The following is a 57671-nucleotide window of genomic DNA, read 5'->3' on the forward strand; positions in this document are numbered from 1 at the left end:
TGGAACCACCTGATCCCATCCCGAACTCAGAAGTGAAACGATGCATCGCCGATGGTAGTGTGGGGTTTCCCCATGTGAGAGTAGGTCATCGTCAAGATTAAATTCCGAAACCCCAATTGCGAAAGCAGTTGGGGTTTTGTTTTGCCCGCAGAAAAGTTTTTTGCTTGCCAGGCAAGGCACCCAGCGCGAGGTACGGGCGTTCCAACCGTCGCCACGGGCCGCCATTGGGGAAAAACCTTCTGAAGTGACTACTCGGTTTTTGGTATGGTGCAGCTCGTTTTTTAACGGACTGACGTCATGCCCACGGATCGGCACTCAATTTTTGTCAAAGAGTTGCTGTAGAAATGCCCGAACCTATCCCGATCAAGGATCACGAAAAAGAGACGCGCCTGGTCAACAAACGGTTGATTGCCTGTGCTCTATTCGTCTTCGCTATCAGCTGTGCGCTGGTGGTTCGCCTGTACATCCTGCAAGTGGTGGAATACGACTACCACTCCACCATCTCTGAAAACAATCGTGTCCACGTCTTGCCGATCCCGCCGACTCGCGGCCTGATCTATGATCGCAACGGTGTGCTGCTCGCCGATAACCGTCCCAGTTATAACCTGGTCATCACCCGCGAACGCGCCACTGACGTCAATCAGGAGCTGGACGAGGTCATCAATCTTCTGCACTTGCCCGCCGAAGACCGCACCGTTTTCGATAAGGCCATGAAGCAGTCCCGTCATCCATTCACCCCGGTGACGCTGTTCTACGAACTGACGGAAGAACAGATCGCCGTGTTGGCAGTCAACGAATTCCGTCTGCCAGGCCTGGATGTCGAACCGCAGTTCGTTCGTCATTACCCGCTGGGTCCGCACTTCGCGCATTCGATCGGCTACGTTGGTCGGATCAACGAGAAAGAGTCCAAGACGCTGGACTCGGTTGAATACCGTGGCACGCAATCTATCGGCAAAACCGGTATCGAACGCTTCTACGAAGCGCAGCTGCACGGCCACGTTGGGTATGAAGAGGTAGAGACCAACGCCCAGGGCCGAGTGTTGCGGGTGCTCAAACACACCGATCCGGTGCCTGGCAAAAACATCGTGCTAAGCCTCGACGTCAATCTGCAGGAGGCTGCTGAAGCGGCGCTGGGGGATCGACGTGGTTCGGTGGTGGCACTGGATCCGTCCACTGGCGAAGTACTGGCCATGGTCAGCAACCCAAGTTTCGACCCGAACCTGTTCGTCACCGGTATCAGCTCCAAGGAATACTCGGCGCTGCGCGACTCCATCGACCGGCCGCTGTTCAACCGTGTGCTGCGCGGATTGTACGCACCGGGTTCGACCATCAAGCCAGAGGTGGCGATTGCCGGTCTCGATGCTGGCGTGGTCACTCCGCAGACGCGAGTCTTCGACCCGGGTTATTACCAGCTCCCGGATTTCGATCACAAGTACCGCAACTGGAACCACAGCGGCGACGGCTGGGTGGACATGGACGCGGCGATCATGCGGTCCAACGACACCTACTTCTATGATCTGGCGCACAAGCTCGGCATCGATCGCCTGCACGACTACATGGCCATGTTTGGCCTCGGCGAAAAAGTCTCGCTGGACATGTTCGAAGAGTCGCCCGGTTTGATGCCATCGCAGGCCTGGAAACGCGCCACACGCCGTCAGGCGTGGTTCCCCGGCGAAACCGTGATTCTCGGCATCGGTCAGGGCTACATGCAGGTCACGCCGCTGCAGTTGGCCCAGGCCACTGCGCTGATCGCCAACAAGGGGGTATGGAACCGTCCGCACCTGGCCAAGACCGTCGATGGCGTGGCACCGGTCGACGAACATCCAATGCCCAACATCCTGCTGAAGAATCCGCGCGACTGGGATCAGGTCAACCACGGCATGCAGATGGTGATGCACGATGCCCGCGGCATTGCCCGCGCCGCTGCGGCCGGTGCGCAATACCGCATTGCCGGCAAGAGTGGTACTGCGCAAGTGGTGGCGATCAAACAGGGCGAGCGCTACAACCGTGAGAAAACCCTCGAACGCCACCGTGACAACGCCTTATTCGTCGGCTTCGCCCCGGCGGAACACCCGAAGATTGCGATCTCGGTGATGATCGAAAACGGTGAGGCCGGTGGTCGGGTGGCCGGCCCTGTGGTTCGACAGATCATGGACGCCTGGCTACTGGACCAGGACGGCCACCTCAAGCCGCAATACGCCGCGCCAGCCAAGCCACCGGGTGATCCGCACGTGTAACCGGGATCAGTCTCACAGCACCGGCTCACGCAGGTTGAGCCTGTGCTGGAAGCTGTCGAGACAGATGTTTGGGTTGCTGACTATTTGCAGCTGTAACCCTCGGGCATCGTGACGCTGTAGTTGCGTTGCATCCGGTCCTGGAAGTTCAGGTTCTGCAGGCCTTGCTCCACCAGAAACGCTTCGACCTTGGCTGCCTGACAGTCCTCGTTATAAGACGAGGCCCGAAGCAGGTACACCGTGCGTTTACTCGCCTCATCCCGGGCGGTGGCAATGAAGGTACTGAGGGTGGTGTAGCCGATTCGCTCAGAAGTACCCACCGGGCCGTAGGTCGTATTGGGCGTACTGGTGCAGGTCAGTCGGTCATCTTTCTTCTTGCTGTTCTTGCACACCGTCGAAGTGCTGGTCGGCACTTGCCCATAGTCGGTAGCGGTATAGCGGTAAGACACTTGGCGGCTGCCGATATCGAAAGTGATGGTCATTTTGATCGGCGCGTGATTCCGGGGCAGGCTGGTGTCGGTATAGACTTCCTGGAACCCCCTGTCTTTCAGTGCGTTGACCATGTCACGAAGATAGTAGCGGGCATTGAGTGCGTTCTCATCGGTACCGCTTGCCGAGGTCACCAGCACAGGTGCATGTCGGTCGAACTGATAGTCCGGATCAGGTATTGCATTAAGTGCTACGTCTATTTGCGTGGCGCAACCGCCAAGCAACGCTGTGAGCATTAACAGGACGCAGAACAAATAACGGGACATGACAAAGACGCCTTGCAACTAAGGATTGAATAGAAGTTAAACGGTTGAGGTGCGCGATAAATAAATCGCTGTCAGCAAGGCTCAGTCTTTCTGGTATTCCAGCAGATCGCCCGGCTGGCAATCGAGCGCAGCGCAGAGTTTATCGAGGGTGGCCATCTTCACGCCCTTGACCTTGCCATTCTTCAGCAATGACAGGTTGGCCTCGGTGATGCCCAGCAGGGCGGCTAACTCTTTCGAGCGAATTTTTTGCGTGGCCATGACAACGTCAAGGCGGACGATAATGGTCATTATGTTGTTCTATATGTATTGACTTTGCTCATCGCTGAGTACTTTTGCGTCACGCATGATAATTGAAAATATGCAGAGCAATACGCCTTTGATTATCTCGTAGGCAGAAGCGGAAGACAGGCCGATCGAGAACTGAAAAATGCGATCTCCTGGGGGCAGATCTATTGACAACGCCAGGCCCTGCAACGTCTCTACCAGCGGGTAGGTTGCCGGAGAAACGATGCACAGTATGCCCACTCGCCACAGGACCCTGATGTTGCGGCCGGTCCAGGTTTCGCCACGCGACAAGCGCAGGAAAAACAACCCGGTTAGCCATAACGCGTAAGCCGACAGGACAACGGGCAGGAAATCCAGAAAAACGATCAGCGCAGTGACCATTGACGACAGCCAGGTGTCGGGATCAAGCAGCGCTCCCTCGACAAACGGGTCAAGCAATTGCGGAGACCCTTCAGCAAAGGCATAGAGCAGACCCGCCAGCATTTCATCCTTTTTGAAGAACCAGATCGTCGCGTTGCCGCCGACCTCCGTCACCCCCAGAACCCAGACTAGAATCGCTGCCAGCAGCCCGATCCAGTGCATGCGCTGCAGCGCCAATCCGTTGATGTGAGTACTCATGAAAATTCCTGGTTGTTTCAATTGGGTAGCGAATTCTCGATGATAAATTATCGATTAACAATAATTAATTTTGATTTATTGCTCCGGCATCCGATTCTCGGCCGACCCGCGCCCATACGAAAAAGCAGACGGGAAGTATCAAGTTGCCTGAGGGGGGAGATGGCGATCACTACGGCGCAGGTTTTTGTCCGGTAGATTGCGTCAACTGTTCGGACGTCTTCGCGAGCTGGCTCGCTCCTGCATTGGAATGCATTTCAAACTGTGGAAGCGGGCTTGCTCGCGAAGAGGCCCTCGAAACCACTACAAAGTCAGGCCCCCGGCACCGGACAACTCATATCGCCCTCCTGACACTGCAAGTACTGCTTTAGTGCCTCGACCCGCACCTTGGTCAACCCGGTCAGGCAATTGCTGTAAATCAGTGGATAAACACTCCCGCCTTCCACCCCGGACGCCGAAAACTTGCACTCGGCATCACGGAACCCGATCCACGCCCGTTGCGCATTCACCAGTAGCTTCTTGCTATCCGGGTTGTCCTTCAAACGACCGGTGATCTGCTGATATACCGCGTTCAACTCCTTGTCCGCCGCCTTGAATTCCTGCCCGGCACATTGGTTCATCGTGGCTTGATCGCTGGCGTTGGCGCAGTCGACGGCAGCGTGGGCGAGGGGCGTGAACAGGAAGGGTGTCAGGGCCAGGAGCAGGCGTGGGGACATGGGTAGTCTCACTGTGTCGGATGAAGGTACAGAGCAGTTTAGCGGCTGTGGGGCTTCTATTCAGAGATACGTAACCGGGATGCTTCGAGCAGGCGATCTGCGGTAGCCGCTATTTCCTCGCCTTCATGGAGCATTTCCAGCCAGTGGGCAGGAATCGCCCGAACGCCGTAATAGGCCCCGGCCAGTTGACCGACGATAGCGGCAGTGGTGTCGGCATCATCGCCCAGGTTGGCGGCTTGCAGAATCGCCGCGGCGAAACTGTCGGTGTGATGAAAACACCACAGCGCTGCTTCCAACGATTCGACACTGTAGCCGCTTCCGCGAATTTCGCTGACTGACTTGGCCAGGTAGTCGCCTCGAGCAAGCGCGGTGACTTTAGGTTGAGTGAAGGTTGAGAGTGGCAGTCTGCGCAACTCTGCTTTGGAGGCGCCAAGCAGCGCCTTGCCGATCAGTTCGGCAAACAATTGACAGCATTCGATGGCTTCAGGGGCTGCGTGAGTTGTCCGCGAGCTGTCGCTGGCGAACTGACGGATCTGCTGGATATCAGGAAAGTAAAACAGCACCACCGGCGCTAACCGCATCAGTGAACCGTTGCCCGCGGTATACGGGTCGGTTGCCCCGGCAAATGGCTGACCGGAGAGCTGGTACTGCGACAGTGCCTGATTGACGGTCAGGCCAATATCGAAACAATCCCCCGTCGAGCTGAGATATCCCCATTGCCACCAGTTGAGATAGCGTCCCATCTGGTCAGCGGCATCGAATGTATTTTTGTTCAGCAGGCTTTCAGCCAGACACAGCGCCATCGAGGTGTCATCCGTCCATTGCCCTGGCTTCAAGTGGAAGGGGCCGCCACCGACCATGTCCGTCAGCGGTTGGAATGAGCCCCGCGGCTTGAATTCCACGCTGGTGCCCACGGCGTCACCGCAAGCAAGGCCGAGCAGGGCGCCGCGATAACGTTCGGGTAAGGATGGCCGCATGTTTCGTCCTTGTCTGTTTCCATTTCGCTGGAAAAGGTAACAGGTTCACCGGATCGGGTGTGCTCGACACTCGCTCTTCAACGAACAGAAATGCCGCCGAATGTTTCCTTGGTGCTGCATGGGTGCAGCCCTTTGATACAACTTCAGGTTGGACATGTGGTCATACAAGCCTACTGTTCAGAACAGGAGGTGACGTATGAAACCAGTACCCAATAGTTTCGAACGCAAAATCACGCTCAAGGCGCCGCGTTCTTATGTCTGGCGCGCACTGGTCGATGCCGAGGCGTTTGGTCAGTGGTTTGGTGTGGCGCTGGAGGGCAGGCGGTTCATTGCCGGTGAATGGACGCAGGGGCAGGTCACCTATCCCGGTTATGAACACGTGTTGTGGAACGTGCTGGTCGAGCGGGTCGAGCCGCAGCAATTGTTTTCGTTTCGCTGGCACCCATACGCGGTCAACCCGAAAATCGACTATTCCCAGGAGCCGACGACACTGGTGAAGTTCGAGCTGCAGGATTACGAGGGCGGCACGTTGCTCAAGGTGTCCGAATCCGGTTTTGCGCATATACCCGATGTGCGGCAGAAAGAGGCGTATTACATGGACAGCCGTGGCTGGGAGGAACAACTGAGTCGACTGGAACAGTTTCTCGCCGAAAGCGCCAAGACCCGCGATCGTGACGGTGGCTGACAGTGCCAGGTTGCGACCCGCAATGATCTGCAGCACGCCGCCCGAATACTGAAAGTCGCGGCTTGCATGCTTGATGCCTGACCGGCGTAAGGGTTTTCGGAAGGGGTTTTATAGCGAATGTCTTACACGCGATGGTAGCTTTTTCGACTATTGCCGATTGGATCCACGGCGTAATCTACACCCATCAACTGAGACACAGGGAGTGTTTCAGGATCATGGATGATCGACCATTAGCAAGGATCGCTGCCGACAGGGAGTCGATAATGGTCTTGGGAAAAACCCGCTTCGGCGGGTTTTTTTTCGTCTGTAGAAAAGTACAAATCCCCTGTAGGAGCTGCCGCAGGCTGCTATCTTTTGATCTTGCTTTTAAAAGCCAAAGTCAAAAGATCGCAGCCTGCGGCAGCTCCTACAGGGAAACGCGGTTTCAGGAGGCAATCAACTGCCGCAACACGTAATGCAGAATCCCGCCGGATTTGAAGTACTCCACCTCATTCAACGTATCGATGCGGCACAGCACCTCGATTTTCTCCTGCCGCCCGTCTTCACGGGTAATCATCAGGGTCAGGTTCATTCGCGGCGTCAGCTCGACACCGGTCAAGCCCTGAATCTCCAGGGTTTCCTTGCCGGTGAGGTTGAGGCTCTTGCGGTTCTGATCGAGTTTGAACTGCAGCGGCAACACGCCCATGCCCACCAGGTTGGAACGGTGAATACGCTCGAAACTTTCGGCGATCACCGCTTTGACCCCCAGCAGATTGGTGCCCTTGGCTGCCCAGTCGCGGCTGGAGCCGGTGCCGTATTCCTGACCGGCAATCACCACCAGCGGCGTACCGTCAGCCTGATAACGCATGGCGGCGTCATAGATCGCCATCTTCTCGCCGCTCGGGATGTAGATCGTGTTGCCACCTTCTTCGCCACCGAGCATTTCGTTGCGGATACGGATGTTGGCAAACGTGCCGCGCATCATCACTTCATGGTTGCCCCGGCGTGAGCCATAAGAATTGAAGTCCCGCGGTTCCACGCCTTTCTCGCGCAGATAGCGCCCGGCCGGACTGTCAGCCTTGATGTTACCGGCAGGGGAGATGTGGTCAGTGGTCACCGAATCGCCGAGCAGCGCCAGGACACGCGCGCCTTTGACGTCAGTGATCACCGGCAATGGGCCGGAAATGTCGTCGAAAAACGGCGGATGCTGGATGTAAGTCGAGTCGTCCTGCCACACATAGGTGGCAGCTTGCGGTACCTGGATCGCCTGCCATTGTTCGTCGCCGGCGAACACCTCGGCGTATTCCTTGTGGAACATCGCGGTGTTGACCTGACTGACCGCGTCGGCGATTTCCTTGCTGCTTGGCCAGATGTCGCGCAGGTACACCGGGTTGCCTTGCTGGTCGTTGCCCAGCGGTTCGCTGCTGATGTCGGTGCGCACGCTGCCAGCCAAGGCGTAAGCGACCACTAGCGGCGGCGAGGCCAGCCAGTTGGTCTTGACCAGCGGATGCACGCGGCCTTCGAAGTTGCGGTTGCCGGACAGCACCGAAGCCACAGTGAGATCGGCTGTCTGAATGGCTTTCTCGATCGGCTCCGGCAATGGCCCGGAGTTGCCGATGCACGTCGTACAGCCATAGCCGACCAGCGAAAACCCGAGTTGATCGAGGTATTGCGTCAGCCCGGCAGCCTTGTAGTAGTCGGTGACCACTTTCGAGCCGGGTGCCAGCGAACTCTTGACCCACGGCTTGCGCGTAAGGCCTTTCTCCACGGCTTTTTTTGCCAGCAGACCGGCCGCCATCATCACGCTCGGGTTGGAGGTGTTGGTGCAGGACGTGATCGCGGCGATCACCACCGCGCCGTTTTTCAGGCGATAGGTGTGGCCTTCGTGTTCGTATTCGGTTTCGCCGACCAGGTCGGCGTTGCCCACTGCCACGCCACCACCACCCTCGCTTTCCAGGCGACCTTCTTCTTTACTGGTGGGCTTGAATTGCAGGTCCATGAAATCACTGAAAGCCTGCGCGACGTTCGGTAGCGAGACCCGGTCCTGCGGGCGCTTCGGCCCGGCCAGACTGGCTTCGACGCTGCCCATGTCCAGCGCCAGACTGTCGGTGAACACCGGTTCCTGACCGGGCAGGCGCCACAGGCCCTGGGCCTTGGTGTAGGCCTCGACCAGTTTCACCACTTCCGTCGGGCGACCTGACAGACGAAGGTATTCCAGGGTCACGTCATCGACCGGGAAGAAACCGCAGGTCGCGCCGTATTCCGGGGCCATGTTGGCGATGGTCGCGCGGTCGGCCAGCGGCAGGTCGGCGAGGCCGTCACCGTAGAACTCGACGAATTTGCCGACCACGCCTTTCTTGCGCAGCATCTGCGTGACGGTCAACACCAGGTCGGTGGCGGTGATGCCTTCCTTGAGCTTGCCTGTCAGTTTGAAACCGATCACTTCCGGGATCAGCATCGACACCGGTTGGCCGAGCATCGCCGCTTCCGCCTCGATCCCGCCAACACCCCAGCCGAGTACGCCGAGGCCGTTGATCATGGTGGTGTGGGAGTCGGTGCCGACCAGGGTGTCGGGGAATGCGTAGGTGCGACCGTCCTCATCCTTGGTCCACACCGTGCGTCCGAGGTATTCGAGGTTGACCTGGTGGCAGATCCCGGTGCCCGGTGGCACCACGCTGAAGTTGTCGAAGGCGCTCTGGCCCCAGCGCAGGAACGCATAACGTTCGCCGTTGCGCTGCATTTCGATGTCGACGTTCTGTTCGAAAGCGCTGGCGGTGGCGAATTTGTCGACCATCACCGAGTGGTCGATCACCAGATCCACCGGCGACAGCGGGTTGATTCGCTGCGGATCACCGCCGGCCTTGGCCATGGCAGCGCGCATCGCGGCGAGGTCGACCACGGCGGGTACGCCGGTAAAGTCTTGCATCAATACGCGGGCCGGGCGGTACTGGATTTCCCGGTCGGAGCGGCGCTCCTTGAGCCAGGCGGCGATGGCCTTGAGGTCGGCGCCGGTGACAGTTTTTTCATCTTCCCAGCGCAGCAGGTTTTCCAGCAGGACTTTCAGCGACATCGGCAACTGGTCGATATTGCCCAGGCTTTTCGCGGCATCCGGCAGGCTGAAATAGTGGTAGGTCTTGTCGTCGATTTGCAGTGTTTTAAGGGTCTTCAGACTATCGAGGGACGGCATTACGATCACTCCTTTGAATCCGCACGGCTACGGATTGAGGGGACGGGAAGAGCTATCAACGTAGCCCTGTTTTCAGTAGCTGGCTAATAACTGGACTCTATGAAGAGAACCAAGGTTCCGACATCGGCTATCATGCGCCGGTTTTCGTGACAGGCTTTGCTTCACCGCAAGGCTTGAGCATCGCGCAGGGGCCGAATATCCGCCCTCTGCCCAGGAGTAAGAATGAACACCCTATTCATGCATTGCCGGCCAGGTTTCGAAGGCGAAGTCTGTTCGGAGATTTCCGACCTCGCCGCCCAGTTGAACGTCGCCGGTTACGCCAAGGCCAAAGCGGCCACTGCGTACGCGGAGTTTGTCTGCACCGAAGCAGACGGCGCCGAGCGCCTGATGCGCGGCCAGCGTTTCGCCGAACTGATTTTCCCGCGGCAATGGGCGCGTGGGATTTTCATCGATCTGCCGGAAAACGACCGTATCAGCGTGATCCTCGCGCACATGGCCGATTTCCCGGTGTTCGGCAGCCTGTGGCTGGAAGTCGTCGACACCAACGACGGCAAGGAACTGTCAAACTTCTGCAAGAAATTCGAAGGCCCGCTGCGCAAGGCGTTGACCGCTGCCGGCAAACTGGTGGAGGACGCCAGCAAGCCGCGTCTGTTGCTGACCTTCAAAAGTGGCCGCGAAGTGTTCCTCGGCATGGCTGATGCCGGTAACTCGGCGATGTGGCCAATGGGCATTCCGCGCCTGAAGTTTCCCCGTGAGGCACCCAGTCGCTCGACGTTGAAACTGGAAGAGGCCTGGCACCACTTCATCCCGCGTGATCAGTGGGACGAGCGCCTGCACAGCGACATGACCGGTGTCGACCTCGGCGCGGCACCGGGCGGCTGGACCTGGCAACTGGTCAACCGCGGCATGCTGGTGACTGCCATCGACAACGGCCCGATGGCTGAAAGCCTGATGGACACCGGGCTGGTGCAGCACTTGATGGCTGACGGTTTCACCTTCAAACCCAAGCAGCCGGTGGACTGGATGGTCTGCGACATCGTCGAGAAACCGGCGCGTAATGCGGCGATGCTCGAAGAATGGATCGGTGAGGGCCATTGCCGGGAGGCGGTGGTCAACCTCAAGCTGCCGATGAAGCAGCGCTATGCCGAAGTGAAGCGCTTGCTCGAACGTATCGCCGATGGCTTCAAGGCTCGTGGGATCAAGGTCGATATTGGCTGCAAGCAGCTGTATCACGACCGCGAGGAAGTGACGTGCCATCTGCGTCGGCATGACATCAAGAAAGCCAAATCCCGCTAACACCGCAGATCTCTGCAGGAGCTGCCGAAGGCTGCGATCTTTTGATCTTCTAAAAGCAAAGATCGCAGCCTGCGGCAGCTCCTACAGGAGGTGTGGCGTAACGCCACAGATGACCGAACACCCGGCAATGCGCGACAATGCCGGCCAGTTTCAGGAGTGAATCATGAGTGAAATGATCGATACCCCGGTCGACGGCACCCTCGACGCCACCGGCCTCAATTGCCCGGAGCCGGTGATGATGCTGCACCAGCACATTCGTGACCTGGTGCCTGGCGGTCTGCTCAAGGTGATTGCCACCGATCCCTCGACCCGTCGCGACATTCCCAAGTTCTGCGTGTTTCTCGACCACGAACTGGTAGGGCAACACGAAGAGGCCGGTACTTATCTGTACTGGATCCGCAAGAAGCACGCGTAACAGCCGCTACACATAAAACTACTGTGGGAGCGAGCCTGCTCGTGAAAGCGGTATGTCAGTCACTATTAATGGCGACTGATACACCGCATTCGCAAGCAGGCTCGCTCCCACATTGGGTTTTGCGTTAAGGGCCTAGCCCATCGAACGACTGATACGAATACGCTTGCGCGCACTGCGAGTCAGGCGGATCGACAGCATCAGTGCCGCACAGCTCAGGCCGACGATCAGGCCTTGCCACAAGCCGCTTGGGCCACGCGGCTCGCCGAGCCAATCGGTCAGGCCGAGGGCGTAACCCACCGGCAGGCCGATGCCCCAGTAGGCGAACAGGGTCAGGATCATCGTTACCCGGGTGTCCTGATAACCGCGCAGGGCACCGGCAGCGGTCACCTGGATCGCGTCGGAAAACTGGAACAGCGCCGAGTACACAATCAGCATTGCCGCGATGTGGATCACCGTTGGGTCGGCGGTGTAGATCGACGCGATCGGCTCGCGCAGCAACAGCATCATGCTCGCCGACAGACAGGCGTAGGCCAAAGCGGTGCCCATGCCGACGCCGGCGGCAAAGCGCGCCTCACGCGGTTCTTCGCGCCCCAGGGCCTGGCCGACACGCACGGTCACCGCCATGCCCAGCGAATACGGAATCATGAACACCAGCGAACTGACGTTCAGCGCGATCTGATGCCCGGCCACAACGGTGGCGCCGAGGCTGCCGATCAGCAGGGCGATCACGGCGAAGATGCTCGACTCGGCAAACACCGCGATGCCGATCGGCAGACCGATTGCCAGCAGCCGCTTGATCACCGCCCATTGCGGCCAGTCGAAGCGGCTGAAGATCTCACTCGAGCGATACGCCGGCGCCCAGCGCTCCCAACCCGCCAGGCCCAGCGCCATGACCCACATCACGATGGCCGTGGCCCAGCCGCAGCCGACGCCACCCATGGCCGGCACGCCGAAGTGGCCATAAATGAAGATGTAGTTCAGCGGAATGTTCAGCGCCAGACCGCACAGGCCCAGCACCATCGCCGGGCGGGTGCGGCCGATGCCGTCACTGGTGCAGCGCAGCACATGGTAGAACGCCACCGCTGGCAGGCCACTGGCAATGCCATGCAGGTACTGCATGCACGGGCCGATCAGCTCGGGATCGACTTTCATCAGGTGCAGCACCGGCTCGGCGGCGAGCAGCATCGACGTCGCGATCAGGCCGACCACCAATGCCAGCCACAACGCCTGACGGACGATCGGGCCGATCTCGCTGTGGGTGCCGGCGCCGAACCGCTGGGCGACTTTCGGTGTGGTGGCGAGCAGGGTGCCGGTCATCAGCAGAAACACCGGCACCCAGATCGAGTTGCCCAGTGCCACGGCGGCCAGATCCTTTGGCCCGACGCGGCCGGCCATCACCGCATCGACGAAGCCCATGGCCGTGGTCGCCAGTTGCGCGATGATGATCGGCAACGCCAGGGCGAGCAGGTTCTTGAACTCCAGACGAATCCGCGCGGGGCGGGTGAGGGAGGCGGCGACAGGTTGTTCAGTTGCAGAATTCACAGGCAAAGCGTCCACAGGTGTTGATGCGCAAGGCGCCGCATTCTACGCCGCTGACGTGACAGTCAGGAAAAATCCTCTGTTGCGGATTTGTAATCATCCGTGCCATCCACTGTGGCGAGGGAGCTTGCTCCCGCTGGGGTGCGAAGCGCCCCCGAAACCATTCGGCGTGGTGGAGCAGGAAATCCCGATTGCAGACTTTCCGCCTGCTGCGCAGTCCAGCGTGAGCAAGCTCCCTCGCCACAGTGCAGTCTGCGCTGGCCCAACGGTGGATCTGCACCTAAACTGCCGATCCGCCAAAGGAGCCCGCCATGCTGATTGTTGCCGACGAAAATATCCCGCTGCTCGATGCTTTTTTTGCCGGTTTCGGCGAGATCCGCCGGGTGCCGGGTCGTTCCATCGACCGTGCGACGGTCGAACAGGCCGATGTGTTGCTGGTGCGCTCGGTAACCAACGTCAACCGGGCGTTGCTGGAAGGCAGCCGGGTGCGTTTCGTGGGCACGTGCACCATCGGCACCGATCATCTGGATCTCGATTATTTCGCCGAGGCGGGGATCACCTGGTCCAGCGCGCCTGGCTGCAACGCCCGGGGTGTGGTCGATTACGTGCTCGGCAGCCTGATGACCCTCGCCGAAATCGAAGGCGTCGATCTGACGCAACGCACCTATGGTGTGGTTGGCGCCGGTGAAGTCGGTGGACGGCTGATCAAGGTACTCAAAGGCTTGGGCTGGAACGTGAAAGTCTGCGATCCGCCGCGTCAGGTGGCCGAGGGCGGCGACTATGTCAGCCTGGAGCAGATCATCGAACAGTGCGACGTGATCAGCCTGCACACCCCGCTGACCCGCAGCGGTGACGGCGCGACCTGGCACCTGTTCGATCAGCAGCGTCTGGAGCAACTCAAGCCCGGCGCCTGGTTGATCAATGCCGCGCGTGGGCCGGTGGTGGATAACGCCGCGCTGCGCGAAGTGCTGCTGGAACGTGAAGACCTGCAAGCCGTACTCGACGTCTGGGAGGCCGAGCCTGAGGTCGATGTGGCGCTGGCCGAACTCTGCGTGCTGGCGACACCGCACATTGCCGGCTACAGCCTCGATGGCAAACAACGCGGGACAGCACAGATCTATCAGGCGTACTGCGAGTTCATCGGCCAGCCGGCGAGCATCCAGCTTAGTGACTTGCTGCCAGCACCGTGGCTGTCACAAGTGACCCTGCACGCCGATAGCGATCCGGCTTGGGCGCTGGCGATGTTGTGCCGTGGGGTGTATGACCCGCGCCGCGACGATGCGGATTTTCGCCGCAGTCTTGTAGGCAATGTCGGTGAACAGCGTGCGGCGTTCGATGTGTTGCGCAAACAGTATCCGGTGCGACGCGAGATCGAGGGGCTGAAGGTGCGAATCGAAGGGGACTCGCCACAGTTGCAACAGATTGTGGCGGCGCTGGGGGCGGTGGCGGTCTAGAAAACACGCAGGTTCTGTTTCATACCCTGTAGGAGCTGCCGAAGGCTGCGATCTTTTGCTCTTTTGCTTCAAAAGATCGCAGCCTCGTTTCACTCGACAGCTCCTACAGGGGTAGGTGAAATGCCAGGCAGAAAAAACCCGGCCAAAGGGGGCCGGGTCAGGAAGACGGTGGCTATATCACTTTTGTTCGGCAGGCTTGACCAATCGTTTCTCCAGTTCGCGGCAGGCGTCCTGGATCATGTCTTCAGTGATCGGTACTTCACGCCCATCCTTGTCAATAATGGAGCATCCCAGAGGTTGGCCGGGCTTGGTGCGGATCACTTGAATCTTGTCTTCGCTGCTGTGTTGCAAGGACATGGCCTGTCTCCTCATCAGGTTGTGCACGTAGATTAAAACCGCCACGTGACCAGGCTGTGACATCACCCTTGGGTCTGTCAAAAGCGGCACCTCCACTCCAACAGAAATGACCGCTCGTCTCAACCGGAGCATTAGACCAATAGCAACTATGGCCTAGTCTTTGGGGGCATATTTAACCTGACTCATTGTGATTTACAGAGTTTCGCCCCATAGAAGGTTTAGGCCAGCCCTTTCATCAACGCGGATGTGTACCTGAATGATCTCGAAGCTTTCCTCCCGGCACCGTCGAGCGCTGAGTCTGACCAGTCGATTTCTGGCGCCTTACCGTTGGCAGGTCTGCGGTGCGCTGTTGGCGTTGGTCCTCACTGCAGCCGTCACTTTGTCGATGGGGCAGGGGATCAAATTGCTGGTCGATCAGGGCTTCATGACGCAATCGCCGCACCAACTGAACCAGAGCATCGGCATCTTCATGATGATGGTACTGGGCCTGGCGGTTGGCACGTTTGCGCGATTTTACTGGGTGTCGTGGATCGGTGAGCGCTGTGTGGCGGATATCCGGCGCGAGGTGTTCAACCACCTGGTTTATCTGCACCCCGGGTTCTACGAGAACAATCGCAGTTCGGAAATCCAGTCGCGACTGACCGCCGACACGACGTTGCTGCAATCAGTGATCGGTTCATCACTGTCAATGTTTCTGCGCAACCTGTTGATGGTGCTCGGCGGGGTGGTCCTGCTGTTCGTCACCAACCCGAAACTCACCAGTATCGTGGTGATTGCCTTGCCGTTCGTGGTCGCGCCGATTCTGATTTTCGGTCGGCGCGTGCGCAATCTGTCGCGGCTGAGCCAGGACCGGATCGCCGATATCGGCAGCTACGTTTCCGAAACCCTGGGCCAGATCAAGACCGTGCAGGCCTACAACCATCAGGTGCAGGATGAGCGACGTTTCGCGACGACCGTCGAGGATGCGTTCGACACCGCACGCAAGCGCATCTTTCAGCGTTCCTGGATGATCACCATGGTGATCGTGCTGGTGCTGGGCGCGGTGGCGGTGATGTTGTGGGTCGGCGGCATGGACGTGATTGCCGGGCGCATCACCGGTGGTGAACTGGCCGCGTTCGTCTTCTACAGCCTGATCGTCGGCAGTGCCATCGGCACCTTGAGCGAAGTGATCGGCGAACTGCAGCGTGCGGCGGGTGCCGCCGAGCGGATCGCCGAACTGCTGGGCTCGCAGAATATCATCCTGCCACCGACCACCGGATTGGTGACCTTGCCGGAGCGGATCAAGGGTGAACTGCAATTGCAGGATGTGCGCTTTGCCTACCCGTCGCGTCCCGAAAGCTACGCCGTCAACGGCTTGAATCTGACCATCCGCGCCGGCGAAACCCTCGCGCTGGTAGGGCCATCCGGCGCTGGCAAGTCCACGGTGTATGACCTGTTGTTACGCTTCTACGACCCGATTGAAGGGCGGATCCTGATCGACGGCGTGCCGCTGACCAGCCTTGACCCGTTGGATCTGCGTCGCAATTTCGCCTTGGTCTCGCAATCGCCCGCGCTGTTTTTCGGCAGCGTCGAAGAAAATATTCGTTACGGTAATGCAGGCGCGACGCTGGAGCAGGTCAAGGAAGCGGCGAGAATCGCCCACGCCCATGACTTCATCGAGAAGATGCCCAACGGTTACCAGACGCATTTGGGCGATGGCGGCCTCGGTCTTTCCGGCGGCCAGCGTCAGCGCCTGGCGATTGCCCGTGCGTTGCTGGTGGACGCACCGATCCTGCTGCTGGACGAAGCCACCAGCGCCCTCGATGCGCAGAGCGAGCACTTGATCCAGGAAGCCTTGCCCAGCCTGATGCACAACCGCACCACGCTGGTGATCGCGCATCGCCTGGCCACGGTGAAAAACGCCGACCGGATCGCGGTGATGGATCAGGGCAAACTGGTGGCGATCGGTACCCATCAAGAACTGATTGTGAGCAGTCCACTGTATGCGCGGCTGGCGTCGTTGCAGTTCAATGATGGTCACGCAGTGGCAGTGTAGGAGCTGCCGAAGGCTGCGATCTTTTGATCTTGCTTAAAAAAATGCCCGCATCTTCATGCGGGCATTTTTTTGAAGCAAAAGCTCGTCCGAGCACGGCCCGAACCTTCGGCAGAACCTACAGATTATTGGTCATCAAAATACCGTTCATGCCAATCCACCAGCGGCTGCGGCGAATTGAGCTTCTGCCCGTAGATCACCGAGTACGACAGCACGTTCTGTACGTACTGGCGGGTTTCGTCGAACGGGATGCTTTCCACCCACACGTCGAAACTCAGGTGATCGGCGCCGCGCAGCCACTGGCGCACGCGGCCGGGGCCGGCGTTGTAGGCGGCAGAGGCGAGGACGCGGTTGCCGTTGAACTGGCTGTGCACCTGGCTCAGATAAGCGGCGCCGAGCTGGATGTTTTTGTCCGGATCGAGCACTTGCTGCGGCGAGGCCAGCGGGATACTGAATTTGCGCGCGGTTTCCTTGGCGGTGCCCGGCATCAGTTGCATCAGGCCGCTGGCGCCGACGCCGGAGCGAGCGTCGTCCATGAACGCGCTTTCCTGACGAGTGATGGCGAACACCCAGCTCGAATGCAGGCCACGCGTCTTGGCTTCACGCACGAGCGTGTCGCGGTGCGCCATCGGGAAGCGGATGTCCAGGTCGTCCCAGTATTGCGCCTGACTGATGGTGCGGATGGCCGGGAAATACCATTTCAGGTCGTAGGCCAGCTTGGCCTGGGCGACCATTTCTTCACGATTGAAATGGCGGCTGACGTGATACCACTCGCGGCGACCGTCGACGATCTGCCCGCGGGCATGGAATTCCAGGGCGCGACGCACGCCAGGCGTGTTACGCACCTTGTTGATGGTCGCCTGACTGAGTACCAGCGGCTTGTTCATCAGCGAGTAAGGCAGTTGCGAGCGGTCGGCGGCCAGGAAGCCATAGAAGTCGCGTTCCTTTGCCAGATTCTTGTACAGCGTCTGCGCTTCCGGGTTCTGTGGCTGCGCCAGTTCCAGGCTGCGGGCCTGCCAGTAACGCCAGCGGTTGGTGATCGCCAGATCCTGCGGCAGGCGACGGGTCAACTGGTAGGCATCGTCCCATCGGGCCAGACGCAGCAGCAGACGCAGACGCCATTCGGAAACGGTGTTGTCGCGCAGTTCCGGGTCGTATTTGGTCATCACGTCCAGCGCGCGGCTGTCGAAGCGCCGGGCCAGGGTCAGGCCGATTTCCCGGGCGATCGCCACTTTCTCGTCACGGGAGAAGTGCATGCTGCTGGCATAACCGTCGAGCAGGACCATGGCCTTGTCCGGATCCTGACGGGCGAGGCGACGCAGGCCGAGACTGACCACGTCGGACATCGGCTCGTCGGCCGGGGCAAAGCGCGATGGCTGATTGAGAAGCTCGGGTTTCTGCGCCACATCCACCAGCAGACGACCGCGCGGGGCGAGGGTGGTCAGGCCGTTGACCAGACTGTTGGCCAGTGGATAGTTGCGCGCCTGGGCGGCGAGTTTGGTGCGCTCCCAGCGTTTTTGTTCGGTCAACTGACCGTCGGCGGCCCAGATCCCGAACAGCCCGTCACAGGCGGCCGGTTGCGATTTGCCGGTCAGCCACAGTTTGTCGGCGTTGGCGTAACCCTCGGCCTTGTGGCCGCTGCTGATCTGGTACTGCGCATTCAGGCAGTCCAGTTCAGTGAAGTTGAGTTTCGGGTCGTAATACTTGACGAAGGTCGCCCAGTCGCCACGGTCGGCGAGCCAGCGCAACCAGCGCAGCTTCATCCAGTTGGCCTGGGGCAGATCACCGTGTTCGGCGAGAAATTTCTCGATCTCGGCGTTGCTCGCGGTCTTCAGACGCGCGGTCAGTTCGTCGTAGGCCAGGTACGGTTCCAGCGGGTAATCGGCCAGGGCCTGGCTGTAACGAAAGTACGGGCCGGTATCACCCTTGGCCAGGGCGCGCTTGGCTTCATCGTAATACTGGCGTTGGGTGGACAGGTCCACCGCCTGGGCGGATTGAGCGGCAGCGGCGGTAAGTAGCAAACAGGACAAGACACTGAAAAGGCGACTGCGCATGAGACATCCGGGCAGAGAAATCATGACAAGCACCGGCCGCGGCCAGCACTGAATTGTCTGTAGCTTAGCCTTTTGCCAGCAACGGGCGAAAGCTTTGCCGGTCTCGCAGCACAAGTTCGCAACAAATGTTGTGCAGAGTGCTTCAGCGGACAAATTGCCGGCCTGTTGAGGGCCTAACTCAGGTAGAATGCGCGCCCGGTTTTTGGAGAAGCTCATGACCCTGCTCAAATTCAGCGATGTGTCCCTTGCATTCGGCGCGATGCCGTTGTTGGACAAGGTGTCCTGGCAGATCGCCCGTGGTGAGCGGGTGTGCATCATCGGCCGCAACGGCACTGGCAAATCCAGCATGATGAAGCTGGTCAAGGGCGACCAGAAGCCCGATGACGGCTCGGTGTGGCGTGCCCCCGGTCTGAAAATCGGCGAATTGCCGCAGGAATTGCCAGTGGCCGACGGGCGGACCGTGTTCGACGTGGTTGCCGAGGGCCTGGACGGCGTTGGCGCCTTGCTCGCCGAATACCATCACCTGAGCCAGAACATCGTCACCGATGCCGATCTGGACAAGCTGATGCACGTCCAGCACGACCTCGAAGCCCGTGATGGCTGGCGCTTGCAGACCCTGGTCGACAGCACCTTGAGCCGCCTGCAACTGCCGGCCGACAAGACCCTCGCCGAGTTGTCCGGCGGCTGGCGTCGTCGCGTGCTGCTGGCGCAGGCGCTGGTGTCCGAACCGGATCTGCTGCTGCTCGACGAACCGACCAACCACCTGGACATCGGTGCGATTGCCTGGCTCGAAGAAGCCCTGAAGGATTTCCAGGGCGCCGTGCTGTTCATCACGCACGACCGTTCTTTCCTGCAAAACCTCGCCACGCGCATCCTCGAACTCGATCGCGGCGGCCTGATCGACTGGAACGGCGATTACGCCAGCTTCCTGGTGCACAAAGAAGCCGCGCTGGCTGCTGAAGAAACCGCCAACGCGCTGTTCGACAAGCGTCTGGCTCAGGAAGAAGTGTGGATCCGTCAGGGCATCAAGGCCCGTCGGACCCGTAACGAAGGCCGTGTTCGCGCCCTGAAAGCCCTGCGCGTTGAGCGCAGCGAGCGTCGCGAGCGCACCGGCAAGGCCAACATCCAGCTGGAAACCGCCGACAAGTCCGGCAAGCAAGTGATGGTGCTGGAAAATGTCAGCTTCCATCACCCGGACGGTCCGTACCTGATCAAGGACTTCTCGATGGTCCTGCAGCGCGGCGACCGTATCGGCCTGCTCGGCGCCAACGGTACCGGCAAGACCACCTTGCTCAAGCTGATGCTCAACGGTCTGCAACCGACCAGCGGCACAGTGGAAGAGGGCACCCGGATCGACGTGGCCTACTTCGACCAGCTGCGTCATCAGCTGGATCTGGAAAAGACCGTGATCGACAACGTCGCCGAAGGTCGCGACTTCATCGACATCGACGGCCAGAGCCGCCACGTGCTGAGCTATCTCGGTGACTTCCTGTTCAGCCCGCAGCGTGCCCGCACGCCGGTCAAGGCGCTGTCCGGTGGTGAGCGTGCGCGCTTGCTGTTGGCGAAACTGTTCAGCAAGCCGGCGAACCTGCTGGTACTCGACGAACCGACCAACGACCTCGACGTGGAAACCCTCGAACTGCTCGAAGAAGTGCTACTGACCTTCAACGGCACCGTGCTGATGGTCAGCCACGACCGGGCATTCCTCGACAACGTGGTGACCAGCACCCTGGTCTTCGAAGGTGAAGGCAAGGTACGTGAATACGTCGGTGGTTATCAGGACTGGATCCGTCAGGGCGGCTCACCGCGTCTGCTGGGCGTGACCGAGAGCAAGTCGGGCAAGGCTGACCTGAATTCGGCGGTGGTCACCGCTGAGCCAGCGCCAGTGGCTGCGCCTGCTGCTGCCGCGCCGGCGGCCAAGAAGAAACTGAGCTACAAGCTGCAGCGTGAGCTGGAAGCGTTGCCGGGCGACATCGATGCCAAGGAACAGCAGATCGCGGCCGTCGAGGCTGAAATGGCCGAAGCCGGTTTCTATCAGCGGCCGCCGGCCGAGACGGCCAAGGTGATTGCTTCGCTGGAGCAGTTGCAGGCTGAGCTGGATGCACTGGTGGAACGTTGGGCCGAGCTGGATGCCTGATTGATTCAGTCATGAAAAAGCCCGGCGTTCAGTGATGAACGCCGGGCTTTTCATATGTAATGCGATCTGCAGGCTGATGCAGATCAAATGTGGCAGCGTTTCAGTGTTTGACCAGATGTACCGCCAGTACATCGCAAGGTGCACCGTGCAGCACATCATTGGCGGTCGACCCGAGCAACAGCGCCAAACCATGGCGGCCATGGCTGCCGACCACGATCAGGTCGCAGTGGTTTTCCTTGGCGAAATGATGGATTTCCTGGCGTGGCTGGCCATAGGTCAGGTGGCAGTTGGCACTTTCAAGCTCCGCGTATTTGGCTTTCAGGCGCTCCATGCGCTCCTTGGCCTGATCGAACTGTTGTTGTTGCAGTTGTGACAGATCCATCGGCACGTCGCCACCGAACGCCATCGCCATCGGTTCGACGATATGCACCAGCGACAGCTTGGCGCCATTGCTCACCGACAGCTCTCGGGCGCGGTGGATCACAGGGTCGCACTCTTCGGTCAGATCTACGGCGACCAGGATATGGGAGTAGGGCATGAGGTGCTCCTCGTGACGGTTCAATATTGTTAAGTATGGCTGGTTTCAAGCGCATTGGTTCCAAAGTGACACAATGCGCTCACCTTAAGTCGGGAGTAGAGATATGACGGTCTGGTTAGTGGTGTCAATCCTGCTGGTGGTCCTGAGTCCATTGGCATGGTTGCGTCCATCGCGCGTGCAGAGTGGCCGCATGGCCCTGCGCATGGAAGCGCGGCGTATCGGGCTGGCCATGCAACTGGCGCCTCAGGAGTGGCCGCACTGGCTGTCTCAGGAGCCTCCCAGCCCGTGTGCGCAATACCATCGACCGCGCCGTGGCAGTCAGCCAGCGTGCTGGACCTACTGGCAGAAGTCGCCGGGGGTGTGGGTCAATCAATGGCAGGAAGTCTGCGAAGACCGGGCGCTGCTCAATCATTTCGAAAAGTTGCCAGGCAATGTGTTCAAGGTCGAGGCCGACAAGCAGATGATCGCCTTGTACTGGGGCGAGAAGGGCGAAGCCGCGGTTTTGCAGGATATTGATGCGACTCTGAAAGCGCTGGCATGACTCGCGGACTTTTCCCACTGCAAGGGTGGTGAGGGTCCGGCAGACGAGCAATAAAAAGCCCGACATGATTCATCGGGCGGGGTGGCCAGGCAGGCCGGTAACTGTTTTTATCGCTGACTCGACGTTACGGGGTCAGCGAATCTCCCTGTAGTCCAGCCAGCGTAGCCTGTTAAACAAGGCCCGCTGTGAATTAGGGCGACTTTTCTAACTATTGATTCTATGAATGGCTTTGCATGCAGCGCCGTGTTGCAGGTCTGCGTGCGACGGAAGTGACCGCAAAGTCGCATTTCAACCCGTATTTTGGGCGATTGACAATTGTCGGAAATTCCGTGAAGGTGACGTACCCAAATCAAACGGGCGTATGAATTGAGCGTTTGTCTTACAGACTGCTCCTACAGAATCCCGACTATCGCGTTGGCGGGTGTGCCGGGTGGATTGGCGTCAGCATCGACGAAAAAGCGTCCTGCCGAGCCATTTACCTGCGTCCGACGTGTACTGTTCAGCTTCCATATCGTGGAGATCAGTTGATGATTTACGAAGGTAAAGCCATCACGGTTAAAGCTCTTGAAAGTGGCATCGTCGAATTGAAATTCGACCTCAAGGGTGAGTCCGTCAACAAGTTCAACCGTCTTACCCTGAACGAACTGCGTCAGGCCGTGGACACCATCAAGGCAGATGCTTCGATCAAGGGCGTGATCGTCAGCAGTGGCAAGGACGTGTTCATCGTCGGCGCCGACATCACCGAATTTGTCGAGAACTTCAAGCTGCCGGATGCCGAGCTGGTTGCTGGCAATCTCGAAGCCAACAAGATCTTCAGCGATTTCGAAGACCTCAACGTTCCGACCGTGGCCGCAATCAACGGCATTGCCCTCGGTGGCGGTCTGGAAATGTGCCTGGCAGCGGACTACCGCGTCATGTCGACCAAGGCCAAGATCGGCCTGCCGGAAGTCAAACTGGGCATCTACCCAGGCTTCGGCGGTACCGTGCGTCTGCCGCGCCTGATCGGCGTCGATAACGCCATCGAGTGGATTGCCGCCGGCAAGGAAAACCGCCCTGAAGACGCGCTGAAAGTCAGCGCCGTCGACGCCGTGGTTGCTCCCGAGAAGCTGCAGGAAGCTGCCCTTGAACTGATCAAGCGCGCTATCTCCGGCGAGTTCGATTACAAGGCCAAGCGTCAGCCGAAACTTGAAAAACTCAAGTTGAACGCCATTGAACAAATGATGGCCTTCGAAACCGCCAAAGGTTTCGTGGCCGGTCAGGCTGGCCCGAATTATCCGGCGCCGGTTGAAGCGATCAAGACCATCCAGAAAGCCGCGAACTTCGGTCGTGACAAGGCGCTGGAAGTCGAAGCTGCCGGTTTCGTCAAACTGGCCAAGACTTCTGCCGCGCAGAGCTTGATCGGTCTGTTCCTGAACGATCAGGAACTGAAGAAAAAGGCCAAGGCCTACGACGAAATTGCCAAGGACGTGAAGCAGGCTGCCGTACTGGGCGCCGGCATCATGGGTGGCGGTATCGCGTATCAGTCGGCCTCCAAAGGTACGCCGATCCTGATGAAGGACATCAACGAGCACGGTATCGAGCAGGGCCTGGCTGAAGCCGCCAAGCTGCTGGTTGGCCGCGTTGACAAAGGTCGCATGACCGCCGCGAAAATGGCTGAAGTGCTCAACGGCATTCGTCCGACCCTGTCCTACGGCGACTTCGGTCACGTCGACCTGGTTGTAGAAGCCGTGGTCGAGAACCCGAAGGTCAAGCAAGCCGTGCTGGCTGAAGTCGAAGACAAGGTCAAAGAGGACACCATCCTCGCGTCCAACACCTCGACCATTTCCATCAGCCTGCTGGCCAAGGCCCTCAAGCGTCCGGAAAACTTCGTCGGCATGCACTTCTTCAATCCGGTGCACATGATGCCGCTGGTGGAAGTGATCCGTGGCGAGAAGTCCAGCGAGCTGGCGATTGCCACCACCGTTGCCTACGCCAAGAAAATGGGCAAGAACCCGATCGTCGTCAACGACTGCCCGGGCTTCCTGGTCAACCGCGTTCTGTTCCCGTACTTCGGCGGTTTCGCCAAGCTGGTCAGCGCCGGTGTGGACTTCGTCCGTATCGACAAGGTCATGGAAAAGTTCGGCTGGCCGATGGGCCCGGCGTACCTGATGGACGTAGTCGGTATCGACACCGGTCACCACGGTCGTGACGTCATGGCTGAAGGCTTCCCGGATCGCATGAAGGATGACCGTCGCTCGGCCATCGACGTGCTTTACGAAGCCAAGCGTCTGGGCCAGAAGAACGGCAAGGGCTTCTATGCCTACGAAGCCGACAAGAAAGGCAAGCAGAAGAAAGTCGCCGATCCGTCGGTGCTGGAAGTGCTCAAGCCGATCGTTTACGAGCAGCGCGAAGTCACTGACGAAGACATCATCAACTGGATGATGATCCCGCTGTGCCTGGAAACCGTGCGTTGCCTGGAAGACGGCATCGTTGAAACCGCCGCCGAAGCCGACATGGGTCTGGTCTACGGTATCGGTTTCCCTCCATTCCGTGGCGGTGCGCTGCGCTACATCGATTCGATCGGTGTTGCCGAGTTCGTTGCCCTGGCTGACCAGTACGCTGATTTGGGCGCGCTGTACCACCCGACCGCGAAGCTGCGCGAAATGGCCAAGAACGGCCAAAGCTTCTTCGGTTAAGCGCCCCCAACTAGAGTGAGAGTGAACTTATGAGCTTGAATCCTAGAGACGTCGTGATTGTCGACTTCGGTCGTACTCCGATGGGCCGCTCCAAGGGCGGCATGCACCGCAACACCCGCGCCGAAGACATGTCGGCGCACCTGATCAGCAAATTGCTGGAACGCAACACCAAGGTCGATCCTGCTGAAGTCGAGGACGTGATCTGGGGCTGCGTCAACCAGACTCTGGAGCAGGGCTGGAACATCGCGCGCATGGCGTCGCTGATGACCCAGATCCCGCACACCTCGGCCGGCCAGACCGTGAGCCGTCTGTGTGGCTCGTCGATGAGTGCTTTGCACACTGCTGCGCAAGCGATCATGACCGGTAACGGTGACGTGTTCGTGGTTGGCGGCGTCGAGCATATGGGCCACGTGAGCATGATGCACGGTGTCGATCCGAACCCGCACATGTCGCTGTACGCGGCGAAAGCCTCGGGCATGATGGGTCTGACCGCGGAAATGCTTGGCAAGATGCACGGCATCACCCGTGAGCAGCAGGACGCCTTTGGCGTGCGCTCCCACCAGCTCGCCCATAAAGCGACGGTGGAAGGCAAGTTCAAAGACGAAATCATCCCGATGCAGGGCTACGACGAAAACGGCTTCCTGAAGCTGTTCGACTACGACGAAACCATTCGTCCGGAAACCACCCTGGAAAGTCTGGCGGCCCTCAAGCCTGCCTTCAATCCAAAGGGCGGCACCGTGACGGCCGGCACTTCGTCGCAGATCACCGATGGTGCTTCGTGCATGATCGTGATGTCGGCGCAGCGTGCGCAGGACCTGGGGATCCAGCCGATGGCCGTGATCCGTTCGATGGCAGTGGCGGGTGTGGATCCGGCGATCATGGGCTATGGTCCAGTGCCGGCTACACAAAAAGCCCTGAAACGTGCGGGCCTTGGCATCAACGATATCGACTTCTTCGAGCTCAACGAAGCTTTCGCTGCACAGGCCCTGCCAGTGCTGAAAGATCTGAAAGTACTCGACAAGATGAACGAGAAGGTTAACCTGCACGGCGGCGCGATCGCCCTGGGTCACCCGTTCGGTTGCTCCGGTGCCCGTATCTCCGGCACCTTGCTGAACGTGATGAAGCAGAATAGCGGCACCTTCGGGGTGGCCACTATGTGCATTGGTCTCGGCCAAGGCATCTCCACCGTCTTCGAACGCGTTTAAGCGTCTCGTCGATGGAAGCCGGGGCCAAGTGCCCCGGTTTTTGTTTTTGGGATTTATTTTTGTATTTATTTTGAAAAAATTTGAGTGAGGGCCGAAGCATGCCGATACAACCTGGGCTCTACCAACATTACAAAGGTCCGCAGTACCGCGTATTCAGTGTTGCGCGGCATTCCGAGACCGAAGAGGAAGTGGTCTTTTACCAAGCCCTGTATGGCGATTACGGCTTCTGGGTACGCCCTTTGAGCATGTTCGTCGAGTCGGTCGAGGTTGACGGCGAGCAGGTGCCACGCTTTGCTTTGGTGCAAGCCGAACCGAGCCTTTTTTCCAAGGCATAAGGCGAGTGCGCACAGAACCCTGTGCTTGACCTCACCTTGTAGCCACTATATATAGCGGTGCCGCGTCAGGCGCCAACCGCCTTTCACTTCTAGAATTCAGGAATTTTCTGATCCATGGGCAAATCGCTGGTCATTGTGGAATCCCCGGCTAAGGCCAAGACCATCAACAAGTATCTGGGCAACCAATACGTGGTGAAGTCGAGTATCGGCCATATCCGAGACCTGCCCACCAGCGGTTCGGCTAGCGCCAGCAAAGAGCCGGCCGCCAAGCGCGGCAAGGCTGCCGCGGGCGAAGGGCCGGTGCTCACGCCGAAAGAGAAGGCGCGCAAGCAACTGGTCTCGCGCATGGGTGTCGATCCCGATCATGGCTGGAAAGCCAAGTACGAGATCCTCCCGGGCAAAGAGAAGGTCATCGAAGAGCTGCGCCGGCTCGCCAAGGATGCTGACACCATCTATCTCGCAACCGACTTGGATCGCGAGGGGGAAGCCATTGCCTGGCACCTGCGCGAAGCCATCGGTGGTGACGACAGCCGCTACAAGCGCGTGGTGTTCAACGAAATCACCAAGAAGGCGATTCAGGAAGCCTTCTCCGAGCCGGGCGAGCTGGACATCGATCGTGTGAATGCTCAGCAGGCGCGTCGTTTCCTCGACCGCGTCGTGGGCTACATGGTCTCGCCGCTGCTGTGGGCCAAGATTGCCCGTGGCCTGTCGGCCGGTCGTGTGCAATCGGTTGCCGTGAAGCTGGTGGTCGAGCGTGAGCGCGAGATCCGTGCGTTCAACCCGGAAGAGTACTGGGAAGTGCACGCCGACCTTGGCACCGCTAAGGGCTCGACCGTGCGTTTCGAAGTGGCGCGTGAGAAGGGCGAAGCCTTCAAGCCGCTGAACGAAGCCCAGGCCACGGCCGCGCTGGAGAAGCTCAAGTCTTCCAGCTACAGCATCGTCAAGCGCGAAGACAAGCCGACCAGCAGCAAGCCGTCGGCACCGTTCATCACGTCCACCCTGCAGCAGGCCGCGAGTAACCGCCTGGGTTTCGGCGTGAAGAAAACCATGATGATGGCCCAGCGTTTGTACGAAGCCGGCTACATCACTTATATGCGTACCGACTCGACCAACCTCTCGGCTGACGCCGTGGCGATGGCGCGTACCTACATCGAAGACGAGTTCGGCAAGAAGTACCTGCCGGAAACGCCAAACGTTTACAGCAGCAAAGAAGGCGCGCAAGAGGCTCACGAAGCGATTCGTCCTTCCGACGCCAACACCACGCCGAGCAAGCTGGCGGGCATGGAGCGTGATGCTGAGCGCCTCTACGAGCTGATCTGGCGCCAGTTCCTCGCTTGCCAGATGCTGCCGGCGCAATACCTGTCGACCACCGTCAGCGTGGCCGCTGGCGACTTCGAGCTGCGTGCCAAGGGCCGTATCCTCAAGTTCGACGGTTACACCCGCGTTCTGCCGCAGATCGCCAAGCCTGGCGATGACGACGTTCTGCCGGACATGGCACAGGGCGACGTGATGAAGCTGATCAAGCTTGATCCGTCCCAGCACTTCACCAAACCGCCGGCGCGTTACTCCGAAGCCAGCCTGGTCAAGGAAATGGAAAAGCGCGGCATCGGTCGTCCTTCGACCTATGCAGCGATCATTTCGACCATTCAGGATCGCGGCTATGTGACCCTGCACAACCGTCGTTTCTACTCGGAAAAGATGGGTGATATCGTCACCGAGCGTCTGTCGGAGAGCTTCTCGAACCTCATGGACTACGGCTTCACCGCCGGCATGGAAGAGAACCTCGATGACGTGGCTCAGGGTGAGCGCGACTGGAAGAACGTGCTGGACGAGTTCTACGGCGACTTCAAGAAGAAGCTTGAAGTGGCGGAGAATCCGGACAACGGCATGCGTGCCAATCAGCCGGTCATGACTGACATTCCGTGCACCACATGCGGCCGTCCGATGCAGATCCGTACCGCATCGACCGGTGTATTCCTCGGTTGCTCGGGTTACAGTCTGCCGCCGAAAGAGCGCTGCAAGGCCACCGTCAATCTGGTGCCAGGCGACGAGATTGCGGCGGACGACGAGGGCGAGTCCGAATCGCTGGTACTGCGCGGCAAGCATCGCTGCCCGATCTGCAGCACGGCGATGGACGCCTACCTGCTCGACGAGAAGCGCAAGCTGCACATCTGCGGTAACAACCCGGATTGCGCTGGCTACGAAATCGAAGAGGGCAACTACCGCATCAAGGGCTATGAAGGCCCGAGCCTGGAATGCGACAAGTGTGGCAGCGAGATGCAGCTCAAGACCGGCCGTTTCGGCAAGTTCTTTGGTTGCACCAACCCGACCTGCAAGAACACCCGCAAACTGCTGAAGAGCGGTGATGCGGCACCGCCGAAGATGGATCCGGTGAAGATGCCTGAGCTCAAATGCGAGAAGGTCAACGACACCTACATCCTGCGCGACGGTGCTTCCGGTCTGTTCCTGGCGGCCAGTCAGTTCCCGAAAAACCGCGAGACCCGTGCTCCGCTGGTGATCGAGATTCTGCCGCACAAGGACGAGATCGATCCGAAGTATCACTTCCTGTGCGATGCGCCGCAGAAGGATCCTGATGGTCTGCCAGCGGTCATCCGCTACAGCCGCAAGACCAAAGAGCAATACGTGCAGACCGAGGTCGACGGCAAGCCTACCGGCTGGAAAGCGTTCTACGACGGTGGCAAGTGGACCGTTGAAGACAAACGCACGAAAGCCAAGGCTGACTAAGCGCTAGTCAGATACACAAAGGCCGCATGATGACCCTCGGGTTTTCATGCGGCCTTTTTGTTTTGTGCTTGCGGTAGGATCGGCTGATCCATGACACTGTCCGGCCTGTGTGACGCAATTATTTCGCTGTGGAGACTGCCGGCATGGCGCACGAACTCTATACCCGCACCAATCAGAAGATCTATTTCGCCGGCCTGTCGCTGGAAGCTCTGGCCCGCGCCGAAGAAGGCCGGGCGATGAACGCGTTGGCGTTGATTCAGGCAGGGCGTGAATCGGCGTTGTTTCACCTCTACGGCGCGCTCCTGGGGTTGTGCCATGAGATTGCCGGTTTCTACCGACTGCCTCAGGCCAATGCGCCACGGGCAGAGACGCTACTGACTCGCGAAGTTCTGGAATCGATTGCGATCCCTGAGTTGGCCGAGATGGTGGAGCTGGCCGGCAATCCTGAAACCTGGCTGGCAAAACTGCTGGCGGCGCATTCGGCGTTGTTCCAGCCGCCACGGGTTCCACACAAGCCAAAAGGCGATGTGACACAGCCATTGATTCAGGCGGTTAATCTGGACGAAGAAGAGGCGCCGCAGGAGTTGAGTCGCGAAGAGCTGGAGAGCTGGCGGCAGAATCTCAAAGGTCTGGCGATCCGTTTTCGCGAAGGCTTGAACGAATGCTGAGGGCAATTGACACGGTGGCAATCTGAAACATGCTGCTGGTCAAGATCCCGAGCGAAGCCTGAATGATGTCTATATAATCCCTGCCTTTCGTGGAGAACAGACCTATATGCCAACGTCCTTTCTAGAAATTGTCGAGTTACCAGACGGCCGAATCGAACTGCGCAGGGCTGAGGACGAGGGTTCTCTGGTGACGCTGGATTTCTCCGAGGATGCCAAGGCGTTCCTGCAAGGCCAGCACGTGGAAATCGCCAAAGCGATGTTGAGCGTCGGCGTGCAGATGGCCGGTCGCATGGTTGAAGGCGAATTTGATAAGGAAGAGGGGCCGCGGGTTCTTCACTGATCCCCGCTGCTTTTCGGCGTTTGCCGATACCGCATCAAGTCGGCTTCTCTGTCCCTGGAGAAGCCATGCGCTTCACACAGCGCGCGTTACAAGTGAATCAACCCAATCGAATGTTCAAGCTCTGAGCGTCGCCCGTGCGTGCAGCGCTGATCAGCTGTTGCCGCGAGCCGGTGTTCAGCGGGTTGAGCCAGGTCACCACCGTATGGCTACGACCCAGGCGCAGTGCTTCGCAGGCCAGTTGCTGAGCGCTTTGCGTGCCCCGCGGCTGCAGCAGCAGGATGCGTTCGCGGTTCAGGCCGGCCTCGCGCAGCCAGGTCTGGGTCAGGCTGGCGGGAGGGGCGATCAGCGTCAGCCAGCGCGCGTCCTGATCCTCGCTCAATTCGCGAAGGATCGGGGCGAGCAGGTTCAGGCAGTTCCCCGCCGCACCGCGCAGTGACAGCTCACTGAATACTTCCGGTTCGGCATTCCAGGGGCGCTCGACCACGTCTTTCAGGGTCGGCGCCATCGGTTGTGCCAGAAACGCTTCGAATAAAGGCAGTTGTGTTTGCTGAGGTGTGTGTGGGAACTGCATAAAGCCTCCTTTAGCGGCGGATTACGCCGACACTCAAGCCTTCGATCACCAGTTCCTGATCTTTCAGGTCGACTTCGATAGGGGCGAACTCAGGGTTTTCGGCAATCAGCCAGACCTTGCTGCCTTCGCGCTTGAAGCGCTTGACGGTCACTTCATCGCCGATGCGTGCCACGACGACCTGACCATTGCGTGCTTCGCGGGTGGTATGCACCGCCAGCAGGTCACCGTCGAAAATGCCGATGTCCTTCATGCTCATGCCGTGTACGCGCAGCAGGTAATCGGCGCGGGGATGGAAGAAGGCCGGGTTGATGTTGCAGGATTCTTCGATGTGCTGCTGGGCGAGGATCGGAGCACCGGCAGCGACCCGGCCAATGATCGGCAGGGTGGAGTCGTCGGCCTTGGCTTCGAAGCCCGGGATTCGAATGCCACGAGAGGCGCCGGGGGTCATCTCGATGGCGCCTTTGCGGGCGAGAGCCTTGAGGTGCTCCTCTGCCGCGTTGGGCGACTTGAAGCCCAGCTCCTGAGCGATTTCCGCGCGGGTTGGCGGGTAGCCGTTGTCTTCGAGGCAGCGTTTGATAAAGGCCAGAATCTCGGCTTGGCGTGGCGTCAGCTTTAGCATATTGATCGCTCTGTCTTTTTATACAGTGACTGGGATTATATACAGTGAAGCGGTCTTGGCAATGCCCGTTTTTTTGCAGGCCGCCGGACGGTCGGCTGCCGTGCTTATTAATGCGTCGGGCGAGTGTGGTTAAATAGCTGACCGACCATTCCCAAAACGAACTGGCAGGCTTGACAAGGCACAGGCTGAAACGTATGTTTCAAACAAGTGTTTGTCAGGCGGAGTAGCCATGGCCCAGTCGGAAACCGTTGAACGCATTCTTGATGCTGCCGAGCAGTTGTTCGCGGAGAAAGGTTTCGCCGAAACCTCATTGCGTTTGATCACCAGCAAGGCCGGCGTCAACCTGGCGGCGGTGAACTATCATTTCGGCTCCAAAAAGGCGCTGATCCAGGCGGTTTTCTCGCGCTTCCTCGGGCCGTTCTGCCTCAGTCTCGACAAAGAGCTGGAGCGGCGTCAGGCCAAGCCTGAAAACAAGCCGACGCTTGAAGAGCTGCTGGAAATCCTCGTTGAGCAGGCGCTGGTTGTTCAGCCGCGCAGCGGTAACGACCTGTCGATCTTCATGCGCTTGCTTGGCTTGGCGTTCAGCCAGAGTCAGGGTCACCTGCGTCGTTACCTGGAAGACATGTACGGCAAGGTATTCCGTCGCTACATGCTGTTGGTCAACGAAGCAGCGCCGCGCATTCCACCTATCGAGCTGTTCTGGCGCGTGCACTTCATGCTCGGTGCTGCGGCGTTCAGCATGTCGGGGATAAAGGCCTTGCGTGCGATTGCCGAGACTGACTTCGGCGTCAACACCTCAATCGAACAGGTGATGCGCCTGATGGTGCCGTTCCTCGCAGCCGGCATGCGTGCCGAAAGCGGTGTCACCGACCCGGCCATGGCAACCGCGCAACTGCGTCCTCGCAGCAAATCGACCCCGGTGGCCGCCAAGGTTTAACCGCACACGGGTGGGCGCGGCAGTTTACATCCGCTAAGCTAGCCGCCCATGCCGACTCTCGTTTTGAACCCGTTTCCCATGACCATCGCCAACCTGCCGGGCATTGCCCTCGGTGGCGATGTCGTGCGGGACGGGTTTTTCGTTTTCAAGGAATCTCTATGACTGCTGGCCTGCAAGGCTCGTTGATGGTGGACGTCGCCGGTACCTGGCTGACGGCCGAGGATCGCCAATTGTTGCGTCAGCCCGAAGTGGGCGGCCTGATCATTTTTGCTCGCAACATCGAGCATCCGCGGCAGGTGCGGGAGCTGAGCGCCGCGATCCGCGCGATTCGCCCGGATCTGTTGCTGGCGGTGGATCAAGAGGGCGGTCGCGTGCAGCGCCTGCGTCAGGGCTTCGTGCGACTGCCGGCGATGCGCGCCATTGCCGACAATCCAAATGCCGAATACCTCGCCGAGCAGTGTGGCTGGATCATGGCCACCGAAGTGCTGGCGGTCGGCCTCGACCTGAGTTTCGCTCCGGTGCTGGATCTGGATTACCAGCGCAGCGCCGTGGTCGGCACCCGTTCGTTCGAGGGTGATCCCGAGCGCGCTGCTTTGCTCGCCGGAGCGTTTATTCGCGGCATGAACAGCGCCGGCATGGCCGCTACCGGCAAGCATTTCCCCGGTCACGGTTGGGCTGAAGCCGACTCCCATGTCGCGATCCCGAACGACGAGCGCAGCCTCGACGAGATCCGCGCCAAGGACCTCGTGCCATTTGCCCGACTCAGCAAGCAACTGGCGGCGGTCATGCCGGCGCACGTCATCTATCCGCAAGTCGATTCGCAACCGGCCGGGTTCTCCCGTCGCTGGTTGCAGGACATCCTGCGCGGCGAATTGCAGTTCGACGGTGTGATCTTCAGCGACGACCTGTCGATGGCCGGCGCACATGTGGTCGGCGATGCTGCCAGCCGTATCGAAGCCGCGCTCAGTGCAGGTTGCGACATGGGCCTGGTGTGCAACGATCGTGCGGCAGCCGAACTGGCCCTGAGCGCCGCGCAACGGATGAAGGTCAAGCCGTCCGCACGCATTGCGCGGATGCGCGGACAGGCGTTCGCCAGCACCGACTACCGTCAGGATCCGCGTTGGCTCACCGCCATCGGCGCGCTCAAAGACGCTCAATTGATCGATTAAGGACTCATTCGTTATGACGGTTTACGCAATCATCGGTGGCACTGGCCTGACCCAGCTCGAAGGCTTGAGCATTCGCCAGTCCCTGGCGGTGGATACGCCTTATGGTGCGCCGTCGGCTGACGTGCAGATCGGCGAGTACGCCGGCAAGGAAGTGCTGTTCCTCGCTCGTCACGGTCATCCGCACCGTTTCCCGCCGCACAAGGTCAACTACCGCGCCAACCTGTGGGCACTGAAGCAGGCCGGTGCCGAGGCGATCATCGCGGTCAACGCGGTGGGCGGGATTCACCCGGCCATGGGCACCGGGCATTTTTGCGTGCCGCATCAGATCGTCGATTACACCAGTGGGCGTGAACACACATTTTTCGCCGATGATCTGGAGCACGTTACCCACATCGACTTCAGCTTCCCTTATAGCGAGCCGCTGCGTCAGCAATTGATCGCCGCGCTGGCTGCCGAAGGCTGCGAATTCAGCGATCAAGGCGTGTACGCCTGCACTCAGGGCCCGCGTCTGGAAACCGTGGCGGAGATCGTGCGACTGGAGCGTGACGGCTGCGACATTGTTGGCATGACCGGTATGCCTGAGGCCGCACTGGCTCGCGAGCTGGACCTGGACTATGCCTGCCTCTCGCTGGTGGTGAACCCGGCAGCGGGCAAGACCACAGCGGTGATCACCATGGCCGAGATCGAGCAGGCGCTGCATGACGGAATAGGCAAGGTGAAGTCGACGTTGGCGCGAGTGCTCAAGGGCTGATCCAGGCTTTAGACCGAGTCGACTGCATCGCGAGCAGGCTCACTCCTACAGGAGATTTGTGACCACCACAGATCAATTGTAGGAGTGAGCCTGCTCGCGATTGCGATCTATCTGGCAAAGCAAGTCTCAGCGCTTGTCGAGCTTGTCCGGCAACGGCGCAAACAGCGCTTCGATATCATCGCTCTGCAGTTTCCAGTCCCCGGCCTTGCGCCCATCCAGGACGCCCGCTGCCAGGTCAGACTTTTCCTTCTGCAGGTGCTGAATCTTCTCTTCCACCGTGCCCCGGGCAATCATCTTGTAGACGAACACCGGTTTCTCCTGGCCGATCCGATAGGCGCGGTCGGTTGCCTGATTCTCGGTCGCCGGGTTCCACCACGGGTCGTAATGAATCACCGTGTCCGCTTCGGTCAGGTTCAAGCCGACGCCGCCGGCCTTCAGGCTGATCAGAAAAATCTGACGCTTGCCGCTCTGGAATTCTTTCACTGGCGTGCGTCGATCCCGGGTCTGGCCGGTCAGCAGGGAGTAGGCGACATTGCGCTTTTTCAGCTCGTCTTCGATCAGTGACAGCATCGAGGTGAACTGCGAGAACAACAGAATCCGTCGGCCTTCCTCGAACAGCTCCTCGAGCATCTCCATCAGGCTGTCGAGTTTGCCGGAGGTGCTGCCGCGAGCGGGCAGGGTGGCATCGTTGACCAGGCGCAGATCGCAGCAGACCTGACGCAGCTTGAGCAAGGCTTCGAGAATGATGATCTGGCTGCGCGCCACGCCCTTGCGGGTGATCTCGTCGCGGACTTTCTTGTCCATCGCCAGGCGCATGGTCTCGTACACGTCGCGCTGCGCTTCGTTGAGTTCGACCCAGTGGATGATCTCGGTCTTGGGCGGCAGCTCAGTGGCCACCTGCTCCTTGGTGCGGCGCAGCAGAAACGGTTTTATCCGACCATTGAGGTGCTGAAGTCTGACTTCGCTGGCGCGTTTTTCGATGGGCACGCGGTAGTCGGCATTGAAGCTTTTGACATCGCCGAGCCAGCCGGGCAGCAGAAAGTGGAACAGCGACCACAGCTCACCGAGGTGGTTTTCCAGCGGCGTACCGCTCAGGCACAGGCGCTGACGCGCGTTGAGTTCGCGGGCAGCCTGCGCTGCTTTGCTGTTGGGATTCTTGATGTACTGGGCTTCGTCCAGCACCAGTACGTGCAAAGGCTGTTGCGCCAGCCGTTCGACGTCCTTGGGCAGCAACGCGTAGGTGGTCAGGATCAGGTCGAACTCGGCCAGATGGTCGAAATGCTTTTTACGGCTGGCCCCGTACAGCGCGACCACTTTCAGTTGCGGCGTGAAGTGCGCGGCTTCGTCGAGCCAATTCGGAATCAGGCTGGTGGGCATGACCACCATGCACGGTCGGTCCAGGCGTCCGGCGTTTTTCTCGCTGAGAATATGCGCCAGAGTCTGTAGGGTTTTACCCAGCCCCATGTCGTCCGCGAGAATCCCGCCGACCTCAAGCTGACGCAAGGACTGCATCCAGCTCAACCCTTCGAGCTGATAAGGACGCAACGTCGCGTTCAAGCCCTTTGGTGCCTTGGCGGTGTAATCACGGATGTCGCGCAGGCGTTGGGCGAAGCTGCGGATCTGTTCGCCGCCCTCCCACAGCAGTGGAATGCCCTCTAGCGAATTGAGTCGTGTGGCGTCGGCCTTGCTCAGGCGCAGGGTGGTTTCACCCTGCTCCTGCAAGTAGAACTCACCCAGCGTTGCCAATACCGGTTTCAATCGGCCAAGGGGCAGGGCCACCTGCAGCGGCCCGTGTTCGCTGTTGCGCTGCGGAATGTTGACCAGAATCAGCTCGTCATCGCGCCGGCGCGCCAGGCGTTCAGGGTTGAGGATTTCTGTGTGCGAGCGCATCAGATTGAGCAGGATCGGCAGCAGGCTGAGGCGTTCGCCGTTGACGATGATCCCCAGTTCCAGATCGAACCAGTCGCGCTCCGGCGTCTGTTCGACGGTGGCGTACCAGTCGTCGACGGCGGTCAGATCGAAACCGAATTCCTCGTCGATCTGCAATTCCCAACCTTGGGTGCGCAGCTTTGGCAGTTCGTTGAGGGTGAACGTCAGCCAGGCGCTGTCGTTGACCATCTCGTACAGCTCGCCGGCGCTTTCCGGCAGGGCTTTGCTCTGGCGGGTGGCGATGCGGAAGCCGAGGATGCGTAACTGTTCGCGGTAGGATTGTTCCACTTCGGGGTGGCGTTTTATCCGCAGGGTCTGCGTTTCCTGGCGGATCAGGATGTCGCTGTTTTTCTGCCCGCTGACGTATTCATCCAGATAGCTGAACGACAGCGCCGCCCGATGCTGGATGTAACGCTGCATCTTGCCGTTGCGCGGTTCGAACGCACTGAACTCGACGCTCGCCAGCCACAGGCGTGGCACCGGTTGCACGTTGTCTACCAGCACTTGCGGCGGTGCCTTGGGGTTGCGGTTTTCCAGAACGGCCTGGAGCTTTTCCAGCAGTTCAGCGTCTTTTGCGGCGGCAGGGTATTCGAGGGTTTCCTGCACTTGCAGCAGTACCGCTGCGCAGTGTTTGCAGTTGTTGCGCACCGGGCACGTGCAAGCAGCGTCAACCAGCAGCAGGGTGCCTTTGGCTGACTCGCGCAGGTGAATGGTCTGACGGTAGACGTTACCGCCAGAGCCTTCGCAACTGGCGGTGATGGTGGCGTCGCCGACCTGGGCGATGCGGACTCGATTCTCCAGGGCGTAACGGCGGCCACGCTCCAGGCTCTGTTCCTTGAATCGGCTGACCCAGGAGGGCGCCAACGGTTTACTCAGGGGCGGGGACATAAGGACTTCGATCAGTCCGGAATCGCTTCAGGGGCTTGCCGTGGGGCGGGCGCCGTCAGGGAGGTAATCTTGATCAGCAGGGCCAGGTGGCCGTTGTCGAGATAGTTGAGCTGGCCGTTTTTGGTGTGGCTGTCCTGCTTCAGGTGTTCGCTGGCGGTGACCATGCCGTTGGCGTCGATCTGGTTGACCCAGAAGTCGGCGTTCACATCGGTGAAGCGTCCGAGTTTCATTTCCAGAGTGCCCTCGATCGGGAACTGACCGAACTGTTCCTTGCCGTCGCTGACGGCGACCTTGGTCGGTGCCTCGCCGAGCGTCTGCTGCCAGGCTTTGTGCAGCAGCACACTGTAATCGCCGCTGGCGCTGAGTCTGCTGGCAATCTCACCCAGAGCGGGCGTGCGCTGGCTGGCAGCGTCCAGGCGTTGGGCGCCGGCGGCCCAGTCTTCCGGTGCAGCGCGGCTGATGATGGCCGGCACGGCGTTCTGCCGCACCAGAATCATTTCGACCTGATACAGGTCATCGGCAAACGCCATCGGTGCTACGAAGGTCAGTAGCAAAGTCAGTGAGCGAAACAGGCGCATGCGGCGTCCTTCAAACAGTTTTCGGGAGGAGGCGCTCGAACAGCGCCTCTACAGTATTAAAGCGCTCTTCCGGGCGCTCCATCGGCACCTGGAACTTGAACATCGTGGCGCCTTCGAATTTGTAGCGTTTTGGCTGAGTCTGGATCAGTTTGATCAAGGTCATCGGGTCGACCGGCGTCTGCGCGGCGAACTCGATGCGCCCACCTTGCGGGCCGCCATCGACCTTCTTGATGCCCAACTGCTCGGCCTGCAACTTCAGCGCGGTAATGCGCACCAGATTCTTGGTTGGCTCCGGCAGCAGGCCGAAACGGTCGATCATCTCGACTTGCAGGTCCTTCAGGCCCTCCTCGTCGGTGGCCGAAGCGATGCGCTTGTAGAGAATCAGGCGTGCATGAACATCCGGCAGATAGTCTTCCGGAATCAGCGCCGGCACGCGCAGGTTGACTTCCGGGCCACCGCCAAGCGGTTGATCGAGGTTCGGCTGCTCGCCCTTGCGGATCGACTTCACCGCGCGCTCGAGCATTTCCATATACAGCGTGAAGCCCACGGCCTGGATCTGACCGCTCTGACCATCGCCGAGCAGTTCGCCAGCGCCACGGATTTCCAGGTCGTTGGTCGCCAGCACGAAGCCGGCACCGAGGTCCTGAGTGTTGGCGATCGCTTCCAGACGCTTTTCCGCATCCGAGGTAATTTGCTGGCGCGGCGGGGTCAGCAGGTAAGCGTAAGCCTGGTGGTGGCTACGGCCGACGCGGCCACGCAACTGGTGCAACTGCGCCAGGCCGAACTTGTCGGCGCGCTCGATGATGATGGTGTTGGCGCTCGGCACGTCGATGCCGGTCTCGATGATGGTCGAGGCGATCAGCACGTTGAAGCGCTTGTGATAGAAGTCGCTCATCACCTGTTCGAGTTCGCGTTCACGCATCTGCCCATGGCCGATGCCGATCCGTGCTTCCGGCACCAGTTCGGCAAGATCCGCCGCGCACTTCTCGATGGTCTTCACGTCGTTATGCAGATAGTAAACCTGACCGCCGCGCAGCAGTTCACGCAACAGGGCCTCTTTGACCGTGCTCTTGTTCTGCTCCATGACGAAGGTGCGCACCGACAGGCGTCGCGCCGGTGGCGTGGCAATGATCGACAGGTCGCGCATGCCTGACACCGCCATGTTCAGCGTGCGCGGAATCGGCGTGGCGGTCAGCGTCAGAATGTCGACTTCGCTGCGCAGGGCCTTGAGCTGTTCTTTCTGACGGACACCGAAGCGGTGTTCTTCGTCGATGATCACCAGGCCGAGGTTTTTGATCTTCACATCGTCGGACAGCAACTTGTGCGTGCCGATGACGATGTCGATCTTGCCTTCCGCCAAGTCGGCGATTGCGGCGTTGACTTCCTTGGCCGACTTGAAGCGGCTCATCACTTCCACGGTCACCGGCCAGTCGGCGAAACGGTCGCGGAAGCTGTTGTAGTGTTGCTGGGCGAGCAGGGTGGTCGGCACCAGAATCGCCACCTGACGGCCGCCGTGCACGGCGATGAACGCCGCGCGCATCGCGACTTCGGTCTTGCCGAAACCCACGTCGCCGCAGACCAGGCGGTCCATCGGTTTTGGTGCGAGCATGTCTTCGCGCACCGCTTCGATAGTCGCTTGCTGGTCCGGGGTTTCTTCGAACGGGAAACCGGCGCTGAACGTGGCGTAATCGGCTTTCGGGTCGGCAAACGCGTAGCCTTCGCGAGCAGCGCGGCGGGCGTAGATGTCGAGCAGTTCGGCGGCAACGTCGCGCACCTGTTCGGCAGCTTTGCGCTTGGCTTTCTGCCATGTTTCGGAGCCGAGGCGGTGCAGTGGCGCCAGTGCGTCATCGCTACCGGTGTAGCGCGCGATCAGGTGCAGGTTGGCCACCGGCACGTAGAGCTTGGCGTTCTCGGCGTACTCCAGGGTGAGGAACTCGGCGGCCTGATTGTCGATTTCCAGAATCGTCAGGCCCAGATAGCGCCCGACACCGTGATCGATGTGCACCACCGGCGCGCCTTCGCGCAGTTCGGTGAGGTTCTTGATCACCGCATCGTTGTTGGCATCGGCGCGTTTCTCCCGACGGCGACGCTGCATGACCCGTTGACCGAACAGCGGGCTCTCGGCCACCAGCGCCAGCGCCGGGTCGTCGAGCATCAGGCCTTCGTCGAGCGGGGCAATGGTGATCGCCAGGCGATCCTTGCTGCTGACGAAGTCCGGCCAGCTGTCGACGGTTTTCGGGCGCAGCTTCAGGCGTTCCAACAGCTCCAGCAGGACTTCGCGACGGCCCGCCGATTCGGCGGTGAACAGCACGCGTCCGGGGAATTCGTCGAGGAATGCTGAAAGCGCCGCCAGCGGTTGCGTGGCCTTGGCTTCGATCGCCAGATTCGGCAGCGCCTGGGCCGGGAAGCGTTCACGGCCAGCGCCGGTTTCCACGTCCTGTTGGCTGGCGACCACGCGCGGCCAGTTCTTGAGCCGGGCAAAGCAGTCTTCCACCGGCAGGAACAATTCGGCGGGCGGCAATAAAGGACGCGAAGGATCGACGCGACGCTCTTCGTAGCGATTGCGCACGTCGTTCCAGAAGTTTTCCGCCGCTTGCTCGATGCCTGGCAGCGAGAACACTTGGGTGTCCTGCGGCAGGTAATCGAACAGGGTCGAGGTTTCGTCGAAGAACAGCGGCAGGTAGTACTCGATACCGGCCGGGGTAATCCCGCTGCTCAGGTCCTGGAAGATTGGGCAGCGCCGGAAGTCGACGTCGAAACGTTCGCGGAAACGCGCCTTGAAGCGGGTGACCGCATCTTTCTGCAGCGGGAATTCCCGAGCCGGCAGCAGCTTGACCGAATCGACCTTGTCGATAGAGCGCTGGTTTTCCGGATCGAAGGTACGCAGGGTTTCGATTTCGTCGTCGAACAGGTCGATCCGGTACGGCAGCTTGCTGCCCATCGGGAACAGGTCGATCAGTGCACCGCGAACGGTGAATTCGCCGTGCTCGTAGACCGTGTCAACGTAGCGATAGCCGCTGGCTTCAAGCCGTGAGCGCATCTGTTCGACGTCGAGCTTCTGTCCGACATCCAGCACCAGGCTGCTGCCGAGCAGGAATTTGGTCGGCGCCAGGCGGTGCAGGGCGGTGGTGATTGGCACCACCAGCACGCCGTGCGCCAGTTCCGGCAGCCTGTATAAGCTGGCGATGCGCTGGGAAATGATGTCCTGGTGCGGCGAGAACAGATCGTAGGGCAGGGTTTCCCAGTCGGGAAAATGCAAAACGGGCAAATCCGGGGCGAAGAAACTCAGCTCCTGTTCCAGCCGTTCGGCACTCTGGCTGTCGGCGGTCAGTAGCAGGGTGAAGCGCTTGGCAGCGCTGGCAGCCTCGGCAATCGCGAGGCTCAGGGCAGCACCGGGAAGGTTGCCCCAATGCTGTTTACCTGCCGCAGCAGGGAGAAGCGGTAGACGCAGAACGGGCACGGAAGGTTGAGCTCCAGGCTTTGCGACAAAGTCGGTAATTGTAGCGGCGTCCGGTGCCGCCTGTCAGTTGCAGACTGCGTCTATCTTCGCTGTTTGCGCGAAATGTAGTGGTAACCATAAAAACGAGCACTTTTTTCAGGGTTATGTAGTGCCGAAATCGCTTGGTGTTACGGAGGGTTACAGACATCGTCTAACAGTCGTCGAAAAATTGACTGCGCTGGAAGCCCCGGTTTTACTGGGCTGGCGAGGTGCGTAATTTTTTTGAACGGAATTTTGTTGCCGATTGTGCGACAAGTGCGCATTGCTACAAGAGGTTCTCGGCGGCATAATGTAGCCCCTTTTTTCTGCCCCTACATGTGGAAGGTTACCGTGACTCAGAAGCCCGACCAGTGTCTTGGTGAATGGATCGACCGTGAAGCACTCGCAGAAGCGATGATTCCGCTTATCGGTCAGCTCTACCGCAATAACAACGTGGTGAGCTCGATCTATGGCCGCAGCCTGATCAACCAGTCTGTCATCGCGATTCTCAAAGCTCACCGCTTTGCTCGCCACCGTTCTTCCGACGACAGCGAACTCTCCGTCCACGAAACATTCCCACTGCTCAAGGCCATGAGCGAGCTCAAGCTCGGCGCGGCCTCGGTAGACCTGGGCAAGTTGGCGTTCAAATTCCGCAGCGAAGGCAATGGCCGCAGCGCCGAGCAGTTCGTGCGTGAGGAACTGGCTGATGTGGTTGGCCAGCAAAACGCTTCGGCGCGCAAAGGCACTGACGTTGTGCTGTACGGCTTCGGTCGTATCGGCCGTCTGCTGGCGCGCATCCTGATCGAGAAAACCGGTGGTGGCGACGGTCTGCGTCTGCGTGCCATCGTCGTGCGCAAAGGCGCCGAAAACGACCTGACCAAACGCGCCAGCCTGCTGCGTCGCGATTCGGTACACGGTCCGTTCAACGGCACCATCGTCATCGACGAAGAAAACAACACCATCACTGCCAACGGTAACCTGATCCAGGTGATCTACGCGAAGAACCCGACCGAGGTGGATTACACCCAGTACGGGATCAAAGACGCGCTGCTGGTGGACAACACCGGTGTATGGCGTGACGCCGATGGTCTGGGCCAGCACCTGCAATGCCCGGGTGTCGCCCGCGTTGTTCTGACTGCGCCTGGCAAAGGCAAGCTGAAGAACATCGTTCACGGTATCAACCACAACGAAATCACCGCTGACGACAAGATCGTGTCCGCCGCGTCCTGCACCACCAACGCCATCGTGCCGGTGCTGAAGGCTGTGAATGACAAGTTCGGCATCATCAACGGTCACGTCGAAACCGTTCACTCGTACACCAACGACCAGAACCTGATCGACAACTTCCACAAGGGTGATCGTCGTGGTCGTAGCGCCGCGCTGAACATGGTGATCACCGAGACCGGTGCTGCCACCGCTGCTGCCAAGGCCCTGCCTGAGCTGGCCGGCAAGCTGACCGGTAACGCGATCCGCGTTCCGACGCCAAACGTGTCGATGGCCATTCTCAACCTGAACCTTGAGAAAGCCGCCACCCGTGAAGAGATGAACGAGTACCTGCGCTACATGGCGCTGCACTCCGATCTGCACAAGCAAATCGACTTCGTCAACTCGCAGGAAGTGGTGTCCACTGACTTCGTGGGCTCGCGTCACGCCGGTGTGGTCGACGCTGAAGCGACCATCGTTCAGGACAATCGCGTTGTTCTGTACGTCTGGTACGACAACGAGTTCGGCTACAGCTGCCAGGTGGTTCGCGTGATGGAAGACATGGCCGGTGTAAACCCGCCAGCATTCCCGCGCTAAGCACTCGCTGCCAATGAAAACGCCCCGACCTAGGTCGGGGCGTTTTTGTTTGGAGAAGATCAAAAGATCGCAGCCTTCGGCAGCTCCTGCAAGGAATCGCAATTGATCCTGTAGGAGCTGCCGAAGGCTGCGATCTTTTCTTTAAGGTCATTTAGACATGTAGTGCCAGAGCTGGCCCCCACGGGCGATCTGCGTGGTTCACAAATCCCCTGGGGGAGCTGGCTTGCCAGCGATGACGTCCTATCGGGCACCGCCGGCTACAGCCGCTTGCACAGTCCGCAGCTCATGCTTGTTGCCCCGAAACAGCACCAGCGTCGCAATCAACCCCAGCACCGCCGCACCGCTGAGCCAGATCCCCGGCGCAGCCTTGTTGTCCAGCACATGAATCAGGTAAGTGCACGCCGCCGGCGTGAATCCGCCGAAGGTCGCGGTCGCCAGGCTGTAGGCCAGTGAGAACCCGGTGGTGCGCACTTCCACCGGCATGATTTCGGTCAGCGCCACCACCATCGCGCCGTTGTACGAGCCGTACAGGAACGATAACCAGAGTTCGACAATCAGCAGATGACTGAAGCTCGGGTTCGCCACCAGCCACGACAATGCCGGGTAAGCGGTCAGGATCGCCAGAATGGTCGCCGCCAGCAGCAACGGCTTGCGGCCGATCTTGTCGGATACCGCACCCATCACCGGCAGCCAGAAGAAGTTCGACAGGCCGATGCACACCGTCACCAGCAGCGCGTCGAAGTCCGACAGATGCAGTTCAGCCTTGCCGAAGGTCGGGGTGTAGGCGGTAATCAGGTAGAACGAAACCGTGGTCATCACCACCAGTGCCATGCCCGCGATAACGATGCCAAAGTTCTGACCGATCGAGCGCACGATTTCCCGCAGGGTAGGGCGATGTTTTCGCGCCTGGAATTCCGGGGTTTCCTCCAGCGAACGACGAATGATGAAGATTGCCGGAACGATCATGCAGCCGATCAGGAACGGCACGCGCCAGCCCCAGTCACCCATTTGTTCCGGGCTCAGCCAGTGGTTGAGGCCGACCCCGAGCAATCCGGCAAATACCACCGCCGCTTGTTGGCTGGCGGACTGCCAACTGACGAAAAAGCCCTTGCGGCCCGGTGTGGCGATTTCCGCCAGATACACCGAGACTCCGCCCAGCTCGACACCGGCCGAGAAACCCTGCAGCAGGCGGCCGAACAGCACGATCAGTGGAGCGGCTACCCCAAGGGTCGCATAGCCCGGCACGCAGGCAATGAGGATCGTACCGGAGGCCATCATCGCGAGGGTAATGATCAGACCCTTGCGACGACCATGACGGTCAATGTAGGCGCCGAGGAAGATTGCCCCCAATGGCCGCATCAGGAAGCCGGCACCGAACGTCGCCAGGGAGAGCATCAGGGAGGCGAAGGCGCTGTCGGCCGGGAAGAAGGTTTTGGCGATGGCCGTGGCATAGAAGCCGTAGACCATAAAATCGAACATCTCGAGAAAATTGCCGCTGACAACGCGAAAAATCGCTTTGCCTTTGCCCGTGGTGGAGGACATTTTCAGTTACTCATTATTGGATTTTATAAACGCGTTGCATCCGTTGGGAGCGAGCGGGCCCTTTGATCCATAATGGCCGGCGCGGTTTTGCGGGGAGATGAAGAATTGTTCACTGGACGATGGTTTGGGCTTGTGTTGCTGGTCAGCCTGTTGGCTGGCTGCGGCGATGGTGATTCCATGGAGAGCTTCGGCGGGCCGACCATGGGCAGCACCTATTCCATCAAATACGTGCGCCACACCGGTCTTGCAGATTCCGCACAAGTTCGTCGGGAAGTGGAGGGCATCCTCGTCGAAGTCGATCGACAATTGTCCACTTACCGCAGCGATTCCGAGATCGAACGCTTCAATGCCTTGCCCGCCAACAGCTGTCAGACAATGCCCGCGCCAGTGCTCGAATTGGTTCGGGTTGGCGAGCAACTGTCAGAACAAAGCGAAGGTTCCTACGACCTCACTGTCGAGCCGCTGATGAACTTGTGGGGTTTCGGCCCGCAAGGTCGAGAAGAGAAGGTCCCTGATACCGCTGTACTGGCCGAGGTGATGCAGCGGGTCGGCCATCAGCACTTGCACATCAAGGGTGATCAGTTGTGCAAGGACGTCGCTGTCGAAGTCGACTTCAACAGCATCGCCGCCGGCTATGCCGTCGACACCATTGCCGCCAGACTCGAAGCCATGGGCATCCATGACTATCTCGCCGAAGCCACGGGCGAGCTGAGGGCCAAGGGCAAAAAACTCGACGGCTCGGCATGGCGCATCGCGCTGGAGGAGCCGCGTGACGATCAGCAGGTGGCCGAGCGCGTCATCAGTGTCGATGGCTACGGTGTGTCCACTTCCGGTGATTACCGTAACTATTTCCTGCAGGACGGTCGGCGCTATTCCCACACCTTTGATGCGCGCAGCGGGGCACCGGTCCTACACGACCTGGCGTCGGTCACGGTAATTCATCCTTCAGCGTTGATGGCCGATGGACTATCGACGCTGTTGCTGATTCTCGGGCCGGAAAGGGCCTGGGACTATGCCGAAAAACATGACATTGGTGCATTCTTCGTGATTCGTGCCGATACAGGTTTCGTCATCCGCACCAGTGCGGCTTTCGAGCGCCTCAGTGGCGCAAAAGTTGACTGAGAACAGTACGAAAGCTGGCGTTGTAGTGCAGGCAAAAGTAGCCTACGACGCGACCAAGGGTTAATGTGCGCGGCGTTGACGCTTCTATAGACTGTGTCCGGGTTCTTTATTGACCCCCAATTGTTCCTTCGCGCCGCGATTCGGCGTGATTTAGCCGCTGGTGCTGCTGGCACCGCGGCCTGTTCTGAGGAGTACGCATGGCTGTCTACAACTACGACGTGGTGGTGTTGGGTTCCGGCCCGGCGGGAGAAGGCGCGGCAATGAACGCCGCCAAAGCAGGGCGCAAGGTGGCGATGGTCGACAGCCGTCGCCAGGTCGGCGGTAACTGCACCCACCTGGGTACCATCCCGTCCAAGGCTCTGCGTCACTCGGTCCGGCAGATCATGCAGTTCAACACCAACCCGATGTTCCGGGCGATCGGCGAGCCGCGCTGGTTCTCCTTCCCGGACGTGTTGAAAAGCGCCGAGAAAGTCATTTCCAAACAAGTCGCTTCGCGTACCGGCTACTACGCCCGTAACCGCGTCGACGTGTTCTTCGGCACCGGCAGCTTCGCTGACGAGCAAACCATCGAAGTGGTCTGCGCCAACGGCGTGGTCGAGAAACTGGTGGCCAAGCACATCATCATCGCCACCGGCTCGCGCCCGTATCGCCCGGCGGACATCGATTTCCACCACCCGCGTATCTACGATAGCGACACCATCCTCAGCCTCGGCCACACCCCGCGCAAACTGATCGTTTACGGCGCCGGCGTGATCGGCTGCGAATACGCCTCGATCTTCAGCGGTCTGGGTGTGCTGGTTGAACTGGTGGACAACCGTGGTCAGTTGCTGAGCTTCCTCGACTCGGAAATCTCCCAGGCGTTGAGCTACCACTTCAGCAACAACAACATCACCGTGCGCCACAACGAAGACTACGACCGTGTCGAAGGCGTGGACAACGGCGTGATCCTGCACCTGAAGTCCGGCAAGAAGATCAAGGCCGACGCCTTGCTCTGGTGCAACGGCCGTACCGGTAACACCGACCAGCTGGGGCTGGAAAACATCGGCGTCAAGGTCAACAGCCGCGGGCAGATCGAAGTCGACGAGGCCTACCGCACCTGCGTGCCGAACATCTATGGCGCCGGTGACGTGATCGGCTGGCCGAGCCTGGCCAGTGCCGCCCACGACCAGGGTCGTTCGGCAGCCGGCAGCATCGTCGATAACGGTAGCTGGCGCTTTGTGAATGACGTGCCGACCGGCATCTACACCATTCCGGAGATCAGCTCGATCGGCAAGAACGAGCAGGAACTGACCCAGGCCAAAGTGCCGTACGAAGTGGGCAAGGCGTTCTTCAAGAGCATGGCGCGTGCACAGATCGCCGGCGAGCCGCAAGGCATGCTGAAGATCCTGTTCCACCGTGAAACCCTGGAAGTGCTGGGCGTTCACTGCTTCGGTTATCAGGCGTCGGAGATCGTGCACATCGGTCAGGCGATCATGAACCAGCCGGGCGAGCTGAACACGTTGAAGTACTTCGTCAACACCACGTTCAACTACCCGACCATGGCCGAAGCCTATCGGGTAGCGGCATACGACGGCCTCAACCGGCTTTTTTGACGGGCTCCGGCCGGTGGCCTGAGCCGGCCGGGGAGACCGATTTCAGCAATTCTCGAGGGTGGCAGTGGCCAAACCGGGAAAGTCTGTAATCAGGCTGTCAACGCCGAAGTCGGCGAGTCTGCGCATCAGCGCAGGCTCGTTGACGGTCCACACCGACACATGCAGGCCCTGACGCTGCGCCTTCTGCAGGCGTTCCGGCGTACACAGCGTCCAGTTCAAAGCCAGAATCTCACAGCCATAGCTGGCCGCGACTTTCAGCGGGTCGAGCCAGGCGTATTCGGCCACCAGTCCACGCGACACGTCCGGCACCAGGTCCAGTGCCGCTTTCAGCACTTCCCGCGAACTCGAGGTGATGGTGATCTTGTCCAGCAAGCCATGGCGCTGGGCCATTTCGCGAATCGCCAGCACAGTGGTCGCCGCGCGGGTGCGTGAGGCACTTTTGACCTCCAACTGCCAGTGCTCGAAATCGCATTTCTCGAACAACTCTTCCAATGTTGGAATCGGGCATGGCTTGATCCAGCCCGGGCCGCCCTTGCGTGCGTCGTAGGTCACCAGTTCGGCGGCGGTGTGCTCGACCACCTTGCCGCGCCGGTCGGTGGTGCGCTTGAGGGTCGGGTCGTGGATCACCATCAGCTCGCCGTCCTTGGACAGGTGCAGATCCAGTTCGCAACGGCGAACGCCGTGCTTGAGACATTCCTGAAAACTGATCAGGGTGTTTTCCGGTGCTTCGCCCTTGGCGCCGCGGTGGCCGTAGATGAGGGTCACGGTGCTTCCTTAATTTAAATGCCGGATTCGTTCTGTTCGCGGGCCAGGCGTCGTTCCTGGGCCTGCTTCTGCAAGATATAACGGGCGAGCAACTGGCGCTGGGCGTCGGTCAAGTGTTCGAACTCGGTGCCGACGTCGTAGCCGTCGCCCTTGCGATCGCAATGGGTGACGCGGGCGCGCAGCAGCAGGCCGAGTGCCTGGGGCATCAGCACCAGTTTGACCGACAAGTGCGCGCCGTTGGCGAGCGCGGTCGGGTGCTGAAAGTCGATCCCGCCTTCGGAGATGATCACCGGTTGTGGCTCGCCGATATGGCCGAGCACGGTCAGGGCGACTACCTGACTGAGCAGGTCGATGCGTTTATTCTGGGATTTGAGGAACGCGGCGATGGCCCGGTCGCGCTCGCTGATCTGGCGCAGCAGGTGCTGCGACTCGAATTCGCTCAGGTGCAGTTCGCTGAGCAGGTTGAACAACGGGGAAGCATCCTGCAACACTTCCTGGCCTGCGGCTTCGGGAGCTGACAGGGGCCGAATTTCCAGTGCGATCATGTCCTCGATACGGTAGTATTCGCGGCGATCTTCTTCATCTAATGTCGACATGGCGAACCCATGGTAGCGGCGGTGGTCTGAGTGTAAAGCTGGTTATCGACCCCCGCCACAAGGACGTTCCTTTTCCCTCCGAACAAGCCCCGACATGTTCAGACCTCTCTTCGTATTTATCGGCACGCGTTATACCCGTGCAAAGCGTCGCAATCATTTTGTGTCATTCATTTCCCTGACTTCGATGATCGGGCTCGCCCTTGGCGTGATCGTGATGATCGTGGTGCTATCGGTGATGAATGGCTTCGATCATGAGATGCGCACCCGTGTGCTGGGCATGGTGCCCCACGCGACCCTTGAAACCGGCGAACCGATCAACGATTGGCAAAGCCTGGCCGCCAAGGTCAAACGCAACCCGCAGGTGACGGCCGTTGCGCCGTTCACCCAGATGCAGGGCCTGCTGACCAACAACGGCCAGGTGTCCAAGGTGTTGCTCAATGCGATCGACCCTGCGCTCGAGCGCAATGTGTCGATCATCGACAACTTCATGAAGCAGGGCAAACTCGACGATTTGACGCCGGGCAGCTTCGGCATCGTGATCGGCGACAAGGCCGCGACCAAACTCGGCGTGGGCCTCGGTGACAAGGTCACCTTCGTCGCGCCGGAAGTCAGCGTGACCCCCGCCGGGATGTTCCCGCGCATGAAGCGCTTCACCGTGGTCGGCATCTTCCATGTCGGCGCCGGTGAGCTGGACGGTTACCTGGGTGTCACCAACCTGCAGGATCTGGCGAAGATGCACCGCTGGAAGCCTGATCAGGTGCAAGGCATCCGGATGAAGTTCGATGATCTGTTCCAGGCGCCGCGTGTGGCCTGGACCATCGCCCAGCAGCTTGGCGAAGACCATTACTATGCCCGCGACTGGACCCGTACCCACGGCAACCTGTATCAGGCGATCCGCATGGAAAAAGCCATGATCGGGCTGCTGTTGCTGCTGATCGTTGCGGTGGCCGCGTTCAACATCATTTCCACGCTGGTGATGGTGGTGAACGACAAGAAGGGCGACATCGCCATTCTGCGCACCCTCGGCGCCACGCCGGGGACGATCATGCGTACGTTCATGGTGCAAGGCACGGTGATCGGCGTGGTCGGTACGGCGATTGGTGCCGTGGTCGGGATTTTCGCCGCGCTCAATGTCAGCGCCGCGATTTCGGCACTGGAAGGGCTGATCGGTCACAAGTTCCTCAACGCCGACGTGTACTTCATCGATTACCTGCCGTCGCAGGTGCAGAGCCAGGACGTGGTCATGGTCTGCGCCGCTGCGTTGGTCCTGAGTTTCCTCGCCACCCTGTATCCCGCCTGGCGTGCCGCGCGCACCCAGCCGGCGGAGGCGCTACGTTATGAGTGAGTCGGGCATGAGTGATAAAGCAATCTTGAGCTGCCGCAACCTGGGCAAATCCTACGAGGAAGGCCCGGAGTCGGTGCAAGTGTTGGCCGGTCTGCAACTGGAGTTGCACCCAGGCGAGCGTGTGGCGATCGTCGGCAAGTCCGGTTCGGGCAAAAGTACCTTGCTCAACCTGTTGGGCGGCCTCGACACGCCAACCGAAGGCAGCGTCTGGCTCGACGGTGAAGAACTGTCGGCCCTGAGCGAGAAGAAGCGTGGCCTGCTGCGTAACCGTGCCCTCGGGTTCGTGTACCAGTTCCACCATTTGCTGCCGGAGTTCACCGCGCTGGAAAACGTCTGCATGCCACTGCTGATCGGCAAGACCGCGATCCCAGAAGCGCGTCAGCGCGCGACGGCGTTACTGGAGCGCGTGGGGCTGGGCCATCGTCTGGAGCACAAACCGGCGGAACTGTCCGGTGGCGAACGCCAGCGTGTGGCGATCGCCCGGGCGCTGGTGAACAATCCAGGCCTGGTGATGCTCGACGAGCCCACCGGCAACCTTGACTCCCACACCGCCGAAGGCATTCAGGATTTGATGCTGGAACTCAGCACCTCGATGCGCACGGCGTTCCTGGTGGTGACTCACGACATGAACCTGGCCCGCCAGATGGACCGCGTCCTGCAATTGCAGGAAGGTTGCCTGACCGCCATCTGACCGACCGAAACCCGGTGCCTGTAAAGGCATCGGGTCTTTTATTTTTATACGGTGCCCCAGCGAATGTTCAGACCGTTATCGATCTTTATCGGCACGCGCTATACCCGCGCCAAGCGCCGCAATCGCTTTGTTTCGTTCATTTCGATGACCTCAATGATCGGGCTCGCCCTCGGCGTGCTGGCGATGATCGTGGTGCTGTCGGTGATGAACGGCTTCCAGCGCGAGATGAGCTCGCGCATCCTCGGCATGGTGCCGCACGCGACCATCGTCGGCGTAAAGCCGATTGATGACTGGCAGCCGGTAGCCGCCGCCGCGCTGAAAAATCCTGAAGTGACTGCCGCCGTGCCGTTCACCGAGATGGAAGGCATGCTGTCCTACAAGGGCTTGATGCAGCCGATTCAGATCAGTGGCGTCGACCCGGCTCAGGAAGGCAAGGTGTCGATCGTCGCCCAGCACATCGTGCAGGGTCGTCTCGATGACCTGAAACCGGGTGAATTCGGCGTGGTGATCGGTGAAATCACCGCGCGCCGCTTCCGCCTCAACGTCGGTGACAAGATCACCCTGATCGTGCCGGAAGTCAGCACCGCACCGGGTGGCATCACCCCGCGCATGCAGCGCCTGAACGTGGTCGGTGTGTTCAAGGTCGGTGCCGAGCTGGACGGTTCCATGGGCCTGATCCACGTGGCCGATGCGGCGACCATGCAGCACTGGCAGCCGAATCAGGTGCAAAGCGTGCGCCTGGCGGTCAAGGACCTGTACGCCGCGCCGAAAGTCTCCTCGGACATCGCCGCAGGCCTGGGCGCCGACTTCAAGGCTGACGACTGGACCCACACCCAGGGCAGCCTGTTCAGCGCGATGAAAATGGAAAAAACCATGATCGGCCTGCTGTTGCTGATGATCGTTGCGGTGGCGGCGTTCAACATCATCGCCACGCTGATCATGGTCGTGAACGACAAGGGCGCGGACATCGCGATCCTGCGCACCATCGGCGCCACGCCACGGCAGATCATGGCGATCTTCATGGTGCAGGGCACGGTGATCGGCATTGTCGGCACCATTATTGGCGGTGTGTTGGGCGTGATTGCCGCGCTGAACGTCAGTGAGATGGTCGGCTGGGTCGAGCGCGTTACCGGGCAGCACATCTTCAGTTCCGACGTGTATTTCGTCAGCAACCTGCCCTCGGAATTGCAGGGCGGGGATGTGCTGTTGATCTGCTCGGCGGGCTTTATTCTGAGCTTCCTGGCGACGGTGTATCCGGCCTTGCGGGCGGCGAAAATCGAACCGGCTCACGCCTTGAGATATTCGTAAGCTCTATTACCGCCATCGCGAGCAGGCTCACTCCTACAGTTGGAATGCATTTCCCTGTAGGAGTGAGCCCGCTCGCGATGGGCCCGCAATGAACGGTCTCATTCCCCCTTGGGCAACTCAATCACAAACCGCGTCCACCCCGCAGCCGATTCGCAACGAATCTGCCCACCATGCGCCCGGACGATCGATTGCGTAATCGCCAACCCCAGCCCCGCATGTTCACTACTGCCTTCCTGCCGCGCCGGATCCGCCCGATAAAACCGGTCAAACAGCCGCGGCAACAGGTCGGCTGAAATTCCGTCACCACTGTTCTCGACCGACACCTGCACGGCGTGCGGCTGATCGACGATGGACAGGCGCACGCTGCCAGCCGCCGGGGTAAAGCGCAGCGCGTTATCCAGCAGATTCGACAAGGCCCGACGCAGCATGCTGCGATCGCCCTCGATGCGCGCGTGGCCTTCGCGACTCAGCGTCACTCCGGCGTCCTCGGCCAATGGCGCGAAAAACTCCAGCAACACATCGCTCTCATCCGCCAGTTCCAGCGCCTCACGCTTGGGCATCAGCAAGCCATGGTCAGCCTTGGCCAGGTACAGCATGTCGTTGACCAGTTGTGCCATCCATTGCAGCTCTTCGAGGTTGCTGTGCAGGGCTTCGCGATAGTCTTCGATCGGACGCGGGCGGGTGAGGGTGACCTGAGTGTGAGTCAGCAGGTTCGACAGCGGTGTGCGCAGTTCATGGGCGATGTCGGCCGAGAACGCCGACAGCCGTTGAAACGAGTCGTCGAGGCGTCCGAGCATGGCGTTGAAGCTGTGGGCCATTTCCGCAAGTTCTGGCGGCATTTGCGCTTCCGGCAGTCGGGCATTGAGTGATTGTGCGGAAATCCCACGGGCGATCGCACTCATGCGCCGCAGCGGACGCAAACCGCTGCGCGCGGCCCAGGCGCCGAGCAGCGCAGTGGCCAGCGCCGACAGCCCGACGGTCAGCCAGATTAGATGCTGCATGCGTTGCAGGAAGTGTTGGTGGTGGGTGATGTCCAGCAACAGCGTCAATTGCGGCGAGTCGGTTTTGTCCGGGTAGAGCGGGGCGTTGAGCACCCGATAATCAGTGCCTGCCTGACTCACGGTCACCAGGCCGGATTGTTTCGGCAAATCCGTGGGGATCTGCGTCGAACTGTCGTACCAGCGTTGGCCGTCACTGTCCGTAATGCGCAGCGCCAGATCAGCCTGGCGGCTCAATTCATCGGCCAGCCGCGCCTCACGTTGACCGGGTTGAACATCCTGCAAGGCCCGGCGCAGGCCGATCAGCTTGCCGTCCAGCAGTTGCTGGTCGAGCTCGACGAAGTGCGCTTCGCTGGCGCGGCTGAACAGCACCCCGGCAAACAGCGAGACCACGGCGGTGCAAGCGGCGAACAGCAAGGCCAGGCGAGAGCTCAGGGACAGACGACGCATCACGCCGGACGCTCTTCAAGCACGTAACCCATGCCGCGCACGGTGTGGATCAGTTTGTTGGGGAAATCATCGTCGATCTTCAGGCGCAAACGGCGGATCGCCACCTCGATCACGTTGGTGTCGCTGTCGAAGTTCATGTCCCAGACCTGCGAGGCAATCAGCGATTTCGGCAGCACTTCACCCTGACGGCGCAGGAGCATTTCCAGCAGGGCGAACTCCTTGGCGGTCAGGTCGATGCGCTGGCCGCTGCGTTCGACCCGGCGGCGAATCAGGTCCAGGCGCAGGTCAGCCAGTTGCAGGCTGGTTTCCTGCGGCGTCGCGCTGCCTCGCCGCAACAGGCTGCGCACCCGGGCCAGCAGTTCGGAGAAGGCGAACGGTTTGACCAGATAGTCGTCGGCGCCGAGTTCGAGGCCGTGCACCCGGTCCTCCACGGCGTCCTTGGCGGTCAGAAACAGTACCGGCGTGTCGAGGCCGGCGCTGCGCACCGCTTGCAGGATCTGCCAGCCACTGCGTCCGGGCAGCATTACGTCGAGGATCAGCAGCGCATAATCACCGCTCAAGGCCAGTTGCTGACCGCTGTTACCGTCGGCCACCAGTTCCGTGTTGAACCCGGCCTCGGTCAGGCCCTGGCGCAGGTATTGGCCGGTTTTCGGTTGGTCTTCGACGATCAGCAGTTTCATGGGCGGCTCGGGTTGATTCAGGTTTGGGAAACGAAAGCTTTATACCGTGAGCGCTGGCGACAAGCGCCAACCTGACAAAGTTGTAATCTGCCTGTCAGGTAGCTGCCAGCGCAGACGGGCTAGAGTTTCCCACAGGCTGAACCTTATCTTGTTGGAGTATGACTATGTTTTTGCGCACCCCTCTGACCGTCGTCGCCTGTTTGCTGGCGCTGAGTTCACCTGTCTGGGCCGCACCCGCGTACACCTACGACTTCGGCCAACCGGCACCGGCCGCCAAGGCCACCCGCAGCATCGAAGTGGTGCTGAACGACATGTCGTTCGACCCCAAGGCGATTCAGGTCAAGGCCGGTGAGACCGTTCGCTTTGTGTTGGTGAATAAAGGCCAGTTGCTGCATGAATTCAACCTCGGTGACGCGGCAATGCATGCCAGGCACCAGCAGGAAATGTTGCAGATGCAGCAAAGCGGCATGCTCACGCCTACCGGCATGAAAGAAATGTCCCACGACATGGCGGGCATGGATCACGCGGCCATGGGGCACGGCATGAAGCACGATGACCCGAACAGCGTGCTGGTCGAGCCGGGCAAAACCGCCGAACTGACCTGGACCTTCAGCAAGGCCACCAGCCTGGAGTTCGCCTGCAATATTCCCGGGCATTACCAGGCCGGCATGGTCGGCAAACTGACTGTCAGTCAGTAAGCACTCAAAGGCGGGAGCAAAGGCTGATAGAATCCGCTGATTCTTCAGTCAGGTTTCCGCCATGCATCCCGCAGCCGAACATTCGCCGCTGGGCAAGTCCAGCGAATACATCGCCACGTACACGCCGTCCCTGTTGTTCCCGATCCCGCGCACTGCGAAGTGGGCTGAACTGGGCCTGACCGCCGACACCCTGCCGTATAAAGGTGTGGATTTCTGGAACTGCTTCGAATTGTCGTGGCTGCTGCCGTCGGGCAAACCGGTGGTGGCGATTGGTGAGTTCAGTATTCCCGCCGATTCGCCGAACATCATCGAGTCCAAGTCGTTCAAGCTGTACCTGAACTCGCTGAACCAGACGCCGTTTGCCGACATCGCCAGCCTGGAAGCGACGCTGGTCAAGGACCTGTCGGCCGCTGCCGGCAAGCCAGTGGGCGTGCGGGTGCGCAGCTTGAAGGATGTCGAAGGCGAAGGCGTCGTGGCTCTGCCGGGCGTGTGCATCGACGATCTGGACATCAGCGTCAGCAACTATGAGCATCCGCGTCCGGAACTGCTGCGTTGCGATGATTCGCGCATTGTCGAAGAGAGCGTGCACAGCCATCTGCTCAAATCCAACTGCCCGGTGACCAGTCAGCCGGATTGGGGCAGCGTGGTGGTGGAATATCGCGGCGCGGCACTGGATCACGCCAGCCTGCTGGAGTACATCGTCAGCTTCCGCCAGCACTCGGACTTTCACGAACAGTGCGTGGAGCGGATTTTCCTCGACCTGCAGCGTCTGCTGAAGCCGGAGAAACTCACGGTATTTGCGCGGTATGTGCGTCGCGGCGGACTGGACATCAACCCGTATCGCAGCACTGAATCTGTACAACTGCCGAACCACCGTCTGGTCCGTCAGTAAGATCAAAAGATCGCAGCCTGCGGCAGCTCCTACAGGTCGTACGTCGATCCCGTGTAGGAGCTGCCGAAGGCTGCGATCTTTTCAGTCCCGAAATGAAAAAGCCCTGTCATCGTTGACAGGGCTTTTTGTGTTTGGGAAATCAGATACCCATGCTGCCCAGCGCATTGACGATATTGCGCAGGGTGCCGGCAATAGTTGGGTGTTCCACTTCAAAGCGTTCCACCGCCAGGTTCACGCCATCGGCGATGCTGGTGTCCTGCGTGGCGCTTTCCAGTTTGATTTCCGATTCGATCTGCGCCATCAGCGCATGCAGATCTTCACGCTCGGCTTCGGACAGCGGCGGATTCTGCTCCAATTGCTCGCGCAGGGTGTCGAGTTGTTTTTGCAGTTCTTGGGCGGGCATGTGGGGTTCCTTTTTATCAAGAGGCACTGGCATTGACCGCAGCCGCGCGCCAAAGGTCTATGGCTGACCTTTAGATTAATCCACTCTGCTCCAACCTGCATGATCCCGGTCAGGGCTTTTCGCCTTTGAGGCGACGCAGGTTGATGTCGGCCAGGCAGGTGTCGAGCTCACCCAGATGATCGATCACCGAATGCACGCCCAGCCCGAACAACTGCATGGTCGCCTTGCCACGCCGCTGTTCGCGTTCCTTCAGGCTCAGGGCTTGCCACTCGCTCGGCGACAGGCCGCACAGCGAACCGCAGGACGCCAGGCCAATGGTCCACAACCCGGCGTTGAGGCCCGATTGCAGCAAGCGTGGCTCGCCGCTGACCAGTACGCAGCCGTCCAGACGACTGACGTTCAAGCCCATCAGCGCTTGCCAGCAGGCGTTCGGCGCCGGCCAGGGATTGATTGTTGCTGAATGTTGCGTCGGTTTGATCCACGCCGGCAGCGAGGCCGACAGCGGTTGCGCGAGGGCAGGGGGCAACTCATCGAGCCAGGCACAGGGAATCTGCTGGCGTTGCAAACTGAGCAGGCTGTCGAGGGCACCGGGGGTGACGTCTGCGTGCTCGGGCAGCGCGCTGGCGTGTTGATGGGCACGGGCACCGAAATCCACCAGACAACCACTGAGTCCGAACAGCACGGCGGTCAGACCGGGTGCGGCGACAGGCAAGGCTTCAGCGTGTGACATGGAAAACGTCCCTGAAATAGTCATGAGGCTAGGGGACACCGGTGACAGTTGGATGACAAACGTGTGAAGGGGCTTTCAGGAATTCTCCTACACGACTCTTCACGGGTAGACTGCCCAAAATGGCTTTTGCGCTTATACTAGCGGTCTTAACGCCTGGGCCGACGGTGCCCGCGCCAGTAAAATCCAAGGAGCTTTTCTATGCGCTGGAGCAACCCTCTCGCTCAGCTTTGTGTATGTGCCAGCGTCTTGCTGGTTCCGTTCGCTGCCAACGCCGCGACGGAAGAAGACCCTTGGGAAAGCGTCAACCGCCCGATCTTCCAGTTCAACGACTTCGTCGACACCTACGCGCTCAAGCCACTGGCCCAGGGCTATGAATACGTGACGCCGCAGTTCCTCGAAGACGGCATTCACAACATGTTCCGCAACGTCGGTGACGTGACCAACCTGGCGAACAACATTCTGCAGGCCAAACCTGCAGCGGCCGGTGTCGATACCGCACGGATCATCTTCAACACCACTTTCGGCCTGCTGGGCTTCTTCGACGTCGGCACCAAAATGGGCCTGCATCGCAGCGACGAAGACTTCGGCCAGACCCTCGGTTACTGGGGCGTCGGCAGCGGTCCGTACGTGATGTTGCCGCTGCTGGGCCCAAGCACCCTGCGTGACGCACCTTCCAAGTACGTCGACAGCTACACCGGTCCGTACCGCTACATGAACGACGTGCCGGTGCGTAACTCGGTGTTCGGCCTGAACATCGTCGATACCCGCGCCAGCCTGCTGTCGAGCGAGAAGCTGATCAGTGGCGACAAGTACACTTTCATCCGCAACGCTTACTTGCAGAACCGCGAGTTCAAAGTGAAGGATGGCCAGGTCGAAGACGATTTTTAATCGCGACCGGTAAAACAGAAAGGCGACCTCAGGGTCGCCTTTTTTGTGTGCAGCTATTTCATCTTCAGAATGCTCAAACCGAGCTTCTGGTTGTTGCCATCCTGCGCCTTGACCCAGACCACTTCGGTCTCGGCTTCCAGGCCGCTGAGGGCCGCATGATCGGAATCGATACGCACGCTCAAACGGTCGCCGACCGCGAACTGCCGGGGTGCCTCGACCTGCATGCCGCTGCTTGAGAGATCGATGCACATCGCTGCAACCTCATCACCCTCATGAATCAACACGACATCGGCATCGACCCGCATGCGGATGAAATCGCGCTTTTCGCTATAGTCCCGACCGGTTTGACTCATGGCTTTGTCCTTCCATTGGGTTACGGTTTGAGCTGTTCTTATAACTCTCGGTGATTTGACAAGTAAAGTCGTCGAGCGACCATCGGCGCATGCTTGAAACGCCCCGCGGATGGGAGTACCGTCTGCGCCTTAGA

At 59.9% G+C, this 57671-nt stretch carries 49 protein-coding genes and 1 rRNA gene; 27 read left to right on the plus strand and 23 right to left on the minus strand.

Going from position 1 to position 57671, the window contains the following annotated elements:
- A 5S ribosomal RNA gene (rrf, locus tag KKQ10_RS23595) occupies positions 1-97 on the plus strand; the annotation flags it as partial.
- 247 nt (positions 98-344) lie between these two features.
- Complete coding sequence (gene mrdA / locus KKQ10_RS23600; protein ID WP_215502412.1) at positions 345-2237, plus strand: penicillin-binding protein 2; 1893 nt, start codon at positions 345-347, stop codon at positions 2235-2237.
- Positions 2238-2317: 80 nt separating this feature from the next.
- Here mrdA and KKQ10_RS23605 read toward each other — a convergent pair whose 3' ends face one another.
- From KKQ10_RS23605 to KKQ10_RS23625, 5 genes are all read right to left on the minus strand, one after another.
- A complete protein-coding gene (locus tag KKQ10_RS23605) occupies positions 2318-2989 on the minus strand; it encodes a hypothetical protein (protein WP_215502413.1) in 672 nt (223 codons plus the stop codon).
- An 81-nt stretch (positions 2990-3070) separates the two neighbouring features.
- Positions 3071-3277: a helix-turn-helix domain-containing protein gene (locus KKQ10_RS23610; RefSeq protein ID WP_003226632.1), complete on the minus strand. Its 207-nt coding sequence runs from the start codon at positions 3275-3277 to the stop codon at positions 3071-3073.
- A gap of 9 nt (positions 3278-3286) precedes the next feature.
- Positions 3287-3892: a hypothetical protein gene (locus KKQ10_RS23615; protein ID WP_215502414.1), complete on the minus strand. Its 606-nt coding sequence runs from the start codon at positions 3890-3892 to the stop codon at positions 3287-3289.
- A 308-nt stretch (positions 3893-4200) separates the two neighbouring features.
- On the minus strand, positions 4201-4605 hold the full coding sequence (locus KKQ10_RS23620; protein ID WP_215502415.1) for a lysozyme inhibitor LprI family protein: 405 nt from the start codon (positions 4603-4605) through the stop codon (positions 4201-4203).
- 56 nt (positions 4606-4661) lie between these two features.
- On the minus strand, positions 4662-5582 hold the full coding sequence (locus KKQ10_RS23625) for an ADP-ribosylglycohydrolase family protein (RefSeq protein WP_215502416.1): 921 nt from the start codon (positions 5580-5582) through the stop codon (positions 4662-4664).
- Positions 5583-5778: 196 nt separating this feature from the next.
- Between KKQ10_RS23625 and KKQ10_RS23630 the strand changes: the two genes are divergently transcribed.
- Complete coding sequence (locus KKQ10_RS23630; protein WP_215502417.1) at positions 5779-6267, plus strand: SRPBCC family protein; 489 nt, start codon at positions 5779-5781, stop codon at positions 6265-6267.
- A 424-nt stretch (positions 6268-6691) separates the two neighbouring features.
- Here the strand turns inward: KKQ10_RS23630 and acnA are convergent, their stop codons facing one another.
- Entirely contained in the window at positions 6692-9433 is a 2742-nt protein-coding gene (acnA, locus tag KKQ10_RS23635) for an aconitate hydratase AcnA (RefSeq protein WP_215502418.1), read from the minus strand.
- A gap of 222 nt (positions 9434-9655) precedes the next feature.
- Here acnA and rlmM point away from each other — a divergent pair, with 222 nt between their 5' ends.
- A complete protein-coding gene (gene rlmM / locus KKQ10_RS23640; protein WP_025111043.1) occupies positions 9656-10729 on the plus strand; it encodes a 23S rRNA (cytidine(2498)-2'-O)-methyltransferase RlmM in 1074 nt (357 codons plus the stop codon).
- 163 nt (positions 10730-10892) lie between these two features.
- A complete protein-coding gene (gene tusA, locus KKQ10_RS23645) occupies positions 10893-11144 on the plus strand; it encodes a sulfurtransferase TusA (protein WP_025111044.1) in 252 nt (83 codons plus the stop codon).
- A 132-nt stretch (positions 11145-11276) separates the two neighbouring features.
- Here tusA and KKQ10_RS23650 read toward each other — a convergent pair whose 3' ends face one another.
- Positions 11277-12686: an MATE family efflux transporter gene (locus tag KKQ10_RS23650; protein WP_215502419.1), complete on the minus strand. Its 1410-nt coding sequence runs from the start codon at positions 12684-12686 to the stop codon at positions 11277-11279.
- Between the two features lie 308 nt (positions 12687-12994).
- On the opposite strand from KKQ10_RS23650, the gene pdxB reads away from it, so the two are divergent.
- Positions 12995-14137 carry a 4-phosphoerythronate dehydrogenase PdxB gene (gene pdxB, locus KKQ10_RS23655; protein ID WP_215502420.1) on the plus strand — a complete coding sequence of 381 codons (1143 nt, stop codon included), beginning with the start codon at positions 12995-12997 and terminating at the stop codon, positions 14135-14137.
- Positions 14138-14314: 177 nt separating this feature from the next.
- Here pdxB and KKQ10_RS23660 read toward each other — a convergent pair whose 3' ends face one another.
- Entirely contained in the window at positions 14315-14494 is a 180-nt protein-coding gene (locus KKQ10_RS23660; RefSeq protein ID WP_025111047.1) for a PA1571 family protein, read from the minus strand.
- Positions 14495-14750: 256 nt separating this feature from the next.
- Between KKQ10_RS23660 and KKQ10_RS23665 the strand changes: the two genes are divergently transcribed.
- On the plus strand, positions 14751-16529 hold the full coding sequence (locus KKQ10_RS23665; protein WP_215502421.1) for an ABC transporter transmembrane domain-containing protein: 1779 nt from the start codon (positions 14751-14753) through the stop codon (positions 16527-16529).
- A 122-nt stretch (positions 16530-16651) separates the two neighbouring features.
- On the opposite strand, the gene KKQ10_RS23670 is transcribed toward KKQ10_RS23665, so the two are convergent.
- On the minus strand, positions 16652-18580 hold the full coding sequence (locus KKQ10_RS23670) for a transglycosylase SLT domain-containing protein (protein ID WP_215502422.1): 1929 nt from the start codon (positions 18578-18580) through the stop codon (positions 16652-16654).
- 214 nt (positions 18581-18794) lie between these two features.
- On the opposite strand from KKQ10_RS23670, the gene KKQ10_RS23675 reads away from it, so the two are divergent.
- Entirely contained in the window at positions 18795-20717 is a 1923-nt protein-coding gene (locus KKQ10_RS23675) for an ATP-binding cassette domain-containing protein (protein WP_127650231.1), read from the plus strand.
- Positions 20718-20817: 100 nt separating this feature from the next.
- On the opposite strand, the gene KKQ10_RS23680 is transcribed toward KKQ10_RS23675, so the two are convergent.
- Positions 20818-21255 (minus strand): universal stress protein, encoded by a 438-nt coding sequence (locus KKQ10_RS23680; RefSeq protein ID WP_215502423.1) that lies wholly within the window; start codon positions 21253-21255, stop codon positions 20818-20820.
- Positions 21256-21358: 103 nt separating this feature from the next.
- On the opposite strand from KKQ10_RS23680, the gene KKQ10_RS23685 reads away from it, so the two are divergent.
- From KKQ10_RS23685 to KKQ10_RS23715, 7 genes are all read left to right on the plus strand, one after another.
- On the plus strand, positions 21359-21796 hold the full coding sequence (locus KKQ10_RS23685; protein ID WP_215502424.1) for a hypothetical protein: 438 nt from the start codon (positions 21359-21361) through the stop codon (positions 21794-21796).
- A gap of 527 nt (positions 21797-22323) precedes the next feature.
- Positions 22324-24471, plus strand: coding sequence for a fatty acid oxidation complex subunit alpha FadB (gene fadB, locus KKQ10_RS23690; protein ID WP_127650237.1), 2148 nt, complete (start codon positions 22324-22326; stop codon positions 24469-24471).
- A gap of 29 nt (positions 24472-24500) precedes the next feature.
- Entirely contained in the window at positions 24501-25676 is a 1176-nt protein-coding gene (gene fadA, locus KKQ10_RS23695) for an acetyl-CoA C-acyltransferase FadA (RefSeq protein ID WP_025111054.1), read from the plus strand.
- A gap of 98 nt (positions 25677-25774) precedes the next feature.
- Positions 25775-26011, plus strand: a complete 237-nt coding sequence (locus KKQ10_RS23700; protein ID WP_007961814.1) for a DUF1653 domain-containing protein — start codon at positions 25775-25777, stop codon at positions 26009-26011.
- Between the two features lie 114 nt (positions 26012-26125).
- A complete protein-coding gene (topA, locus tag KKQ10_RS23705) occupies positions 26126-28756 on the plus strand; it encodes a type I DNA topoisomerase (RefSeq protein WP_215502425.1) in 2631 nt (876 codons plus the stop codon).
- Between the two features lie 143 nt (positions 28757-28899).
- The gene (locus tag KKQ10_RS23710; protein WP_127650241.1) at positions 28900-29424 is read left to right on the plus strand and encodes a DUF6586 family protein; all 525 of its coding nucleotides are present in this window, start codon (positions 28900-28902) and stop codon (positions 29422-29424) included.
- Positions 29425-29530: 106 nt separating this feature from the next.
- Complete coding sequence (locus tag KKQ10_RS23715) at positions 29531-29764, plus strand: hypothetical protein (protein WP_003226592.1); 234 nt, start codon at positions 29531-29533, stop codon at positions 29762-29764.
- Positions 29765-29861: 97 nt separating this feature from the next.
- On the opposite strand, the gene sulA is transcribed toward KKQ10_RS23715, so the two are convergent.
- A complete protein-coding gene (gene sulA, locus KKQ10_RS23720) occupies positions 29862-30335 on the minus strand; it encodes an SOS-induced cell division inhibitor SulA (protein WP_215502426.1) in 474 nt (157 codons plus the stop codon).
- A gap of 10 nt (positions 30336-30345) precedes the next feature.
- Positions 30346-30954, minus strand: coding sequence for a transcriptional repressor LexA (gene lexA, locus KKQ10_RS23725; protein WP_003226590.1), 609 nt, complete (start codon positions 30952-30954; stop codon positions 30346-30348).
- Between the two features lie 229 nt (positions 30955-31183).
- Between lexA and KKQ10_RS23730 the strand changes: the two genes are divergently transcribed.
- The 3 genes from KKQ10_RS23730 (at position 31184) to KKQ10_RS23740 (ending at position 33811) form a co-directional block, all read left to right on the plus strand.
- Complete coding sequence (locus KKQ10_RS23730; RefSeq protein ID WP_127650245.1) at positions 31184-31891, plus strand: TetR/AcrR family transcriptional regulator; 708 nt, start codon at positions 31184-31186, stop codon at positions 31889-31891.
- Between the two features lie 170 nt (positions 31892-32061).
- Positions 32062-33060, plus strand: coding sequence for a beta-N-acetylhexosaminidase (nagZ, locus tag KKQ10_RS23735; protein WP_215502555.1), 999 nt, complete (start codon positions 32062-32064; stop codon positions 33058-33060).
- 13 nt (positions 33061-33073) lie between these two features.
- Complete coding sequence (locus KKQ10_RS23740; protein ID WP_127650250.1) at positions 33074-33811, plus strand: S-methyl-5'-thioinosine phosphorylase; 738 nt, start codon at positions 33074-33076, stop codon at positions 33809-33811.
- 126 nt (positions 33812-33937) lie between these two features.
- On the opposite strand, the gene KKQ10_RS23745 is transcribed toward KKQ10_RS23740, so the two are convergent.
- From KKQ10_RS23745 to mfd, 3 genes are read right to left on the minus strand one after another with little or no spacing between them, the layout of a single operon-like run.
- Positions 33938-36628, minus strand: a complete 2691-nt coding sequence (locus KKQ10_RS23745) for a DEAD/DEAH box helicase (RefSeq protein WP_215502427.1) — start codon at positions 36626-36628, stop codon at positions 33938-33940.
- 11 nt (positions 36629-36639) lie between these two features.
- Positions 36640-37206, minus strand: coding sequence for a CsiV family protein (locus KKQ10_RS23750; protein ID WP_127650254.1), 567 nt, complete (start codon positions 37204-37206; stop codon positions 36640-36642).
- A gap of 10 nt (positions 37207-37216) precedes the next feature.
- Positions 37217-40666 (minus strand): transcription-repair coupling factor, encoded by a 3450-nt coding sequence (mfd, locus tag KKQ10_RS23755; RefSeq protein ID WP_127650256.1) that lies wholly within the window; start codon positions 40664-40666, stop codon positions 37217-37219.
- Positions 40667-41020: 354 nt separating this feature from the next.
- Between mfd and KKQ10_RS23760 the strand changes: the two genes are divergently transcribed.
- A complete protein-coding gene (locus KKQ10_RS23760) occupies positions 41021-42484 on the plus strand; it encodes a glyceraldehyde-3-phosphate dehydrogenase (protein ID WP_127650258.1) in 1464 nt (487 codons plus the stop codon).
- A 240-nt stretch (positions 42485-42724) separates the two neighbouring features.
- On the opposite strand, the gene KKQ10_RS23765 is transcribed toward KKQ10_RS23760, so the two are convergent.
- The gene (locus KKQ10_RS23765; RefSeq protein WP_215502428.1) at positions 42725-44026 is read right to left on the minus strand and encodes an MFS transporter; all 1302 of its coding nucleotides are present in this window, start codon (positions 44024-44026) and stop codon (positions 42725-42727) included.
- A 72-nt stretch (positions 44027-44098) separates the two neighbouring features.
- On the opposite strand from KKQ10_RS23765, the gene KKQ10_RS23770 reads away from it, so the two are divergent.
- The gene (locus KKQ10_RS23770) at positions 44099-45148 is read left to right on the plus strand and encodes an FAD:protein FMN transferase (protein WP_215502429.1); all 1050 of its coding nucleotides are present in this window, start codon (positions 44099-44101) and stop codon (positions 45146-45148) included.
- A gap of 197 nt (positions 45149-45345) precedes the next feature.
- Positions 45346-46740, plus strand: coding sequence for a Si-specific NAD(P)(+) transhydrogenase (gene sthA, locus KKQ10_RS23775; RefSeq protein ID WP_007984277.1), 1395 nt, complete (start codon positions 45346-45348; stop codon positions 46738-46740).
- Between the two features lie 42 nt (positions 46741-46782).
- On the opposite strand, the gene KKQ10_RS23780 is transcribed toward sthA, so the two are convergent.
- The gene (locus tag KKQ10_RS23780; protein WP_215502430.1) at positions 46783-47505 is read right to left on the minus strand and encodes a glycerophosphodiester phosphodiesterase; all 723 of its coding nucleotides are present in this window, start codon (positions 47503-47505) and stop codon (positions 46783-46785) included.
- Between the two features lie 14 nt (positions 47506-47519).
- Entirely contained in the window at positions 47520-48101 is a 582-nt protein-coding gene (locus KKQ10_RS23785; RefSeq protein ID WP_127650266.1) for a PilZ domain-containing protein, read from the minus strand.
- 94 nt (positions 48102-48195) lie between these two features.
- On the opposite strand from KKQ10_RS23785, the gene KKQ10_RS23790 reads away from it, so the two are divergent.
- The 3 genes from KKQ10_RS23790 to KKQ10_RS23800 all read left to right on the plus strand — a co-directional run bounded on the left by KKQ10_RS23790 (position 48196) and on the right by KKQ10_RS23800 (position 51445).
- Positions 48196-49446: a lipoprotein-releasing ABC transporter permease subunit gene (locus KKQ10_RS23790; protein WP_127650268.1), complete on the plus strand. Its 1251-nt coding sequence runs from the start codon at positions 48196-48198 to the stop codon at positions 49444-49446.
- Positions 49447-49453: 7 nt separating this feature from the next.
- On the plus strand, positions 49454-50137 hold the full coding sequence (gene lolD, locus KKQ10_RS23795; RefSeq protein WP_164747873.1) for a lipoprotein-releasing ABC transporter ATP-binding protein LolD: 684 nt from the start codon (positions 49454-49456) through the stop codon (positions 50135-50137).
- Between the two features lie 63 nt (positions 50138-50200).
- Positions 50201-51445 (plus strand): lipoprotein-releasing ABC transporter permease subunit, encoded by a 1245-nt coding sequence (locus tag KKQ10_RS23800; protein ID WP_127650270.1) that lies wholly within the window; start codon positions 50201-50203, stop codon positions 51443-51445.
- 98 nt (positions 51446-51543) lie between these two features.
- Here KKQ10_RS23800 and KKQ10_RS23805 read toward each other — a convergent pair whose 3' ends face one another.
- Together KKQ10_RS23805 and KKQ10_RS23810 are read right to left on the minus strand one after the other, a co-directional pair.
- A complete protein-coding gene (locus KKQ10_RS23805) occupies positions 51544-52893 on the minus strand; it encodes a heavy metal sensor histidine kinase (RefSeq protein WP_215502431.1) in 1350 nt (449 codons plus the stop codon).
- A complete protein-coding gene (locus KKQ10_RS23810; protein ID WP_215502432.1) occupies positions 52893-53573 on the minus strand; it encodes a heavy metal response regulator transcription factor in 681 nt (226 codons plus the stop codon). The genes KKQ10_RS23805 and KKQ10_RS23810 overlap by 1 nt, the downstream gene beginning before the upstream one ends.
- 164 nt (positions 53574-53737) lie before the next feature.
- Here KKQ10_RS23810 and copI point away from each other — a divergent pair, with 164 nt between their 5' ends.
- Together copI and queF are read left to right on the plus strand one after the other, a co-directional pair.
- Positions 53738-54271: a copper-resistant cuproprotein CopI gene (gene copI, locus KKQ10_RS23815; RefSeq protein WP_127650276.1), complete on the plus strand. Its 534-nt coding sequence runs from the start codon at positions 53738-53740 to the stop codon at positions 54269-54271.
- Between the two features lie 61 nt (positions 54272-54332).
- Positions 54333-55163: an NADPH-dependent 7-cyano-7-deazaguanine reductase QueF gene (gene queF / locus KKQ10_RS23820; RefSeq protein WP_215502433.1), complete on the plus strand. Its 831-nt coding sequence runs from the start codon at positions 54333-54335 to the stop codon at positions 55161-55163.
- Positions 55164-55302: 139 nt separating this feature from the next.
- Here queF and KKQ10_RS23825 read toward each other — a convergent pair whose 3' ends face one another.
- Both KKQ10_RS23825 and pcrP read right to left on the minus strand, forming a co-directional pair.
- Positions 55303-55566 (minus strand): DUF4404 family protein, encoded by a 264-nt coding sequence (locus KKQ10_RS23825; protein ID WP_127650280.1) that lies wholly within the window; start codon positions 55564-55566, stop codon positions 55303-55305.
- Between the two features lie 109 nt (positions 55567-55675).
- The gene (gene pcrP / locus KKQ10_RS23830) at positions 55676-56296 is read right to left on the minus strand and encodes an HAD superfamily inactivated hydrolase PcrP (protein ID WP_215502434.1); all 621 of its coding nucleotides are present in this window, start codon (positions 56294-56296) and stop codon (positions 55676-55678) included.
- A gap of 198 nt (positions 56297-56494) precedes the next feature.
- Here pcrP and KKQ10_RS23835 point away from each other — a divergent pair, with 198 nt between their 5' ends.
- The gene (locus KKQ10_RS23835) at positions 56495-57184 is read left to right on the plus strand and encodes an MlaA family lipoprotein (RefSeq protein WP_127650284.1); all 690 of its coding nucleotides are present in this window, start codon (positions 56495-56497) and stop codon (positions 57182-57184) included.
- Between the two features lie 53 nt (positions 57185-57237).
- Here KKQ10_RS23835 and KKQ10_RS23840 read toward each other — a convergent pair whose 3' ends face one another.
- Entirely contained in the window at positions 57238-57537 is a 300-nt protein-coding gene (locus tag KKQ10_RS23840) for a PilZ domain-containing protein (protein ID WP_127650286.1), read from the minus strand.
- Positions 57538-57671 lie beyond the last annotated feature (134 nt).

It is taken from the genome of Pseudomonas sp. MG-9 (assembly GCF_018729515.1).
Classification (GTDB): domain Bacteria; phylum Pseudomonadota; class Gammaproteobacteria; order Pseudomonadales; family Pseudomonadaceae; genus Aquipseudomonas; species Aquipseudomonas serboccidentalis.

What these genes read in the sequence shown, in the direction of transcription:
- KKQ10_RS23835 (WP_127650284.1), top strand. Translation starts at nt 56,495, where the DNA reads ATGCGCTGGAGCAACCCTCTCGCTCAGCTTTGTGTATGTGCCAGCGTC.
- KKQ10_RS23840 (WP_127650286.1), bottom strand. Translation starts at nt 57,537, where the DNA reads ATGAGTCAAACCGGTCGGGACTATAGCGAAAAGCGCGATTTCATCCGC.
- KKQ10_RS23810 (WP_215502432.1), bottom strand. Translation starts at nt 53,573, where the DNA reads ATGAAACTGCTGATCGTCGAAGACCAACCGAAAACCGGCCAATACCTG.
- tusA (WP_025111044.1), top strand. Translation starts at nt 10,893, where the DNA reads ATGAGTGAAATGATCGATACCCCGGTCGACGGCACCCTCGACGCCACC.
- KKQ10_RS23730 (WP_127650245.1), top strand. Translation starts at nt 31,184, where the DNA reads ATGGCCCAGTCGGAAACCGTTGAACGCATTCTTGATGCTGCCGAGCAG.
- topA (WP_215502425.1), top strand. Translation starts at nt 26,126, where the DNA reads ATGGGCAAATCGCTGGTCATTGTGGAATCCCCGGCTAAGGCCAAGACC.
- KKQ10_RS23615 (WP_215502414.1), bottom strand. Translation starts at nt 3,892, where the DNA reads ATGAGTACTCACATCAACGGATTGGCGCTGCAGCGCATGCACTGGATC.
- KKQ10_RS23785 (WP_127650266.1), bottom strand. Translation starts at nt 48,101, where the DNA reads ATGTCGACATTAGATGAAGAAGATCGCCGCGAATACTACCGTATCGAG.
- fadB (WP_127650237.1), top strand. Translation starts at nt 22,324, where the DNA reads ATGATTTACGAAGGTAAAGCCATCACGGTTAAAGCTCTTGAAAGTGGC.
- KKQ10_RS23825 (WP_127650280.1), bottom strand. Translation starts at nt 55,566, where the DNA reads ATGCCCGCCCAAGAACTGCAAAAACAACTCGACACCCTGCGCGAGCAA.
- fadA (WP_025111054.1), top strand. Translation starts at nt 24,501, where the DNA reads ATGAGCTTGAATCCTAGAGACGTCGTGATTGTCGACTTCGGTCGTACT.
- acnA (WP_215502418.1), bottom strand. Translation starts at nt 9,433, where the DNA reads ATGCCGTCCCTCGATAGTCTGAAGACCCTTAAAACACTGCAAATCGAC.
- KKQ10_RS23770 (WP_215502429.1), top strand. Translation starts at nt 44,099, where the DNA reads ATGGCCGGCGCGGTTTTGCGGGGAGATGAAGAATTGTTCACTGGACGA.
- KKQ10_RS23700 (WP_007961814.1), top strand. Translation starts at nt 25,775, where the DNA reads ATGCCGATACAACCTGGGCTCTACCAACATTACAAAGGTCCGCAGTAC.
- KKQ10_RS23620 (WP_215502415.1), bottom strand. Translation starts at nt 4,605, where the DNA reads ATGTCCCCACGCCTGCTCCTGGCCCTGACACCCTTCCTGTTCACGCCC.
- mrdA (WP_215502412.1), top strand. Translation starts at nt 345, where the DNA reads ATGCCCGAACCTATCCCGATCAAGGATCACGAAAAAGAGACGCGCCTG.
- KKQ10_RS23665 (WP_215502421.1), top strand. Translation starts at nt 14,751, where the DNA reads ATGATCTCGAAGCTTTCCTCCCGGCACCGTCGAGCGCTGAGTCTGACC.
- KKQ10_RS23750 (WP_127650254.1), bottom strand. Translation starts at nt 37,206, where the DNA reads ATGCGCCTGTTTCGCTCACTGACTTTGCTACTGACCTTCGTAGCACCG.
- pcrP (WP_215502434.1), bottom strand. Translation starts at nt 56,296, where the DNA reads ATGTCACACGCTGAAGCCTTGCCTGTCGCCGCACCCGGTCTGACCGCC.
- rlmM (WP_025111043.1), top strand. Translation starts at nt 9,656, where the DNA reads ATGAACACCCTATTCATGCATTGCCGGCCAGGTTTCGAAGGCGAAGTC.
- KKQ10_RS23710 (WP_127650241.1), top strand. Translation starts at nt 28,900, where the DNA reads ATGGCGCACGAACTCTATACCCGCACCAATCAGAAGATCTATTTCGCC.
- KKQ10_RS23790 (WP_127650268.1), top strand. Translation starts at nt 48,196, where the DNA reads ATGTTCAGACCTCTCTTCGTATTTATCGGCACGCGTTATACCCGTGCA.
- KKQ10_RS23800 (WP_127650270.1), top strand. Translation starts at nt 50,201, where the DNA reads ATGTTCAGACCGTTATCGATCTTTATCGGCACGCGCTATACCCGCGCC.
- KKQ10_RS23740 (WP_127650250.1), top strand. Translation starts at nt 33,074, where the DNA reads ATGACGGTTTACGCAATCATCGGTGGCACTGGCCTGACCCAGCTCGAA.
- sulA (WP_215502426.1), bottom strand. Translation starts at nt 30,335, where the DNA reads ATGCAGTTCCCACACACACCTCAGCAAACACAACTGCCTTTATTCGAA.
- KKQ10_RS23805 (WP_215502431.1), bottom strand. Translation starts at nt 52,893, where the DNA reads ATGCGTCGTCTGTCCCTGAGCTCTCGCCTGGCCTTGCTGTTCGCCGCT.
- KKQ10_RS23605 (WP_215502413.1), bottom strand. Translation starts at nt 2,989, where the DNA reads ATGTCCCGTTATTTGTTCTGCGTCCTGTTAATGCTCACAGCGTTGCTT.
- pdxB (WP_215502420.1), top strand. Translation starts at nt 12,995, where the DNA reads ATGCTGATTGTTGCCGACGAAAATATCCCGCTGCTCGATGCTTTTTTT.
- KKQ10_RS23765 (WP_215502428.1), bottom strand. Translation starts at nt 44,026, where the DNA reads ATGTCCTCCACCACGGGCAAAGGCAAAGCGATTTTTCGCGTTGTCAGC.
- KKQ10_RS23630 (WP_215502417.1), top strand. Translation starts at nt 5,779, where the DNA reads ATGAAACCAGTACCCAATAGTTTCGAACGCAAAATCACGCTCAAGGCG.
- KKQ10_RS23675 (WP_127650231.1), top strand. Translation starts at nt 18,795, where the DNA reads ATGACCCTGCTCAAATTCAGCGATGTGTCCCTTGCATTCGGCGCGATG.
- lolD (WP_164747873.1), top strand. Translation starts at nt 49,454, where the DNA reads ATGAGTGATAAAGCAATCTTGAGCTGCCGCAACCTGGGCAAATCCTAC.
- KKQ10_RS23625 (WP_215502416.1), bottom strand. Translation starts at nt 5,582, where the DNA reads ATGCGGCCATCCTTACCCGAACGTTATCGCGGCGCCCTGCTCGGCCTT.
- copI (WP_127650276.1), top strand. Translation starts at nt 53,738, where the DNA reads ATGTTTTTGCGCACCCCTCTGACCGTCGTCGCCTGTTTGCTGGCGCTG.
- queF (WP_215502433.1), top strand. Translation starts at nt 54,333, where the DNA reads ATGCATCCCGCAGCCGAACATTCGCCGCTGGGCAAGTCCAGCGAATAC.
- lexA (WP_003226590.1), bottom strand. Translation starts at nt 30,954, where the DNA reads ATGCTAAAGCTGACGCCACGCCAAGCCGAGATTCTGGCCTTTATCAAA.
- KKQ10_RS23685 (WP_215502424.1), top strand. Translation starts at nt 21,359, where the DNA reads ATGACGGTCTGGTTAGTGGTGTCAATCCTGCTGGTGGTCCTGAGTCCA.
- KKQ10_RS23660 (WP_025111047.1), bottom strand. Translation starts at nt 14,494, where the DNA reads ATGTCCTTGCAACACAGCAGCGAAGACAAGATTCAAGTGATCCGCACC.
- sthA (WP_007984277.1), top strand. Translation starts at nt 45,346, where the DNA reads ATGGCTGTCTACAACTACGACGTGGTGGTGTTGGGTTCCGGCCCGGCG.
- KKQ10_RS23715 (WP_003226592.1), top strand. Translation starts at nt 29,531, where the DNA reads ATGCCAACGTCCTTTCTAGAAATTGTCGAGTTACCAGACGGCCGAATC.
- KKQ10_RS23610 (WP_003226632.1), bottom strand. Translation starts at nt 3,277, where the DNA reads ATGACCATTATCGTCCGCCTTGACGTTGTCATGGCCACGCAAAAAATT.
- KKQ10_RS23745 (WP_215502427.1), bottom strand. Translation starts at nt 36,628, where the DNA reads ATGTCCCCGCCCCTGAGTAAACCGTTGGCGCCCTCCTGGGTCAGCCGA.
- KKQ10_RS23760 (WP_127650258.1), top strand. Translation starts at nt 41,021, where the DNA reads ATGTGGAAGGTTACCGTGACTCAGAAGCCCGACCAGTGTCTTGGTGAA.
- KKQ10_RS23680 (WP_215502423.1), bottom strand. Translation starts at nt 21,255, where the DNA reads ATGCCCTACTCCCATATCCTGGTCGCCGTAGATCTGACCGAAGAGTGC.
- KKQ10_RS23670 (WP_215502422.1), bottom strand. Translation starts at nt 18,580, where the DNA reads ATGCGCAGTCGCCTTTTCAGTGTCTTGTCCTGTTTGCTACTTACCGCC.